50 protein-coding genes are annotated in these 52,552 nt (G+C 70.9%); 31 read left to right on the forward strand and 19 right to left on the reverse strand.

Annotated features, from left to right (window positions below; translation table 11 throughout):
* On the reverse strand, nt 1–612 hold a 612-nt coding region (locus ETD96_RS02805), incomplete at its 3' end, for a DEAD/DEAH box helicase (protein ID WP_138633516.1).
* 468 nt (nt 613–1,080) lie between these two features.
* Here ETD96_RS02805 and ETD96_RS02810 point away from each other — a divergent pair.
* Nucleotides 1,081–1,668 carry an NERD domain-containing protein gene (locus tag ETD96_RS02810; protein WP_138633519.1) on the forward strand — a complete coding sequence of 196 codons (588 nt, stop codon included), beginning with the start codon at nt 1,081–1,083 and terminating at the stop codon, nt 1,666–1,668.
* A 61-nt stretch (nt 1,669–1,729) separates the two neighbouring features.
* Here ETD96_RS02810 and ETD96_RS02815 read toward each other — a convergent pair whose 3' ends face one another.
* Both ETD96_RS02815 and ETD96_RS02820 read right to left on the reverse strand, forming a co-directional pair.
* Nucleotides 1,730–2,137, reverse strand: coding sequence for a hypothetical protein (locus tag ETD96_RS02815; protein ID WP_138633641.1), 408 nt, complete (start codon nt 2,135–2,137; stop codon nt 1,730–1,732).
* A 157-nt stretch (nt 2,138–2,294) separates the two neighbouring features.
* On the reverse strand, nt 2,295–2,660 hold the full coding sequence (locus ETD96_RS02820; RefSeq protein ID WP_138633522.1) for a hypothetical protein: 366 nt from the start codon (nt 2,658–2,660) through the stop codon (nt 2,295–2,297).
* 121 nt (nt 2,661–2,781) lie between these two features.
* Between ETD96_RS02820 and ETD96_RS02825 the strand changes: the two genes are divergently transcribed.
* Entirely contained in the window at nt 2,782–3,549 is a 768-nt protein-coding gene (locus ETD96_RS02825; protein ID WP_138633525.1) for a histidine phosphatase family protein, read from the forward strand.
* Here the strand turns inward: ETD96_RS02825 and ETD96_RS02830 are convergent.
* Nucleotides 3,533–4,987 carry a helix-turn-helix domain-containing protein gene (locus ETD96_RS02830; RefSeq protein ID WP_138633528.1) on the reverse strand — a complete coding sequence of 485 codons (1,455 nt, stop codon included), beginning with the start codon at nt 4,985–4,987 and terminating at the stop codon, nt 3,533–3,535. The two genes, ETD96_RS02825 and ETD96_RS02830, sit on opposite strands and share 17 nt — an antisense overlap.
* A gap of 300 nt (nt 4,988–5,287) precedes the next feature.
* Here ETD96_RS02830 and ETD96_RS44360 point away from each other — a divergent pair, with 300 nt between their 5' ends.
* The 5 genes from ETD96_RS44360 (at nt 5,288) to ETD96_RS02850 (ending at nt 9,604) form a co-directional block, all read left to right on the forward strand.
* Nucleotides 5,288–5,464, forward strand: coding sequence for a hypothetical protein (locus tag ETD96_RS44360; RefSeq protein WP_171068824.1), 177 nt, complete (start codon nt 5,288–5,290; stop codon nt 5,462–5,464).
* A gap of 83 nt (nt 5,465–5,547) precedes the next feature.
* The gene (locus ETD96_RS02835) at nt 5,548–6,114 is read left to right on the forward strand and encodes a hypothetical protein (RefSeq protein WP_138633531.1); all 567 of its coding nucleotides are present in this window, start codon (nt 5,548–5,550) and stop codon (nt 6,112–6,114) included.
* A gap of 63 nt (nt 6,115–6,177) precedes the next feature.
* Nucleotides 6,178–7,233, forward strand: coding sequence for a threonine aldolase family protein (locus ETD96_RS02840; RefSeq protein WP_138633534.1), 1,056 nt, complete (start codon nt 6,178–6,180; stop codon nt 7,231–7,233).
* A gap of 99 nt (nt 7,234–7,332) precedes the next feature.
* Nucleotides 7,333–8,526, forward strand: coding sequence for a thiolase C-terminal domain-containing protein (locus ETD96_RS02845; RefSeq protein ID WP_138633537.1), 1,194 nt, complete (start codon nt 7,333–7,335; stop codon nt 8,524–8,526).
* Between the two features lie 166 nt (nt 8,527–8,692).
* Entirely contained in the window at nt 8,693–9,604 is a 912-nt protein-coding gene (locus ETD96_RS02850) for an oxygenase MpaB family protein (RefSeq protein WP_138633540.1), read from the forward strand.
* Nucleotides 9,605–9,623: 19 nt separating this feature from the next.
* On the opposite strand, the gene cqsA is transcribed toward ETD96_RS02850, so the two are convergent.
* A complete protein-coding gene (gene cqsA, locus ETD96_RS02855) occupies nt 9,624–10,775 on the reverse strand; it encodes an alpha-hydroxyketone-type quorum-sensing autoinducer synthase (protein WP_138633543.1) in 1,152 nt (383 codons plus the stop codon).
* 245 nt (nt 10,776–11,020) lie between these two features.
* Here cqsA and ETD96_RS02860 point away from each other — a divergent pair, with 245 nt between their 5' ends.
* The gene (locus ETD96_RS02860; RefSeq protein ID WP_171068825.1) at nt 11,021–12,040 is read left to right on the forward strand and encodes a lysylphosphatidylglycerol synthase transmembrane domain-containing protein; all 1,020 of its coding nucleotides are present in this window, start codon (nt 11,021–11,023) and stop codon (nt 12,038–12,040) included.
* Between the two features lie 18 nt (nt 12,041–12,058).
* Here the strand turns inward: ETD96_RS02860 and ETD96_RS02865 are convergent, their stop codons facing one another.
* From ETD96_RS02865 to ETD96_RS02880, 4 genes are all read right to left on the reverse strand, one after another.
* Nucleotides 12,059–12,868 (reverse strand): amidohydrolase family protein, encoded by an 810-nt coding sequence (locus tag ETD96_RS02865; protein ID WP_205719074.1) that lies wholly within the window; start codon nt 12,866–12,868, stop codon nt 12,059–12,061.
* Complete coding sequence (locus ETD96_RS02870) at nt 12,858–13,430, reverse strand: TetR/AcrR family transcriptional regulator (protein ID WP_138633549.1); 573 nt, start codon at nt 13,428–13,430, stop codon at nt 12,858–12,860. The genes ETD96_RS02865 and ETD96_RS02870 overlap by 11 nt, the downstream gene beginning before the upstream one ends.
* A gap of 90 nt (nt 13,431–13,520) precedes the next feature.
* Nucleotides 13,521–14,336: an SGNH/GDSL hydrolase family protein gene (locus ETD96_RS02875; RefSeq protein ID WP_138633552.1), complete on the reverse strand. Its 816-nt coding sequence runs from the start codon at nt 14,334–14,336 to the stop codon at nt 13,521–13,523.
* Nucleotides 14,337–14,880: 544 nt separating this feature from the next.
* A complete protein-coding gene (locus ETD96_RS02880; protein ID WP_138633647.1) occupies nt 14,881–15,186 on the reverse strand; it encodes a PGPGW domain-containing protein in 306 nt (101 codons plus the stop codon).
* 144 nt (nt 15,187–15,330) lie between these two features.
* Here ETD96_RS02880 and ETD96_RS02885 point away from each other — a divergent pair, with 144 nt between their 5' ends.
* Complete coding sequence (locus ETD96_RS02885) at nt 15,331–15,825, forward strand: NUDIX domain-containing protein (protein WP_138633555.1); 495 nt, start codon at nt 15,331–15,333, stop codon at nt 15,823–15,825.
* Nucleotides 15,826–15,843: 18 nt separating this feature from the next.
* Nucleotides 15,844–16,236: a PPOX class F420-dependent oxidoreductase gene (locus ETD96_RS02890; RefSeq protein ID WP_138633558.1), complete on the forward strand. Its 393-nt coding sequence runs from the start codon at nt 15,844–15,846 to the stop codon at nt 16,234–16,236.
* A gap of 81 nt (nt 16,237–16,317) precedes the next feature.
* Here the strand turns inward: ETD96_RS02890 and ETD96_RS02895 are convergent, their stop codons facing one another.
* The 3 genes from ETD96_RS02895 to ETD96_RS45700 form a co-directional block, all read right to left on the reverse strand.
* Nucleotides 16,318–16,767 (reverse strand): CBS domain-containing protein, encoded by a 450-nt coding sequence (locus ETD96_RS02895; RefSeq protein WP_205719076.1) that lies wholly within the window; start codon nt 16,765–16,767, stop codon nt 16,318–16,320.
* Nucleotides 16,768–17,055: 288 nt separating this feature from the next.
* Complete coding sequence (locus ETD96_RS02900; RefSeq protein ID WP_138633564.1) at nt 17,056–17,250, reverse strand: cellulose binding domain-containing protein; 195 nt, start codon at nt 17,248–17,250, stop codon at nt 17,056–17,058.
* A 3-nt stretch (nt 17,251–17,253) separates the two neighbouring features.
* Nucleotides 17,254–17,832: an excalibur calcium-binding domain-containing protein gene (locus tag ETD96_RS45700; RefSeq protein WP_205719077.1), complete on the reverse strand. Its 579-nt coding sequence runs from the start codon at nt 17,830–17,832 to the stop codon at nt 17,254–17,256.
* Nucleotides 17,833–18,144: 312 nt separating this feature from the next.
* Between ETD96_RS45700 and ETD96_RS02910 the strand changes: the two genes are divergently transcribed.
* A complete protein-coding gene (locus ETD96_RS02910) occupies nt 18,145–18,915 on the forward strand; it encodes a CAP domain-containing protein (protein ID WP_138633567.1) in 771 nt (256 codons plus the stop codon).
* Here ETD96_RS02910 and ETD96_RS02915 read toward each other — a convergent pair whose 3' ends face one another.
* Nucleotides 18,916–20,427, reverse strand: a complete 1,512-nt coding sequence (locus ETD96_RS02915) for a sigma-70 family RNA polymerase sigma factor (protein WP_205719078.1) — start codon at nt 20,425–20,427, stop codon at nt 18,916–18,918. It lies immediately after the preceding gene.
* 390 nt (nt 20,428–20,817) lie between these two features.
* Here ETD96_RS02915 and ETD96_RS02920 point away from each other — a divergent pair, with 390 nt between their 5' ends.
* From ETD96_RS02920 to ETD96_RS02945, 6 genes are all read left to right on the forward strand, one after another.
* Nucleotides 20,818–21,789, forward strand: a complete 972-nt coding sequence (locus ETD96_RS02920) for an NAD(P)-dependent alcohol dehydrogenase (RefSeq protein ID WP_205719079.1) — start codon at nt 20,818–20,820, stop codon at nt 21,787–21,789.
* Nucleotides 21,790–22,335: 546 nt separating this feature from the next.
* Nucleotides 22,336–23,061: a S1 family peptidase gene (locus ETD96_RS02925; protein ID WP_138633572.1), complete on the forward strand. Its 726-nt coding sequence runs from the start codon at nt 22,336–22,338 to the stop codon at nt 23,059–23,061.
* A gap of 30 nt (nt 23,062–23,091) precedes the next feature.
* Complete coding sequence (locus ETD96_RS02930) at nt 23,092–23,664, forward strand: snapalysin family zinc-dependent metalloprotease (protein ID WP_138633575.1); 573 nt, start codon at nt 23,092–23,094, stop codon at nt 23,662–23,664.
* A 1,105-nt stretch (nt 23,665–24,769) separates the two neighbouring features.
* A complete protein-coding gene (locus ETD96_RS02935; RefSeq protein WP_138633578.1) occupies nt 24,770–25,627 on the forward strand; it encodes a hypothetical protein in 858 nt (285 codons plus the stop codon).
* 197 nt (nt 25,628–25,824) lie between these two features.
* The gene (locus tag ETD96_RS02940; protein WP_138633581.1) at nt 25,825–26,625 is read left to right on the forward strand and encodes a hypothetical protein; all 801 of its coding nucleotides are present in this window, start codon (nt 25,825–25,827) and stop codon (nt 26,623–26,625) included.
* Between the two features lie 124 nt (nt 26,626–26,749).
* Nucleotides 26,750–27,811, forward strand: a complete 1,062-nt coding sequence (locus ETD96_RS02945) for a zinc-binding dehydrogenase (RefSeq protein WP_205719080.1) — start codon at nt 26,750–26,752, stop codon at nt 27,809–27,811.
* Nucleotides 27,812–28,118: 307 nt separating this feature from the next.
* On the opposite strand, the gene ETD96_RS02950 is transcribed toward ETD96_RS02945, so the two are convergent.
* Together ETD96_RS02950 and ETD96_RS02955 are read right to left on the reverse strand one after the other, a co-directional pair.
* The gene (locus tag ETD96_RS02950) at nt 28,119–28,691 is read right to left on the reverse strand and encodes a hypothetical protein (RefSeq protein ID WP_138633588.1); all 573 of its coding nucleotides are present in this window, start codon (nt 28,689–28,691) and stop codon (nt 28,119–28,121) included.
* A complete protein-coding gene (locus tag ETD96_RS02955; RefSeq protein WP_138633591.1) occupies nt 28,688–29,113 on the reverse strand; it encodes an ATP-binding protein in 426 nt (141 codons plus the stop codon). The genes ETD96_RS02950 and ETD96_RS02955 overlap by 4 nt, the downstream gene beginning before the upstream one ends.
* 418 nt (nt 29,114–29,531) lie before the next feature.
* Here ETD96_RS02955 and ETD96_RS02960 point away from each other — a divergent pair, with 418 nt between their 5' ends.
* Nucleotides 29,532–30,470: a hypothetical protein gene (locus ETD96_RS02960; protein ID WP_138633594.1), complete on the forward strand. Its 939-nt coding sequence runs from the start codon at nt 29,532–29,534 to the stop codon at nt 30,468–30,470.
* Between the two features lie 164 nt (nt 30,471–30,634).
* Here ETD96_RS02960 and ETD96_RS02965 read toward each other — a convergent pair whose 3' ends face one another.
* Nucleotides 30,635–31,045: a RidA family protein gene (locus tag ETD96_RS02965; protein ID WP_138633596.1), complete on the reverse strand. Its 411-nt coding sequence runs from the start codon at nt 31,043–31,045 to the stop codon at nt 30,635–30,637.
* Nucleotides 31,046–31,123: 78 nt separating this feature from the next.
* Here ETD96_RS02965 and ETD96_RS02970 point away from each other — a divergent pair, with 78 nt between their 5' ends.
* A complete protein-coding gene (locus ETD96_RS02970) occupies nt 31,124–31,483 on the forward strand; it encodes a winged helix-turn-helix transcriptional regulator (RefSeq protein WP_138633599.1) in 360 nt (119 codons plus the stop codon).
* A gap of 102 nt (nt 31,484–31,585) precedes the next feature.
* Here ETD96_RS02970 and ETD96_RS02975 read toward each other — a convergent pair whose 3' ends face one another.
* Entirely contained in the window at nt 31,586–32,212 is a 627-nt protein-coding gene (locus tag ETD96_RS02975) for a maleylpyruvate isomerase family mycothiol-dependent enzyme (RefSeq protein ID WP_205719081.1), read from the reverse strand.
* Nucleotides 32,213–33,170: 958 nt separating this feature from the next.
* Between ETD96_RS02975 and ETD96_RS02980 the strand changes: the two genes are divergently transcribed.
* The 9 genes from ETD96_RS02980 (at nt 33,171) to ETD96_RS03020 (ending at nt 43,013) form a co-directional block, all read left to right on the forward strand.
* A complete protein-coding gene (locus tag ETD96_RS02980; RefSeq protein ID WP_138633602.1) occupies nt 33,171–34,793 on the forward strand; it encodes a hypothetical protein in 1,623 nt (540 codons plus the stop codon).
* Nucleotides 34,780–35,226, forward strand: coding sequence for a hypothetical protein (locus tag ETD96_RS02985; protein ID WP_138633605.1), 447 nt, complete (start codon nt 34,780–34,782; stop codon nt 35,224–35,226). Before ETD96_RS02980 ends, ETD96_RS02985 begins: the two co-directional genes overlap by 14 nt.
* Nucleotides 35,226–35,720: a hypothetical protein gene (locus ETD96_RS02990; RefSeq protein ID WP_138633608.1), complete on the forward strand. Its 495-nt coding sequence runs from the start codon at nt 35,226–35,228 to the stop codon at nt 35,718–35,720. Before ETD96_RS02985 ends, ETD96_RS02990 begins: the two co-directional genes overlap by 1 nt.
* A gap of 272 nt (nt 35,721–35,992) precedes the next feature.
* The gene (locus ETD96_RS02995; RefSeq protein ID WP_138633611.1) at nt 35,993–36,187 is read left to right on the forward strand and encodes a DUF397 domain-containing protein; all 195 of its coding nucleotides are present in this window, start codon (nt 35,993–35,995) and stop codon (nt 36,185–36,187) included.
* 326 nt (nt 36,188–36,513) lie between these two features.
* The gene (locus ETD96_RS03000) at nt 36,514–37,440 is read left to right on the forward strand and encodes a helix-turn-helix domain-containing protein (RefSeq protein WP_240807149.1); all 927 of its coding nucleotides are present in this window, start codon (nt 36,514–36,516) and stop codon (nt 37,438–37,440) included.
* The gene (locus ETD96_RS03005) at nt 37,437–37,631 is read left to right on the forward strand and encodes a DUF397 domain-containing protein (protein ID WP_138633617.1); all 195 of its coding nucleotides are present in this window, start codon (nt 37,437–37,439) and stop codon (nt 37,629–37,631) included. The genes ETD96_RS03000 and ETD96_RS03005 overlap by 4 nt, the downstream gene beginning before the upstream one ends.
* A 463-nt stretch (nt 37,632–38,094) precedes the next feature.
* A complete protein-coding gene (locus ETD96_RS03010) occupies nt 38,095–38,490 on the forward strand; it encodes a hypothetical protein (protein WP_138633620.1) in 396 nt (131 codons plus the stop codon).
* Nucleotides 38,491–38,938: 448 nt separating this feature from the next.
* Nucleotides 38,939–40,726: a PD-(D/E)XK nuclease family protein gene (locus ETD96_RS03015; protein ID WP_138633623.1), complete on the forward strand. Its 1,788-nt coding sequence runs from the start codon at nt 38,939–38,941 to the stop codon at nt 40,724–40,726.
* Between the two features lie 217 nt (nt 40,727–40,943).
* Complete coding sequence (locus ETD96_RS03020) at nt 40,944–43,013, forward strand: UvrD-helicase domain-containing protein (protein WP_138633626.1); 2,070 nt, start codon at nt 40,944–40,946, stop codon at nt 43,011–43,013.
* Here the strand turns inward: ETD96_RS03020 and ETD96_RS03025 are convergent.
* Complete coding sequence (locus ETD96_RS03025) at nt 42,991–44,520, reverse strand: serine/threonine-protein kinase (RefSeq protein ID WP_138633629.1); 1,530 nt, start codon at nt 44,518–44,520, stop codon at nt 42,991–42,993. The two genes, ETD96_RS03020 and ETD96_RS03025, sit on opposite strands and share 23 nt — an antisense overlap.
* Before the next feature lie 39 nt (nt 44,521–44,559).
* Complete coding sequence (locus ETD96_RS03030) at nt 44,560–46,539, reverse strand: N-6 DNA methylase (RefSeq protein ID WP_138633632.1); 1,980 nt, start codon at nt 46,537–46,539, stop codon at nt 44,560–44,562.
* A 217-nt stretch (nt 46,540–46,756) separates the two neighbouring features.
* Here ETD96_RS03030 and ETD96_RS03035 point away from each other — a divergent pair, with 217 nt between their 5' ends.
* The 3 genes from ETD96_RS03035 (at nt 46,757) to ETD96_RS03045 (ending at nt 52,467) form a co-directional block, all read left to right on the forward strand.
* Nucleotides 46,757–49,672: an AfsR/SARP family transcriptional regulator gene (locus ETD96_RS03035; RefSeq protein ID WP_240807147.1), complete on the forward strand. Its 2,916-nt coding sequence runs from the start codon at nt 46,757–46,759 to the stop codon at nt 49,670–49,672.
* Between the two features lie 192 nt (nt 49,673–49,864).
* Nucleotides 49,865–51,001 (forward strand): tryptophan dimethylallyltransferase family protein, encoded by a 1,137-nt coding sequence (locus ETD96_RS03040; protein WP_171068826.1) that lies wholly within the window; start codon nt 49,865–49,867, stop codon nt 50,999–51,001.
* On the forward strand, nt 50,998–52,467 hold the full coding sequence (locus ETD96_RS03045; protein ID WP_205719082.1) for a tryptophanase: 1,470 nt from the start codon (nt 50,998–51,000) through the stop codon (nt 52,465–52,467). Before ETD96_RS03040 ends, ETD96_RS03045 begins: the two co-directional genes overlap by 4 nt.
* Nucleotides 52,468–52,552: the final 85 nt, after the last annotated feature.

Consider the following 52,552-nt stretch of genomic DNA (forward strand, 5'->3'; position numbering starts at 1 on the left):
GGGACAGGGGAGGGGCCGCTCCGGCGGCGCCCACACCGCCTCCACCGGGTGCAGCGCGGCCTCGGTCTCCACGACGGGCGCGCCGCCGAGCAGCCGCGCCCACGGGCCGGTGTCGGCGGTCGCGGACGCCGCGACCAGCCGCAGGTCGGGGCGCAGCGCCGCGCGGACGTCCAGCAGGAACGCCAGCGCGGTGTCGGCGTCCAGGTGCCGCTCGTGGCACTCGTCCAGGATCACCGTGCCGACGCCGTCCAGCTCCGGGTCGGACTGCAGGCGCTGCAGCACCACGCCCGTCGTGACGACGTCGACGCGGGTGCCGGGGCGGTTCTCGCCGCGCACGGTGACGCCGACCGCGCCGCCGACGCGCTCGCCGAGGATCCAGGCCATCCGGCGGGCGGCGGCGCGGGCCGCGAGCCGGCGCGGCTCCAGCACCAGCACCTTCCCGGCCGCAGGCGGGCCGCCGAGGGCGAGCCCGGCCAGGGCGAGCGGCACCAGGGTCGTCTTGCCCGTGCCCGGCGGCGCCGACAGCACCGCGGCGCCGTGCCCGTCCAGCGCCGCGCGCAGCGCGGGGACGGCGCGGTGGACGGGCAGGTTCTCGGCGGCGCTCAGCTGCATCGCCCCAGTCTGCCCGCCCCGCCCGCCGCAGCGGAAATCCATTGCACCGAAAAAGGCTCTGTTCGTTGCGGTGATACTTGCATCGAGCCTTTCATTGCATTCTCCGGGACGTTCCGGATTCTTCCCGCCTCTCCCCCCTCCCAATCCTGGCGAAAGAGCAGGTGAGCAATGACTTCAAGCCCCGGAACTGACTTGGCAGTTTGATATAAGTCACCTTGCGAAGTGTGGCGCAAATCGCATCGGCGTCCCCATAATGATGGCGTCATCGCAGGTGCTGGGAGGTTCGGCATGTTCGGCAGCTCCATCTACCTCAGGGACAGGCCGGCGTTCACCGGCGGTTCGCCGCAGGCGGTGTACGAGGAGCTCTGGCAGCGCGGCCGAAAAGGGAGATTGCGGACCCGCGCATTTCTGGCCGCGGCGACGCTCATACTGTGCGGACTGCTCGTCAACCCGCTATTCGGAATCATCATGGCCGTTGCGGTGGCGTCCGCAGACGTGTTCGTCCATTGGCGCGTGTACCACTCGTCCCGGGTATGGCGGCTCGGGCTGCGCGGCGACGAGCGCATGAACCGGGTGCTGCGCTACACACTGGAGCGCAACGGCCACCGCGTGCTGCACGCCCGGACCGTCCCCGGCCACGGCACCGCCGACCAGCTCGTCATCGGGCCGGGCGGGCTCTGGCTCGTCCACAACGAGGCATGGCACCCCGACGCGGAGATCTCCCACCACGGCGGCAAGCTGTTCATCGACGGCCGCACCCAGTCCAAGCTGGTCGGCGCGCTGACGGCGCGGGCCGAGGCCGCCGCCGTGGCGGTCTCCCGCGTCGCCGAGGTCCCGGTGGAGGTGACGCCCGTGCTCGCCGTGCACGGCGGCGACCTCGTCCGCACCCCGTTCGCCGCCGACGGCATCGTGTTCGCGCCGCCGCTGAAACTGGTCCGCTGGATGCGCCGCAACCCCACCGCCGACCTGTCGCCCGACGAGGTCGAGGCGATCATGCGCGCCGCCGTGCAGGCCCTCCCGATCGGCGGCCGGTCGTCGCTGTCCGCGGCGGCCTAGGCGGCGGGCCCCGCCGCCGGAAGGGGCAGCGATGACCACCCGACACCTGTGGCCGGAGGGCTCACACGCCGCCGCTCACAGGGCGCCCACCGCCCGCGCGGGTTCCGCCGCCCGCGCGGGCGGTGCGGCGCAGCCACCACAGGCCCACGACCGGCAGCACCAGCGGGACGAACCCGTAGCCGCGCCCGTACAGGGACCAGACGGTCTCGTCGGGGAACGCGGCGGAGTCGGCGAGGCTCAGCGTGCCCACCACCAGCACCCCGGCGAGCTCGGTCGAGCAGGCCGCGACGGCGACCCGGAACGAGGTGCGGCCGCCGCGGGCCAGCGCCACCGTCGCCAGGACGTAGACGGCCGCGGCGAACGCCGACAGCGCGTAGGCCAGCGGCGCCTCGGAGTACTGGGTGGCGATCTGCACCGCCGCCCGCGCACCGGCCGCGAGCGCGAAGATCGCGTAGACGGCGACCAGCAGCCGTCCCGGCCCGCCCGCGGTCCCGGGCCGGGACCCGCCACCCGTGCGGGCGGGGGCGCCGGCGCGGGCGCCGCCGTCCGCGCGGGCCCCGGGCCGGACGGACTCGCCCCCGGCCCGCTCAGCCCGCTCGGCCCGCTCGGCGCGCGTTCTTTCGGGCTCAGACACCGCTACCGCTCCACAACTGGTCCATCCGGACGACCATGACGGCCACGGCCACCCCCGCGACGACGATGACGGCGGCCCCCCACCGGGTGCGCTCCAGCAGCCCCCATCCGGCGCCCGCGACGGGGATCAGCAGCGAGCCCAGCAGGTAGCCGACGAAGGTGGCGGTGCCGTCCGGCCCCTCGCCGCCCGACAGCTTCACGAACGCGACGACCGCCTGCGCGATCAGCAGCGCCTCCAGCGCGCCGAGCGCGATCAGGTGCCCGAGGTCCATCGCCCGGTTGCGCAGCGCCGACACCAGCGCGTAAACGGCGGTCAGCAGCGCCACCACGATGATCACGGTGCCCAGGACGTCGGTCACGGAACGAGAGTACTACCGGCCGTAGAGCACAGCGGAATCGCCTTGGCCCCGGGGCGGAATCGCTTTGGCCGCACGGCGGGAAGCGCGCACGGGCACCGGCCCGCCCCCGGGACATGGCAGCATGGCGGGCGTGAGAGCGCTGCAGTGGCTGAACCTGACCCGGCACGGTGAGAGCACCGGCAACCTCGCCTACCAGGCCGTCCTCGGCACCGATGCCGAAGAGGCCGGCATCACCGAACGCGACGCCGACATCCCCCTGTCCGACACCGGCCGCGCCCAGGCCGCCACCCTCGGCCGCTGGCTCGCCGCGCTCCCCGAGGACGAGCGCCCGACGCACGTCATCGCCTCCCCCTACCTGCGCACCGTCGACACCGCCGAGATCGCCCTCGCGCAGACCTCCTACGCCGCCCCGCGGCACCCCGGCGGCCCCCGGCTGCGGGTCGACGAGCGGCTCCGCGACCGCGAGCAGGGCGTCCTGCAGGGCCTCACCGCCCTCGGCGTCCGCCGCCGGTTCCCCGCCGAGGCCGCCCGGCTGGACCAGCTCGGCAAGTTCTACTACCGCCCGCCCGGCGGGGAGTCGTGGGCCGACCTCGCGCTGCGGCTGCGCAGCTTCTACCGCGACCTGGAGGCCGACGCCCCCGGCGGCCGCGTCCTCGTCGTCACCCACGACGCGATCATCGTCATGACCCGCTACCTGGTGGAGGACCTCACCGAGGCCGAGATCATGCGGATCGAGAAGGAACCCGTCGGCAACGCCTCGGTCACCCGCTGGCGCGGCGACGGCTCCGGCCTCCAGGCCGTCTGCTACAACGACTGCGCCCACCTGACCGGCCTCGGCGCGCCGCCCCCCGCGGCCCCCGCGGAGCCGCGCTCTACAGCTCGCCGCTGAGCAGCCGGTCGCTGCGCGAGGCGACCGCGGCCCGCCGCGGATCGCCCGCGGGCAGCATCGCGCGCAGCCGCTCCAGCGCCTCCAGGTCGGCGCGGCCCGGCTCGGTCTGCGCGTAGGCCCACAGCGTCTCGGCGCCGCCGCGGTCGAGCACCTGCCGCCGCACCCGCACCGCCAGCTCGTCGCGCTCCGCGCGGATCGCCGGCGCGTCCGAACGGGGCAGCAGCTCGCCCCCGTACAGCCGCACCGCGCCGCCGGCGTCGCCGTCGTCCAGCAGCCGCCGGACCGTGATGAAGTCGGCCTCGACCGCGCAGCCGAGCCGGTACGGGCGGGCCCTGACGATGTCGCCGAACTGCTGGCGGAGCCGGTGGATCTCCGGCCGCACGGTCGCCGGGCTGCCGTCGTCGCCGTACAGGCACAGCGAGAGCCGGTCGCCGCTCAGCCCGCGCGGATGCAGCGCCAGCAGCGCGAGGATCTCGGCGTGCCGCAGCGTCAGCTCGAAGCGCCGCCCGTCCAGCAGCGCGTGCGGCTGCCCGTCGCCGAGCAGCGACAGCGCCAGCAGCGGCCCGTCGCCGGCGGCCGGCCGGGCCGCCGGCGCCGCCTCCGCGCCGGGGTCGGGGACCACCCGCGCGCCGACCCGGTCGGCCGACCGCAGCAGGAACGCCTCGCCGAGCGGCTCGGCGACGGCGACGCGGCCGTCCGGCAGCGCGACCGTCCCGCCGGGCTCGGGGACGGCCAGCCGCAGCCCGCGCAGCCCGGCCGCGCCCGCCGCCAGCACCCGGCCGGTGGCGGTCACCAGCAGGCCGCCCCCGCCGAGCCCGCGCAGGTGCGGCAGCAGCCGCTCGCGCAGCCGCTCGTCCCGCACCAGCATCTCGTTCTCCAGCCGCGACTCGGCCAGCCGCGCCGCGGCGGCCACCAGCGCGACGGTCGCCGGATGCAGCGCCGCCACGGTCGCGCTGACGTCGATGCACCCCACCACCCGCGCCGAGTCGGGGTCGATGATCGGCGCGCCCGCGCACGACCAGCGGTGCAGGACGTGCGCGACGTGCTCGGCGGCGTAGACGTACTCCGGCCGGCCCGCGGCGATCGCGGTGCCGATCCCGTTGGTGCCGACCGCGTCCTCCGCCCAGCGGAACCCCTCGGTCAGCCCGATCGCGTCGGCGGCCCGGCGCGCGGCCGGCGGGCCCTGCGTCCACAGCACGTGCCCGTCCGCGTCGGTGATCACCATCAGGTGCTCGGTCTCGTCCGCGACCCGCCGCAGCAGCGACTCCAGCATCGGCAGGTGCGGCTGCAGGGGGTGGACGTCGCGGGCGTCGGCGAGGACGTCCCGCTCGTACACCAGCGGCGCCGCCTGCACGCCCGCGTCGACGCCCGCGTCCCGGGAGCGCCGCCAGGACTCGGAGATGGGCAGGCGGACGGCCACCGGATCGCGCACCACCATCAGTCCCTTCCCCCGGAGAGAACCTCGGCCGGTCCGAGGATCCGCCCCCCGCGGGGTTCGGCGCAACCGATTCCACGGATCCCGCACGGCCGGATGGGGACACGCTCCGTGAGCATCCGGTCGCAACGTGCATGCAACCTGGGGACGCCTACCGTTACCGGCGGCTGGGAGACGAAGGGCCATCCTGTGGGTCCCGCCGCCCCGTCCGCGCATCCGGGGGGAATGCGCGCGGGGCGGCGGGCCGGAACGACCCACCGGGCGCGGGGGGCTCCCGGCCGCTACGGGGAGGACCGACCGCACATGCTCTGCCTGACCTGCCACCGCGTCCGCCCGGCGCTCAGCCGCGCGGACTACACCGCCGAACGCGCCTGGCTCATCGTCCGCCGGGGCCTTTGCACCTGCGCCGTGCCGCCGCCGGCGGCGGGCCGGACGCGCCGCCCGCCGGCCGCCCGGAGGCGCGCCCGGACGCCGAAATAAACATCCGGGTTCACAAAATGTTCACGCTCGGTTCGCCTACAGTTTAAGGAGATTCCGCCCGACCGGCCCCTGGAGGGAGCGCCATGACCGTGATCCCGGGTCTCGTCCGCCGCGCCGCCGCCGAGGCGGAGCGCCATCTGCGCGAGGGCGTCGGCCTGCTCGCCAAGGTGGGACGGGATCTGGAACGGTCGGTGGAGCTGGGCCGGCTGCTCCCCGCACTCGTCGAGCGCATCGCGATCCTAGAGCAGACCGTCCGCGACCAGGACGCCGAGCTGCGCACCGTCCGCACCGAGCTCGACTCCCTCGTCGGGCAGCTCAACGACCGGCTGCTGCCGCGCATCGACGAGCGGATGGACGACACCGAGCGCGACCTGGCCGCCGTCGCCACCAGCCTCATCCGCACCGGCCGCGACACCGCCGGCCACGGCGCCCGGCTGGACACCGCCGAGCGGCGCCTCGGTGAGCTGCGCACCAAGGTCGCCCAGCTGGAGCAGCGCACCGGGCTCTGGCGCGACCTGCAGTCGACCGTGGCCAGGTTCGGCGACGACCTCGACGCCATGCGCGCCCGCATGGCGCTGCGCGCCGCCGAGCACCCGCCGGCCGACGCCGCGCCCGCGCCGGTGCAGAACATCACCGACCGCCCGGCCTAGCGATCGGCGGGCCCCGCTGGGCCGGCGATCCGGCGGGCCGCCGCCGTCCGGGAGAATGGGCGCATGACTCACCCGCCCGAGACCCCTCCCGCCGCGCGCGGTTTCGCCAGCGACAACCAGGCGAGCGTCCACCCCGACGTCCTCGCCGCCCTCGCCGAGGTCAACACCGGGCACCAGCCCGCCTACGGCGACGACGCGGTCACCGGCCGGCTCCGCGCGGTCGTCCGGCGGCACTTCGGCGACCGCGCCGAGGTGTACCCGGTGTTCAACGGGACGGGCGCGAACGTGGTGTCGCTGCAGGCGATGTCGGAGCGGTGGAGCTCGGTCGTGTGCCCGGAGTCGGCGCACATCAACACCGACGAGTGCGGCGCCGCCGAGAAGATCGCCGGGCTGAAGCTGATCACCGTCCCGGCGCCGGACGGCAAGCTGACCCCCGGGCTGGTCGAGCGGTACGCGACCGGGTTCGGCAACGTCCAGCGGCGGCAGCCCGCCGTCGTGTCGATCACGCAGAGCACCGAGCTCGGCACCGTATACACGGCGGAGGAGACCGCGGCCGTCGCGGCGGCGGCGCACGAGCGCGGCATGACCGTGCACATGGACGGCGCCCGCATCGCGAACGCCGCCGCGTCCCTCGGCGTCCCGCTGCGCGCCCTCACCACCGACGCGGGCGTGGACGTGCTGTCGTTCGGCGGCACCAAGAACGGCCTGCTGCTCGGCGAGGCGATCGTCGTCCTGAACCCGGACGCCGTCCGCGGGGTGAGCTACCTGCGCAAGTCGAGCATGCAGCTGGCGTCGAAGATGCGGTACGTGTCGGCGCAGCTCGTCGCGCTGCTGGACGGCGACCTGTGGCTGCGCAACGCCGCGCCCGCCATCGCGTTGGCGGGCCGGCTGGAGGCCGCCGCCCGCGCCGTCCCCGGCGTGGAGATCACGCAGCCGGTGCAGGCGAACACCGTCTTCGCGGTCATCCCGAAGGACGTCGCGGAGCGGCTGCGCGAGCGATTCGCCTTCTACACCTGGGACGAGGCGACCGGCGAGGTCCGCTGGGTCTGCTCGTTCGACACCACCGAGCAGGACGTGGCCGCGTTCGCCGCCGCCCTCGCCGCCGAGATGCCGGGCTGACCGGCGGGTTCGTCCCGATCATCGAGAGCGCCCCGGCGGCCCCGCGGGCGGCGCGTTATCGTGTCACCGAACAGCATTCGGTTACAGGAGGCGAGCCCGATGGCCAACCGCACCTTCGTCGTCGGCGTGGGCATGACCAAGTTCGAGAAGCCCGGCTCCCGCGACTGGGAGTACCCCGACATGGCCAAGGAGGCCGTCGGCAAGGCCCTGGCGGACGCCGGCGTCGGCTACGACAAGATCGAGATGGCCTACGCGGGCTCCATGTACGGGTCGATGGGCCAACGCGCCCTCTACGAGACCGGCATGACCGGCATCCCCGTCATGACCGTGATGAACGCGTGCGCGACCGGTTCCAGCGCGCTGTTCCTCGCCCGCCAGGCCGTCCGCGGCGGGCTCGCCGACTGCGCGCTCGCGCTCGGCATGGAGAAGATGAAGAAGGGCTCGCTCGGCGCCGGCGTCGGCGAGTCCAAGGTCACCATCATCGACCACCACCTGCGCTCCATGACCGCGGGCCGCGAGTGGGAGCTGGACAAGGCGCCCATGCCGCAGATGTTCGGCAACGCCGGCCGCGAGCACATGGAGAAGTACGGCTCCACTCCCGACCACTACGCGTGGATCGGCTGGAAGAACCACAAGCACTCGGTCAACAACCCGTACGCGCAGTTCCAGACCGAGTACTCGCTCGACGACGTCAAGAACGCCACGATGATCTTCGACCCGCTGACCAAGCTGCAGTGCTCCCCCACCTCCGACGGGGCCGGCGCCGCGCTCGTCGTCAGCGAGCGGTTCCTGGACGAGAACGACCTGTGGGACCAGGCCGTCGAGATCGCCGGGCACCACATCGCCACCGACACACCGCAGAGCTTCGAGGACCACTCCTCCATCCAGGTCGTCGGGTTCGGCGTCTCGCAGCAGGCCGCGCGCAAGGCCATGGACGAGGCGCAGGTCTCCATCGACGACGTCGACGTCATCGAGCTCCACGACTGCTTCAGCGCCAACGAGCTCATCACCTACGAGGCCCTCGGCATGGCCGAGGTCGGCGAGGGCCACAAGCTCATCGACGACCAGGCCACCACCTACGGCGGCAAGTGGGTCGTCAACCCCTCCGGCGGCCTGATCTCCAAGGGCCACCCCCTCGGCGCCACCGGCCTCGCCCAGTGCGCCGAGCTGACCTGGCAGCTGCGCGGCCAGGCCGACAAGCGCCAGGTCGAAGGCGCCCGCGTCGCCCTCCAGCACAACATCGGCCTCGGCAGCGCCTGCGCCGTGGCCGTCTACAAGCCCGCCACCGCCTGACCTCGCTCAGAACACCCGCCGGGCGGGTGCGGAGGCCTCCTCCGCACCCGCCCGCCGCTTTTCCGGCACCGACTGCCGCCCGGCCATCGCGGGACGTGCGACAAAGCTTGATTCTTGTCTCAGCTTCGTTATGCTCGTGGTAAGCGATCACCGGCCTGGAGGTGCGATGCCCGCCTCGTCCTCGTCCGTCGCCGCCGGCCGGGCCCGGTCGTCCCGGACCGCCGCGCACGCGCCGCTCGTGCCCGGGACGCTGCTCTGGCGGCACGCCGCCGATCTGCGCTCGCTGCTCCCGGGGGCCGCCGCCGGGCTCATGCAGCTCATGCATCCCGGCATCGGCGCCGGCGTCGGCGAGCACTCCGCGTTCTTCGACGCCCCGTTCGACCGGATCCACCGGTCCGTCCCGCAGATCTGGGCGACGATCCTCGCGCCGGACGGCGTCACCCGCGCCCGCGGCATCCGCGACCTGCACCGCGGCATCGGCGGGGTCGACGAGCACGCCCGCCGCTACCACGCCCTCGAACCCGAGACCTTCTGGTGGGCGCACGCCACCTTCACCTGGGAGATCTTCAAGGCCGCCGAGACCTTCCACCCCGGCACCCTCACCGCCGAGGACCACGAGCAGATGTACGCCGAGACCGTCACCTGGTACTCCCGGTACGGCGTCAGCATGCGGCCCGTCCCCGCCGACTACGCGGCGTTCCAGTCCAAGTTCTGGCACGTCTGCGCCCGGACGCTCGAACTCACCCCCGCCGCCGCCCGCGCACTGGAGATCGCCAGGCACGGGTCCGAGACCATCACGATCCTGCCCGTCGGCGGGCCCCGCCTCGACCGCGCCGGGCGCATGGTCATCGAGCGCCCGCTGCGGCTCATCACCTTCGGCTGCCTGCCGCCGCTCGTCCGGGAGCGGTTCGACATCCCCTGGTCGGCGCTCGACCAGGCCCGGTTCGCCGCGCTCGCGCTGGCCAACCGGCAGGGCTACCGGATGATGCCGAGCGGCGTCAACCACTGGGCCCTGCGCAGCATGCTCCGCTACATCGGCGCCCAGACCCGCGAGGACCGGTACCGGCCCGCCGCGTGACCCTCACACGGCGGCGCCCTCACACGGCGGCGGCGACCTGGGGGCGCAGCTCCTCGCACGCCTCCAGGACGCGGGCGACGTCCCCGTCCGTCAACCCGGCATGGGCGGAGAGCCGCACCAGCGTGCGGCCCACCGACGCCGTCGGCGGGAACAGCGCCGCGCTGAAGATGTCGCGGCCGACCAGCGCGTCCCGCATCAGGGTCGCCTCGGCCTCCGACCCCGCCTCCAGCGCGATGATCTGCGAGTCGGACTCGACCAGGGTGTAGCCGAGTTCCGCCAGGCCGGCGCGCAGCCGGGCCGCGACCGCGCGGAGCCGGTCGCGCCGCCGGCCCTCCCGGCGCACGACCTTCAGCGCCGCCGCGAGGCCCGCGATGTCGTGCGGCAGCAGCGTCGAGCTGAACACCGCCGGGAGCGCGGTGTGCGCGAAGTAGTCCGCGAAGCCGGGACGGTCGCAGGCGATCAGCCCCGCGCGCCCCGGGAGCGCCTTCGCCAGGCTCGCCGTGCGGAAGTCGACGCGCCCGGTCAGCCCGGACGCCGCGACCAGGCCCTCGCCCCGCTCGCCGTGCGTGCCGAGCGAGTGCGACTCGTCCACGACCAGGAGGCAGTCGTGCTCCGCGGCCACCTCCACCAGGCCGGGCAGCGGGCACACCGAGCCGTCGGTGCTGTAGACGGCGTCCACGGCGATCACGCCGGAGCCGCCCACCTCGATCCGGCGGCGCAGGTGGTCGAGGTCGTTGTGGCGGAAGTAGGCCAGCTCCGCGCCCGCCGCCCGCGCCCCCTCCCACAGCGACATGTGCGCGAGGACGTCCAGGTAGACCGGGACGTCGGGCCCGGCGACCACCTGCAGCAGCCCGGTGTTGGCGGCCCAGCCGGACGGGCACAGCACCCCCGCCCGCGCGCCCAGGTGCCGGGCGAACCGCGCGCCGAGGACGAGCTGCGGGTGGTCGTCGGGCAGGCACGGGCCGGGCGCGGGCACCGCGCCGTCCGTCGCCCGCAGGCTGGCGATCATGGCGGCGGTGATCGCCGGATGCTCGGCCAGGGCGAGGTAGTCGCTACAGGTCAGGACGATCGCGCGGTCGCCGGGGGCCGTCGCGGGCACGGTCCGGCGGCCGCCCCGCGTGCCCCGGAACACCCGTATGCGTTCGCCCAGCCGCTGGTGAGCGCTGGTCATGGTCGTCACACTCCCCGGTCAAATGATCGTCACGTCCTGTAGCGATCCCTGATCATAGTGTGAAAAGAATCTCGGACGGCGACCAAACCCGGCGCGCCGCCGGAGAAAATGCCGTATCCCGGCCGGGCGCCCGTCACCGAGCGCACATGACTTCTCCGGCCTGTCGGGTAAACGTCCCATATCGTTCGCTTCACCGGGTATCAGCAGGTCGCACGCTCGTCATTCCCATCACCGATCACTGGGGTGTGACCACGATCGCCGCCGGCGCCGAACCCGCGGTGGCCGCCGACACCGGCGCCGACACCGCACCGCCTCCTCTCGTCCAGCGGGCCCACCGGGCCCGCTGGACGATCGCGGGGGTCGTGCTGGCCGGCCTCGCCACCGCACTGCTGGTCGTCCTCGGCCCGCTGCGCCCCGCGGCCGCCGCCCTCGGCCACATGCGCTGGGAGTTCCTCCCCGCCCTCGTCCTGCTGTGCGTGCTGCACTACGTCTGCTCCGCGGTCGCGCTGCGCGGCGCCGCGGGCCGCCCGCTGCCGCTGGTCGCCACGACGCTCGCCCAGTTCACCGCGTCCGCCGCCAACCGGGTCACCCCGGGCGGGCTCGGCGCGGTCGCCGTCAACACCCGCTACCTCGTCTGCCGCGGGCTGCCGCTCCCCCGCGCCGCAGTCGCCGTCGCCGTCCTGCAGGTGGCGGGTGTCCCCGCCGACCTGCTGCTGCTCGGCGCCGTCCTCGCCGCCGGCGGCGGGAACGGCCCGATGCTGGACGCGCTGGGCGAGCACGCCGCCCGGGCCGCCGGGCTCGTCCCGCCCGTCCCGCTGCTCATCGCGGGCGGCGTGCTGCTGCCCGCCGCCGTGCTGTGGGGCCGCCGCGCCGCCCGCTCACCCGCCGTCGGACGGGCCGCCGCCGGGTTCGCCGGCCTGTGCCGCCGCCCCCGCGACCTGGCGGTCACCCTGGCCGCCTCCGCCGGGACCACGTTCGCCCTCGCGATCGCGTTCGCGCTCAGCGTCCTCGCCGTGCCCGGCACGGCGGCGGGCCCCGGCGACGCCCTGCCGCTCCTCGCCGCCTACCTGGTGGGAGCCGCCGCCGGCGGGGCCGTCCCGCTGCCCGGCGGCGTCGGCCCCACCGAGACCGCGCTCGTCGCCGCGCTGGCCGCGCTCGGCGTCGAGGCCGGGCCGGCGCTGCAGGCCGTGCTGCTGTTCCGCGCGGTCACGTTCTGGGCGCCGGTCCCGGTGGGGCTGCTCGCGTGCCGGACGCTCCGCCGGTGACCTTTACATTGTAGATCACTAAATGCGGAAGACCCGCGCGGCGTTGCCGGACAGGAACGCCTCCCGGGCCGCCTCGTCCAGGCCGAGGCCGTCCAGGCCCTGGAGCGCCCGCTCCGGGGTCAGCATCGGGTAGTTGGTGCCGAACATGACCTTGTGGTGCCGGTCCTGCGCCATGTACCGGACCAGCTCGGGCGGATACCTGCGGACCGTGTACGCGGATGTGTCGATGTAGACGTTCGGGTGCTTGCGGCAGACCGCGACCATCTCCTCCGTCCACGGGTAGCCGATGTGGCCGCCGACGATGACCAGCTCAGGGAAGTCGAGCGCGACCTGGTCGATGTACGGGATCGGCCGTCCCGTCTCGCTCGGGCGCAGCGGCCCGGTGTGCCCCACCTGCGTGCAGAAGGGGACGCCGAGCTCCACGCACTCGGCGAACAGCGGATAGTAGCGGCGGTCGGTCGGCGGCGCCTCCCACAGCCACGGCACCACGCGCAGGCCCTTGAAACCGAGGTCGCGCACGCACCGCCTCAGCTCCCGCACGGCCTCCATGGGCTTGCGCAGGTCCACCGACGCGACGCCCATGAGCCGGCCCTCGGCCTGCTGGACGAACGAGGCGACCTCGTCATTGCTCACCAGGTCGCCCTCGGGCCCGTACCAGGCGCTGATGAGGCCGACGTCCACTCCCCCGGCGTCCATGGCGGCGACGGTCTCCGCGACGGGCACCTCCTCCGCCGGCGGCTTGCGGCCCAGCCACCGCCACAGCGAGTCCAGCATCTCGTGCTGCAGGAACCGCACGGTTCCGTGCTGCATCCACGCGTCAATCACCACGGCTGCTCCCCACCGACCGCCACGCGGCCTCACTCAGTACCTCGACCTGCCCGCCGTCCGGCTCGGCGCCCTGCCCGTTGAGCCAGAACCGGCACAACTCCTGGGCGGGGCCGAGCCACAGCACGAACGCGGTCATGGTGTCCACATCGATCAGCGCGCCATGCCGCGCCTGGACGCGCCACCAGGCGCGTACCTCCCGGTAGAACGCCCGGTTGCGCTCGGCCAGCGCGTCACTCGCCGCAGGGCGTTCGGTGAACATGAACCGGGCCCTGGCGGCATGCTCCCTGCACCACCGCACATGGAACGCCACGACACCCGTCACCGCCCCGCGCGCGCTGGCATGCGCCTTGAGCTCGGCGAGGAACGCGTCCTGGTACAGGGACACGCATTCGACGAACAGGGCCTCCGCCACCTGCTCCTTGCCGGAGAAGTGATGGTAGAAGCTGCCGACGCTGACCCCACTGGCCGCCCGCAGCGCGCTCAGCGTCGTCCCGGCCACCCCGTCGCGGCCGAACGCCTCCAGCGCCGCCCGCAGGATCCTGTCCCGTCCCGCCTCACTCACAGAACATTATTCTGCCACACCAGAACAACATTCTGGCAGCGGACGGCCCCGGCCGCCGGGGTGGGCGAGCGGCCGGGGCCGGAGGCGGGGTCAGCCCTGCTGCTGCAGGGCCAGGCTCGCCGAGCCGGTCAGCGCGGGCAGGTAGCCGAGCCGGTGACCGAGCGCGGTCGGGTGGTAGGACGACTCCAGCGGGATCGTGACCGCGTTGAGCCAGTCGTCGCCCGAGCACAGCTCATGGCCGGCGAACTCGTCCCGGACGTCCGACCAGGTGAACCCGGCGCGCCCCGCCGCCTGGGCGATGACGCCGTCGAGGGTGTCGGCGGCCTCGTTGAGCGCGGTGCGCTTGGCGTTGCTCAGCCCCACGCACACGCTCACGATCTTGTACAGGCGCGGGTAGCCGAGCACGACCACCCGCGCGGACGGCGACTTCGCGTGGATCTGGGAGTACAGCGAGTCGAGCCGCCCGGGCAGCGTGTTCCGCATGTAGGTCTCGGCCTGGGCCACCCGGCTCTGGCAGGTCGTGGTCGAGTACAGGACGCAGGTCTGCATGACGTCGGCGAACCCGGCGTCGTTGCCGCCGGCGGTGACGCTGACGAGCGTCGTCGACGAGCTGAGCGCCCCGAGCTGCCCGCTCGCCACGGTCGCTGTCGTCGCCCCCGAGCAGGCCACGAACTTGAACGAGCTCGTCGAGTGCGCCGCCGCCCACAGGTTCGGGTAGGCGTTGGCGCTGCGGTTGCACGATCCGCTCGCCGGATCGTAGTTCCCGGCCCCCGTGCCGGACGAGTAGGAATCCCCGAGTGCGACGTAGTTGGTCCCGGCCGCCGCGGCGGAACCGGACCAGAGCAGTGATGTGGCGGCGAGTGTCACCGCACCGAGAGCGGCCAGACAGGGGCGGGTGAGACGCATCTGCACTCCGGAGCGTCGTATCGAATTATGCCGCTCGCCTTATACCCGTCCCGCCATTCCCCCAAGCCCTGAGACTGATCAACACTATTTGTCAGAATTCGCCGTTGCAATCCGAGATAGCACGGAATTTCCGGGCCGACAAGCCCAGCAAGTGACGACCATTATCCGGTGAATCCCGGCCGTCTCAGAGATCACAGGAATCACTTCCGCCCGGCCGCAAGGGGCCGGGCGTGATCGGTCGCCCACCGTGGACGGGGAGAGTTTCCGGGAACGTCCGCTGCCACCTGGGAACGCCGTGACGCGCCTGACCTCCCGCGCGGCGATCTCGTCGGCGCACGGGAGGTGCTCGGCCGGGAAAGGCTCGGTGGTCAGAGCGCCTGGTACGGCGCAGCCTTCAGAGCGGCCCGGGGATGCGGCCTCGATATCCGGCGGCCCTTAAAGGGCAATACCGCCGTCGCTCTACCGGGCCCGGCCGCGTTTCCGTGCCGCGCATCGCCTCACCGAGGCCGGATAAAATCCGCAATGCCCCGGAGCGGGGCGGTGATCAGGATTTGGGGCGGCCGGCCGCTGTGCGGATCTTGTGCCAGGCGGTCTTGGCGTAGCCGTTCAGGCGGGTGCTGATGCGGCGGGCCGTCGGGAACTCGGTGCCGAGGAGGCCGAGGCCGGCGAGGATGGCGACGACGCCCGGGCCCGGCAGGACGAGCATGGCGACGCCCGCGACGATCAGGGCGGCCCCGGCGGTGGCGACCGCCACCTTGCGGAGCAGGCGGACGGGCGCGCGGCGGATGGGCGCACCGCCCTCGGGCGTGCGGCCGGCGGGCTCCTTCTCAAGCGCTGGGCGTTCCATCATGGTCGTCACTGCGTCCTCCCCGTGGCGCGTCCTTGTGTTGTCCGACGAACGGCGGCGGCGCCCGAGATCCCAGTCGGGGCGGGATGTGACGAGGACCACGAGGCAGGACCGTGGGGCCGCGCGGCGACGGCTAGCATCTCGGTAATGAAGATCCCGTCCGGTGTGCGCGCGCGTCTCGGGGTACTGGCCGCGCCAGTGTGGCGGCGGCTCAGCGGGCGGATGCAGTGGCGCGTCGCACGGTTCCGCCACCACACGTTTCTGGTGTACGCGGGCGGGATCGTCCGGGACGAGCGGGGCCGGATCCTGCTGCTGCGGCACCGGCTGTGGCCCGCGTACCGGGCGTGGGGCCTGCCCGGCGGGTACGTGAACGCCGGTGAGCGGCTGGAGGACGGGGTCGTCCGGGAGGTGCGGGAGGAGACCGCGCTGGAGGTGGAGGTCGCCGGGCCCCCGCTGCGGGTGGCGAGCGGTTTCCGGCACCGGGTCGAGGCGTACTACGAGGCGCGGGTCGTCGGCGGGCTGCTCGCCCTGGACGCGGCGGAGGTCCTCGAAGCGCGCTGGTTCCCCGTGGACGAGCTGCCCGAGCGGATGTCGCCCCGGCTCCGGAACGTCATCGAAGCACTTGACCTCAAGCTCGGTTGAGGTCGCAGGCTGGACGGTATGAGCCTCACCGACATCGAACGCGAATACCTGTCCACGCAGCGGCTCGGGCGCCTCGCCACCGTGGGCCCCAAGGGCGACCCGCAGAACAACCCGGTCGGCTTCGCCTACAACGCCGAGACCGGCACCATCGACATCCGCGGCTGGAACCTCGCCGAGAGCCGCAAGTACCGGAACCTGCGCGACAACGACCAGGTGGCCTTCGTCGTCGACGACCTGGCGTCCGTCCAGCCCTGGAGGGTGCGGGGCGTCGAGGTCCGGGGGCGCGCCGAGCCCGCGGTCGTCGAAGGGCCGCAGGGCGCCGACGACGTCATCCGCATCCACCCGCGCGTCGTCTTCTCCTGGGGGATCGACCCGGAGGCGGAGGGGATGACCCGGCGGACCATTCCGTAACGGCCGCCGGGCGCGGCGCTCGGGGCGTCCGCTCCGGGCCGATGCGCCGGCGGCGTTCGGTCACCCCGCGCACGGGACGGCTCAGGCGCCCGGGAGGGGCTCCTGGAGTTCGAACCGGTCGGCGGTGGCATGGCACTTCGGGCAGCGGGGCGGCGCGTGCTCGCCGCGGACGACCTCGCCGCAGACCTCGCACGCCCATTCGGTGGTCAGCAGCGCCATGACGTCCGAGCGGGCGACGATGCCGACGAGTTCGCGGCCCGACAGCACCGGCACGCGGCGGATGCGCCGTTCGAGGAGCAGGTGGCGTGCCTCCTCGACGTCGGTGTCCTCGGTGACGCTGATGACGGCGGCGGTCATCACGTCGGCGGCGGTCCGCCCCTCGCGGGCCAGCAGGTCGTACTCGCTGACCAGGCCGACGACGGCCCCGTGCCCGTCGACGACGGGGACGGCGCTGATCCGGCGGGCGCGCAGCAGGGCCGCGACGTCGGGCACGGCCGCGTCCCGCTCCACGGTGATCACCGGGCTCGTCATGATCTCTTTGACCTTCACTGCTGCCGCCCCAGAATCGCGCGGGCTCCCGCCACCGCCGGTGGATGAAGCCCCGTCCGTCGTCCTCCCATATGACCTTAGATGTCGCGGTCATTCCGGTCCGCACCGGGCCGGAACGGGCCGCTCGTCGGCAGGTCGGTATCAGTCTTCCCGATATCGCGGGAATGATCCCGACCGGGGCGGGTGGACGGGGCGCGCACGGCCCGGCCCGGGGCCCGGTGCGGAGGCGCCGGGCCTTCCGTGCCGGGCGCCGGGCCGGGCGTCACGGGATCACCTGGCGGAGCAGGTGGGAGCCATCCCGGTGCCGGTGCCGGTCCCCTGGAAGCCGAACTCCGTCGACTGGCCGGCGGCGAGCGAGCCGTTGAAGCCGACGTTCGTGAACTGGACCGCGCCGCTGCTGCCGCTGCGGCCGGCGTTCCATCTCCATCGATTTTCAGCTTGGGCGGGGCCGTTCGGGCGGCGCATCCGCTAGGGCTGCCCGCCTGACGAGCTGGGCGCCGGGGGCTCCTCGCTCGGCCCGGGTTCGGACGGCTCGTCGCTAGGGGTGGTCTGCTCGGACGGCTCGTCGCTGGGGGCGGGCTCCAGGCTCGGCCCCGAGTCCGACGGCTCCTCAGTCGGCGCGGACGGCTCTTCGGAGGTGGACGGCTCCTCGGTCGGCGATGGGGCGGGAGCCGGGCTCGACGGCTCGCCGCCGTGCGCGAACTCACAGTCGATGCCGTCGCCGTCGCGATCCTGATACCAGGCGTACTCGGGGTCGGTGCCCTTCACGTACGGGCCGTACCCGGCGGCATTCGCCTCGGCACAGGTGCGGAAACGCGGATCCAGGCCGTTCCCTCCCCGCCGTTCGGAGGACGGCGGCCCGCCCTCGTCCGGCGGCTCCGTCGAGGACGAGGACGGCGGCGGCGCAGGTCCCCGGCTGCCCTGCGACGTCTTCCGCTGCGTCTCGCCGCCGCAGGCGGCGAGGTTGGCGAGGAGCAGCACCGCCCCCAGGGCGGTGAGGGCCGCGAGGATCCACCGCTTCGCGGGTGGGCGGGAATCGGCAGTCATGGCATGGCCTTCGTCTGCGGAGTCCGCCGCATCGGAGTTCATTCCACCTGAAGAACGGTGATATCCGGATCAGTGGGGCGCAGAGTGAGACCAATAGTCAGCCAAATCTCGCCGACCGGGCGTCGCGAGCGGTCCATGGAGAGCGTTCGCGTCGCCGCCGCCTCGCCTCGGCCTGGGTCCGGCTTGCGCCCGCGTCCTTGCGGACGGGTGGCTGGATTTCACGATCGACTCTGATTTTTCTGTTATCGCCCGTCCTGTCGGAGGTCTGCACCGTATCTACGGACATCCGACGAGAGAGGACGTGGCATCGCCATGAGCAACCCCCTTCCCCCCAGGGCCGGCGGGCCGGGCCCGAGGCGGCGGCAGCAGCGGACGGTGTCCGGGCGCGCGGCGGCGTGGACGGCCGCGGGCGCGGCGGGGGTGCTGGTGATCGGCGGGATCGCCGGCGTGGCGAGCGGCGCGTTCGACGGCGGCCCCGGCGCCGCCCCGGCCGCGAGCGACACCTCGGTGTCCCCCTCGTCCTCCCCGGTCGCCCCGCTCGACACCGCGAAGCCGTCGCCGAGCGAGACGGCCAGTCCCAAGCAGACCCGTAAGGAGCCGCGGAAGACCTCCAAGCCGCGCACGCCGACCCCGCGCGCGACGCGTTCGCGTCCGGCCGCGCCCCCGCCCGCCCGGCCGAAGACGCCGTCCGCGCCGGTGGCCGGAGGCGCCGCGGCGCAGGTCATCTCGCTGGTGAACAAGGAGCGCGCCAAGAACGGCTGCCGGGCGCTGACGTCCAACGGCAAGCTTGCCGCGGCGGCGCAGGGTCACTCGGCCGACATGGCGCGGCGCGGCTTCTTCGACCACACCAACCCGGACGGCAAGAGCCCCGGCGACCGGATCACCGCCGCCGGATACCGCTGGTCCACCTACGGCGAGAACATCGCCAAGGGGCAGCCGACCCCGGCGAGCGTCATGACGTCCTGGATGAACAGCCCAGGGCATCGCGCGAACATCCTGAACTGCAGCTTCCGGGAGATCGGCGTGGGCGTGGTGAAGTCCGGCGGACCGTACTGGACGCAGGTGTTCGGCGCCGCCCGCTGATCACCGGGGCGTCGCGAACACCTGCGTCCACCAGGGGCCTCCGGAACCCTGCACGACCCCGATCCCGACCTTCGTGAACCCGCAGTTGAGGATGTTGGCCCGGTGGCCGGAGCTGTCCATCCAGGTGTTCACGACGGCGGGCGGTCCCGATGGGCCGCGGGCGATGTTCTCCGCCCACGCACTCCACCGGAATCCGGCGGCGGTGATCCGCTCCCCCGGCCCGTCGCCGCCGGAGCCGCGGTGGTCGAGGACGCGGTGGGACGCCATGTCCTCGGAATGCCGCTGCGCCGCCCGGTGCAGCTCAGGCGAGACGCGCAGCGGCGGGCACCCGGCCGCCGCCCGCTGAGCATTGACCAGCGTCACGACCCGCTGCTCGACGGTGGCGGGGGCGCGCGGCGGCGTGACCCGGGCCTTGTCCGGCGCGGCCTCGGGCGTGGGCGGCGGGGTGCTCGGGGTCGTCCGCTGGACGGGCGCCGGGGCGGCTGCATCGGGCGCAGGGCGCACGGGATCGACCGGTTCCGGCAGCGACCAGTAGACGACCGCCGCGGCGACACCGGCGGCCGCCGCCCCCGCCACCCAGCGCGCGGCGCCGGCGGACGACTTCACCGCACCCGTCCCGGAGTGCGTCGCACCTGTCGAGGATGTGCCCGCGCCAGACGCGGTTGTGCCCGCGCCGGAGGCCGCGTTGCCCGCGCCCGCTGCCGCGTTACCGGCGTCCAGCAGGGAGTGCAGCCCGGTCAACGCCGCGTGCAGCGAGGAGTCGGCGGGCATGGGCACCATGACCAGGCCCGCCAGCAGCGCTTCGGGCGGGGCGAGGTCACGCTGGCGGGCGGTGCAGGAGCGGCAGTCCCGGATATGCTTGGCGATCCGCTTACGCCACAGCGGCGACGGCCGTCCGTCCCAGCCCGCGAGGACCGGCTCAAGCCCGCCGCACCGCCGACCGCTCACCACGCGCACCACGGCGCGGCATGTCGCCAGCTGCTTCTTCATCCGCTGCACCCGCACCGCCGCGTGGGCCACCGGCAGCCCGAGCCCGTCCGCCAGCTCCCGCCGCGTCAGATGGCCGGACGCCTCCAGCCACCACAGCCCGAGCAGCTCGCGCTCCCCCGCGTCCAGCCACCGCGTCGCCTCAGCGATCTCGCGGCGCTGCTCCGACAGCTCCAGCCGCAGGACGGCAAGACCGGCGAAGTCGTCCTCGGTGCCCGCCACCTGGGCCATGGCCTGCGGATCCATCGGCGTCCCGGCGCGCTGGGCCGACCAGCGGCGGCGCACCTGGTTCATGGCGATGGAGACCAGCCACGACCGGAACCGCGCCGGCTCCCGCAGCCCGCCCAGCCCGCCGAGGGCGCGCAGCACCGACTCCTGGACGACGTCGTCCACGTCGGCGTGGCCGCCGAGCGCCCAGCCGACCACGTTGTAGAGCAGCGGCAGATGGTCGGCTACCAGCTGCTCCCGGGCGCCGGCATCCCCGTCCTGCGCCGCCCGGACCAGCACGTCCACATCCGTGCCCACACGCATCCTTCGCCCTCCAGAGAGTCGCCGCCGGTCCCTCTGGAGACCTCCGAAACCACCAGAGATAACAGGAAACCCGCCAATTCTGCCTCGTCCCTGGTCACGGCGTGCCGCCAATGGGCCTGCGGTCGAGGACGGCAGGCCAGGGCGGGCAGGCGGTGTCACTCATGTACGTGACGATGTGCAGCGCGTGATCCAGGATGTCGGCCGTGCGTGCGGGCCAACTCCCGACGTGTGGTTGCGCCGGAGCGAGAACAGATCCAGTGCGCTTCGATGGAAAGAGGGGGCGGGCCGCAGCGCGCGCGAGCCGAACAGCCGCAGCAGATACCAAGATGGCCTGTCTCGGCTGATCGCACGAGAGGGGATGGACGCCTGGCTTATGGTGCATTTGTGAAGGCAGCGGTTCATGCCAGGTACGGCCCGCCCGAAGTGGTCCAGATCGCCGAGGTGGACGAGCCCGTGGCCGGAGACGGCGACGTCCTCGTCAAGGTGCACGCGACCACGGTGAACCGCACGGACTGCGCCTACCGCGCCGCCCGGCCCTTCTTCATGCGGCTGCTCACCGGGCTCACCCGGCCGCGCCGGAAGATCCTGGGGACCGAGTTCGCCGGAGTGGTCGAAGCGGTCGGCAGCGGCGTGGCGTCCTTCGCCGTCGGCGACAGGGTCTTCGGCTACAACGAGGGCCGGTTCGGGACGCACGCCGAGTACCTGTCCGTCCCGGAGAGCGGCATGATCGCGACCATGCCCGCGGACGCGGATTTCCGCGAGGCCGCCGCCGGTACGGAAGGAGCGCACTACGCGCTTTCGGCCATCCGCACGTCACGCATCACGGCCGGACAGGACGTCCTCGTCTACGGCGCGACCGGCGCCATCGGCTCGGCTGCAGTGCAACTGCTGAAAAGCATGAACGTCACGGTGACAGCGGTCTGCGACACGGCGAATCTGCAACTGGTGCGCGACCTGGGGCCTCACCGGGTCATCGACTACACGACCCAGGACTTCACCGCGGACGAACAGCGGTACGACCTGGTACTCGACGCGGTCGGGAAGAGCACGTTCGGCCGCTGCCGACGGCTTCTGAAACCCGGCGGGCTCTACATGTCGTCCGACCTCGGGCCAGGGTGGCAGAACATTCCGTTGTCACTCTTCACGCCACTGTTGCGCGGCAAGAGGGTGAAGTTCGGCGCGCCCACACAGAACAAGGAAATGGTGGAGCACCTCCGGGGCCTGATGGAGTCAGGGCAGTTCAGGCCGGTCATCGACCGCCGATACCCCCTGGATCAGATCGTCGAAGCCTACCGATACGTCGAAACGGGCCAGAAGATCGGCAACGTCGTCATCGACGTCGCACCACACCCCTGAGCGGCCTGAACGCCCGCCCCTCAAACCTTCGCGAGGCCGAACCCGGGCATTCGCTCATGCCGCGCACCGCAAGCCGCTTTCATACTCCGAACTGTCACACGGCTGCCTCCACCGGAGATCAGCGAGATCACGGCACGGAACAGCACCGGATTTCTACGCTCCTAGAAATCAACATTGAACATCTAGAGCCGTTCATCCGCTAGAGCGAGATGGTTCGCTCAACTACCCTCCGGTAGATGTGGCACCCCCGAGGAGATCATTGAGACACCGCATACAACGGAGTATGCGGTGCTGTATTTCCTTTGCCACTCATGGAGCCCGGTCCATATCGCCGGGGAGATTTCCACGTTCACCCGTCCCACCGACGATCGGAAACGCACCGTCCATTAACGGAGCCCGGCACCGTCGCGTAACGCGGCCACGCCCGAGGTCCTGGAATCGGCTCCACACTCCGATAACCGCCGTTTCGGCGCTGCCGCCGCCTGCTCTGGTCGGGGAGCGCGGTGAGGCCCGCCACCGGCCTGAACTCCAGATTGGAGAACCACCATGCGAAGACTGATGCAAGCGGCCCTGGTCGCCTGCGCGGCCGCACTCACGATGTGCGGTGCGACCGCCGCGTCGGCTGCCGAACCTCCCGGTGGCGGCGGCGCCCAGCCCATCATCGGCGGCCACACCGCCACGGAGACGTACTCCTGGATGGCGGCGCTGAACAACGGCTGCGGCGGCAGCCTGGTCGCGCCCCAGTGGATCGTCACGGCCAACCACTGCGGCCCGGCGTCGCAGGCCCGGATCGGCTCGATCTACAAGAACTCCGGCGGTGAGGTCCGGTCGATCGACCGGCGCACGACCCGGCCGGGCACCGACCTCACGCTGATGCACCTGTCCTCGCCCGTCCAGGCGGCCCCGGTGCGGATGGCGCAGTCCAACCCCGCGCCGAACACCCCGGTTCGGCTGCTCGGCTGGGGCTGCACGAGTTGGCCGTACTGCAGCACCCCCACCATCCTGCAGGAGATCGACCTGACCGTCCTGCCCAGCGGCCAGTGCTGGGCCGGCGGCGGCACCGCGAACGACGTCTGCGTGTCGGGCGACCGGTCGCACTCCGCCTGCCACGGCGACTCCGGCGGCCCGGCGGTCGTCGGCTCCCGCGGCAACTGGACGCTCGTCGGCGAAACCCACGGCCCGGGCGACAACCGCGGCGAGTGCGCGACCACGACCCTGTACACCGGCATCGCGCCGTACCTGTCCTGGATCAACCAGCAAATCGGCGGCTGACCCCCGCCCCCACCCCGCAGGAGTTCCCGCATGTTCCGAAAGATCATGGCGGCACTGACCGTCACCCTTGGGCTGGCCTTCCTGGTGCCCGCGCTGGCCGCCGCTCCCGCGTCCGCCGCGGCCCCCGCCCCGCTCGCCGTCCGGACGATCTACTACGACGCCAGCGGCGCCCAGGAGTTCAGGGCGGCCGTCGACGAAGGCGCCGCCGCATGGAACGCGGCCGTGCCCGCGATCCGGCTCGTCCCCGCGACCGGAGCCCAGGCCACCGTCAAGGTCTACGCCGACAACGGGTGGCCCCGCACCTACATGTACGGCTTCGGCCAGGCCGTCATCTACATGGGACGTCAAGCGGTCAACGACGGCTTCTACCCGCCCAGGATCGCCGCCCACGAACTCGGGCACGCCCTCAGCCTCCCTGACAACCGCAACGGACGCTGCGACTACCTGATGTCGGGCCACAGCTCCCCTGTCTCCTGCCAGAGCACCACTCCGCATTCGACAGAAGCAGCACAGGTCACGCGCAACGCGGGCGCCTGGGTCCCCGCAGCGCGCACGGCCACCACCGCCCGGCAGGCAACCTACGCGGACTGCTTCGTCTTCTGACCGTCCGACCACAGACGTCGCCTGGACGCCGAAACCCGCCGCGGCACCGTCACCAGCAGGCCTGGTGACGGTGCCGCGCCATCGCATGGCTGCTCTCAGACGTGCGAGCCGACCGGACGCTTGCGGCGCGGAGTACATCGCGAAACGCTGAGGTGCGAAGACTGCACGAGACTGGACGCGCCAAAACGCCGAGTCCATGGCAGGCTCGTCCCCGCTACCAGGCACTCAGCCCATGCGGGCCTACTTCTGATGCGCCTGCAAGCGTGTCAAGGCCGTCCGCCAATGCAGATGCGAATGCTCTTCGGCCAACGCGGTGTGCTCGCCGCAGAACCACTCCACTTTCGGTGGATGGCCGGTCCAGCCCTCCCGGTCCCATTCCCGCCGGACGGCCTCCTCCTCGGCGTCGATCGCGAAACGGACGGCCGTGAACGACGCGTACGAAAGGTCGTCTTGAGGGGACGCCCTGCAGATCAAACAGACCGGCGGCCTCACACCAACTCCCATCCGAGGGGCACTCTCCCCCGAACGGTAGCGCCACCGCGCCACACACACCGCCACGGCGCCGGGCGCGCCCCCTGCCTAGCAGCCTGTCCGCTGCACGCAAGGTCGCGAGGCCCCTACAGGCAGCCTCATATCAGCTGTTCTAGGACGTACACGGCATCGTCGTCTCGCTTGAATAGATCCTTGCTGAAGTCAAATTCGTCCCATGCTACCCACATCATGGGACGAAGCAGTGGAGTGGTCGACGCGATAACTAAAGATACGCAGAACCAGGCGGTGCGGCCGAATATCGGGACGTGCAAAGCCTGGACGTGCGCGATTGGATAAGGGCCGGCGTGGCCAGACATCAGCCCCGCACGTCGCGGTACACGTCCGAAGAGCCGTCCGACTGCTCGGATCACTTCCGGGCGGCCAGCGAAGGGGTTGCGAGCGTGGGCGTTGTGCAGGAGAACCGAGATGCTGGGTCGTCTTGAGCACCCGAACCATGCCGCGCGGAGGTGAAGGGGCAGGGCTATGACACCCGCCTCACAGGCGGCCGCCCGCCTGCCGCGCCGATATCTGCAGCGATCGGACAATTCATCGACAAGCACTTCAAGGGGAAGTAGTGACAACCATCATACCCCCGTCCAGCATCTGCGATTCCTGCAAGCTTTTGAAGAGCGTCCCGGATCCCGACTGGAACCCAAATGAGATAACCAATCCCCTGAAAGTCGGGATGATAGATTTTTGCGCCGCCTTCCCGGACGAAATTCCCGACGATATCAGCTTTCATGGGTTTGATCACCGACTCCCCTACCCGACCGACGGCGGGATCCGCCACGAGCTGCGGCCGGACATGGCGGATCTTCTGGCCGCCTTCGAGGAAGAGACTCCCATAGAAGTCCGAATCAGGGACGTTACATCGACCGCGCGAGCATGGATGGACCAGATGGCCGCTTTGAGAGCCCGCCGGCTCGAGCTTGCCACGTTCCTGCTGGACGCGGATCAACTCACCGTTCCGGTGCGCAGTGATGGCGAACCAGTGATTTGGGTTTTCGACGACTTCCGCATGCTCGGAGTGAGCACCACGGGACCGATCCAACTCGACTTCGCCGAGTCGGACGATTTCCAAGGCTGGCGCACCGACTCGCTCGAGGAGCTCGCCGACGGCATATCCCAGGACGTTATGCTCTACGTCGACAAGAAAGGCCCTCTTCTTCCCGTGCAGACGCTCCATAGCTTCAACATCCCACTGTTTCGCATCATGCGGAACGGATCGATCGAAGAGTTGCGCGAGAAGTTTCCAGATTCGTTGGTCTACCGGCCAAAGGAAGAACGCACCGTCTTCACATCGCTCCTGGCGCTGGAGGCCTCCAGGGGTATCACCACGGCGTGGGAGTCAGTGCGTGGCAGAGACGTGTTGGCGGAGGGAGAGGTCGTCATCGACCCTGGTCACGAGCACCAGGCGACACTGACCGCTTAGAGCTCATCGATCAAGCCTGGTCCGGGGGCAGCGCGGTGCCCCGGTTGCTCTGCGGGGAAGGTAGCCGAATCAGCACACAGCCTTGCCCGATTGTTACGACCGTTGGGACGATTCATCGATGAATACTTCAATGGGAGGCAGCGGCTGTGATCGTACCACGGTGGAGCATCTGCGACTCCTGCGCCCGGTTGAAGTGGGTGCCGGATCCGGACTGGGATCAGAACAACCCCAGAAGCCCGTCGGATGATGGTTCGATCTACTTCTGTGAAGCATTCCCCGATGAGATACCCGACGACATCAGGTACTTCGGTTTCGATCACCGCCGCCCGTATCCCACCGACGGTGGGATACGACATGAACTGCGACCGGGCAAGGCGGACATCCTTGCCGGGTTCGAGCGAGACAACACTGTCGACGTCCGCACTAGAGACGTGGCATCGAGCGCCCGGACCTGGCTGCGCAAGATGGCCGCGCTCAGAGCCCGCCGACTCGAACTCGCCAAGTCTCTCCTGGACGTGAAACAGCTCAGCATTCCGGTGCGCAGTGACGGGAAACCGGTGATCTGGACGTTCGATGACTTCCGCATGCTCGGCGTGAGCAGCACCGGACCCATCCAACTTGACTTCGTCGAGTCGGATGATTTTCAAGGCTGGCGGTCCGACACTCTTGAGGGACTCGCCGCAAACATCTCCGGAGACGTGCTGCTGTACGTCGACAAACGAGGCCCCCTGCTTCCCGTCCACGCGCTCCAAAGCTTCAACATCCCACTATTTCGCATAATGCGGGACAGCCACACCGAACAATTGCGTGAAAGCTTCCCAGACTCCTTGGTCTACCGACCAATGGGGGAACGCGCGGTCTTCACATCACTGCTGGCGCTGGAGGCCTCCAAGGGGATCACCACGGCGTGGGAGTCAGTGCGCGGCCGAGACGTGTTGGCGGACGGAGAGGTCGTCATCGACTCTGGTCACGAGCACCAGGTCACGCTGGTCCCCTAGAGCCCACCCTGATCAAACCGGGGCGCCGGGCTGCGCGACGACCGCCCTCATCGCCGCCTCGCGGGGTTACACGGGTGCGCTCGGGGAAGCCCGTCCGGAAGTGGTGGTGAGCCAGGAAGGACATATGGGCGACGATTCTTTGATGACCGCCGCTGTGCTGCGCCGACACGGCGGGCCGGACGCCCTGGAGGTGCGGGAGGACTGGCCCGTTCCCCGGGTCGGCTCAGGCCAGGTGCTCATTCGTGTGGCTGCGGCAGCGTTGAACAACACCGATATCTGGACGCGGGAGGGCGCCTACGGGCTGCCGGGCCGTCCGGACGCGAAGGCCGGATGGCGCGGCCCGGTGGACTTCCCTCGTGTGCAGGGCGGGGACATCGCAGGTACGGTCACCGCGGTCGGCGGCGACGTCTCCGATGACTGGGTGGGACGGCGAGTCCTGGTCGATCCGGCGTTCTACGCCGATGAGGGCGAGGACGCGGTCCCGATCGGTCTGCTCGGCAGCGAGGCGGACGGGGGCTTCGCCACCTATGTGGTGGTCGACGCCGTCCGGCTGCACGATATGACCGACTCGCCGTTGTCCGACGAGGAGCTCGCTTCGCTGCCCGTGGCATACGGCACGGCGATGGGCATGCTGGAGCGGGCCCACATCAAGAAAGGCGAGACGGTGTTCGTGACGGGTGCGTCCGGCGGTGTCGGGTTCGCCCTCGTCCAGCTCGCGGCTGCGCTTGGCGCGCGTGTATTGGCCTTGACCAGCGGCACCAAGGCCGAAGTGGTGCGCGACGCCGGCGCGGAAGTCACCGTCTCCCGTGACATGGACCCGGATGAACTGCAGGACAAGTTGCGGGCGGCGGCGCCCGGCGGGCTGGACGCCGTCGCCGACGTGGCCGGCGGCCCATGGCTCGAGCGGGTGCTGCCCGCACTGCGCGACGGTGCCCGCTGGGTCATCGCCGGCGCGGTCGCCGGGCCCGTGGTCTCGTTCGACCTGCGGCGCCTCTACCTGCACAATCTCAGCCTCATCGGCTCCTCGATGCACACCCGTGCCCATTTCGCAGAGCTGGCGGAACTGGCCCGCACAGGCGCCCTGCGACCGCGCATCGCCGCCGGGTATCCGCTCAGCGACATCCATGCGGCTCAGGAGGAGTTCCGCCACGGCTCACTCGTCGGCAAGATTGTGGTCTTGCCTTAATACGCATTCCGGTGAGTGAGAGCGAGGTCAGGGTTGCTGTCGCGCCTCCAACGCGTTGCCCAGCGGCAGCCCCCGTCCCTGCCTCTGGGTGCGCGATTGGAGGGCAAGAAGGCGGCAGATCAGCGGGCTAGGCGGCCGTACGTGGAAGACGACTAGAGCCGCTGCCGTAGCGGTGACGAGCCGATCCACACGCGGACCTCGTGAGCTGGCCGAAGTCCGCCGGACCCGCGTATACCGCGGTCGCGTTGTCGGAGCGGTTCAAGCCGTCTGGACGACCTGGCCGACGTCCCACCGCGTGCTGCTTGGATCAACGGCCGGCGTGATGGCGGGTGTATTCGCGGACGAGGGTGTCGTGAGGCAGGGATGGCCAGCGGCTCAAGGCGCCGGTGTGCCGGTCGACGATCAGGATCGGGCGGGTGTCGTCGGCACGAGCGGTCGCGGCTCGCGTGATGAAACCGTCCGGGAACTCTTCGACGACCACCGGGACCGGGCGGGCACCGCACGCGAAATGGGTGTCGGCGCGACGCCATGCCTCGGCGCGGTCGATCGGGCTCGGGCGGACGGTGTAGGCGGCCAGAACATCCGCGATCCCCTGCAGCGTGCGGCAGTCGGGCGTCCCGCACCCATGGCAGATGTCCCGTCCGCGCTGGTCGCTGCTGGGGCGGTGCGCCGACAGGACGCAGGTCAGCGCGGCAGTGCAGGCCAGCACGAGACGACGGGACGCACCGACGAACTCACGGCTATGCGCATCAAGGCTCCCGCTCTCGTTCTGGACGAGGGCGGCGTCGATGGCGTGGACGTCCGCGCGCATCGCGGCGGTCATCGCGGCGTGAACGCGCCGCTGGACCCGGACATGCGTCCAGGAGGCGGGTTCGGTCACGCGGCCCACTCCCCCGCGAAGACGGCGGTGACCGTGCGGCCCTCGCCGTTGCCGTGCCAGCCCCAGCTCGCGGCGGTCAGGGAGACCGTGCGCAGCCCGCGCCCGGACTCGGCGAGTTCACAGGCATCGACGGCGGCGGGCTCGACCGGTCCGCCCTGGTCGGTGACCGATACGGCGACAAGGCCGCCGTCCTGGGCGATCTCGACGGTGAAGGAGCCGCCGTCCTGCCCGGACTTCGTGTGCCGCAGCGCGTTCACGACGAGTTCGTCGGCGGCGAGCAGGACGTCGTCGAGGTAGGGGCAGCCGGCCAGCAGGCAGCCGACGAACCGGCGGACGTCGCGGGCCTGCTCAGGCCCGCCGGGGAAGGAACGCCGCCAACGCATCGGCGCCGGCTGCACCGCCGGAGGCATCGTCAAGGACATCGGAACACTCCTGATCACGGACGTGGACGTTGCGGTTCGCTCGGGTCTCCCCTGCTTCGCACACCGATCGTCACAGGAAGTCGCCTCACGGTCACGCAAAATCGGCGCAGTTGGGGGCCCGGACGGTGGATTGGTACAGACGGGCCGCGCATGGCCGAATCCCGCACGTGCACGTCTCGCACACGGCAGGGGCGAACGCCTCTAAATTCACTCATCCAAATTCCGCACATGCCATTATCAACCCTCCTTCTGGAGGGAATGTCGCGGCATTATTGACAGTGCGGCTGCAATGCGTGATAAATATCTGCACGGTTCGGCCGCTGCCCTGGGCACGGCCGTTCGGGCGGCAGGCGTCGGCCATTTTCGCGGGCGTCGAAGCCGCTAAGGGGATACAAGAAGACGATGACCGGGGAGTGCGATGAACGAAGAGCCCGAGGCGCCGCGGCCCTGGTCGCCGACTGTGGGCACCGAGTGCCCGGTCGGCATCACGCACCAGGCATGGATCGAGGCGTCGATCATGTGGTTCGTTCGGGAGTTCGGCCGCGGCCCGGCGCTGCGGCCTGTGACCCTGCCCGGTCCGGCGCTGTGCCCGCAGGACTACACCGGCACGCCGCAGCAGGTCGACCGCCTGCTCACCGCAGTGTGCGAACTGATGGAAATCGATCGGTCCGAGCTCATCGTGGAGTTGTTCGACCGGGCGGACGAAGGCACGGCGGAGCGAGCGGACAAGCGCGCGGTCGGGCACTACTACGTCGAGAACGGCCGAGCAGTCATCGGGCTGGACATGGCGGAGGCGTCCGATCCCGCCTATCTGATCGCCATCATCGCGCATGAACTGTGCCATGTTCGGCTCCTCGGCGAGAATCGCATCACCGCCGGACGCAAGGATCACGAGCGGCTGACCGACCTCCTGACCGTCTATTTCGGCTTCGGCGTCTTCACCGCGAACGCCGCGATGAAGTTCGGTGAAACGCGCCGCGGCTTCTCCGTCCAGCCGCTCGGATATCTGGACGAGCGCACCTTGAACGCCGCCCGCAACGACGGCTATTCACGTCTCGGCTACCTGACGGAACATGAGTTCGGCTACGCGATGGCCTGCCTCGCATGGCTGCGCGACGAGCCCGCGCCGCCGTGGGCGCGCCACCTCGACCCGGGACCGCGCGCCCATCTCCGGCAAGGGCTCGCCTACCTGTCGCGCGATGCGGGGGCCGGCGAGTTTCCGACCCGCGCGACCGGCGGGATCCCGGTCTCCATCCGCGTGGTGCCGAAGGCCGATCACGTCTGGCTCAGCGGCCTGCCCCTGATGCCCACCCGAACCGCCTGGCCACCGGACGCCCCGCGCCACCGTCCGTCATAACGGCGCCGAGCCCGGCGGGACCTATCCGCGCTAGCCGCAGCGACCCGGCAAGCGGAATGCGGAAGGCCGAGCATCCAGTTGCGCCCCTCCCGCTGCGGGTCCCAGGTCTGGACCTGACGTCCGCAACGGCGAGGGGCACGGAGCCCGCCTGCACCGGGCGGGGGTCAGTCGAGGAGGGCGGTGGCTTCGACTTCGACCAGAACGTCCTCTTCAAAGAGGTAATCGACGCCAATGAGGGACGCCGGTGGCATCGGAAGCTTCAGCCCGATCTCCTCGGCGACGGCCTCCACGCCGGCCATGAAGTCACCGATCTTTTCCGGGCTCCATTTCGTGACGTAGAACGTCAGGCGCAGCACGTCGTCGAACGTTGCACCCGCTCCTGCCAGGCCGGTGGCGGTGTTGCGCAGGGCATGGGCGACCTGCCCGGCCAGGTCGCCCGGAGCGACCGGAGCACCGTCGGCCTGGCGGGCGACCTGCCCGCTGACGTGCACGTGCCTGGTGCCGGTGCCCACGGCCACATGGTGGTAGGGCGCGGGCTGCAGCATGCCTTCGGGAGTGAGGTACTGGACGGACATGAGGTGTTCTCCTTCTCATCTAGGTATCGCTAAGATACTTAGTGCAAGAAGGACACTTCAACGAAACCAGGTTTCAGCATGGATACCGAGGGCGAGATCCGCATCGACGCCGTGCACCGCGAGCTGCTCGACCAGGTGCTCGACAAGTGGTCTCTCAGCGTCCTGAACGAATTGTGCGAGCGTCCTTGCCGCTTCAACGAACTCCGCCGCGCCATCCCGGGGGTCACCCAGAAATCACTGACCGCCACCCTGCGGCGGCTCGAACGCAACGGCGTCATCGAGCGCGAGGTCACCTCCACCCGGCCGGTCGCGATCACCTACCGGATCACCCCGCTCGGCAAGACCCTCCGCGATCCCGTCGACGTCCTGCTGGCCTGGGCCTCCCAGCACATGCCCGCCATCGAACGCGCCCGCGACGCCTTCGACGCCCAGGGCTAATGAGCTCTCACCTGCCGGACGATGATCGTGCGCGGTCTTGGCGGGCCGTTCTGGGGGACGAGAACGGCCCCGGAGAACATCTGCGGCCGTTCGGTGCGGAACTCAGGCGGCCATCGCCAGCGTGGAGGCTCCCGGCCCGCCAAGATCGTCCAGCGCCACTGCTCGCCCAGAGATGGCCAAGAGGAGCGAAAGCGCGGTTCCGCTCGCTTCCGGGCCGTCTCCGATCGACAGGTCGGCGTCCGTCGCCGTAAGCCGGAGACGAGCCGTCAACTCCTTGGCCCCGCCGAAAGCCGCGGGCGTGCGAGCCTGCAGACGGAGCGATCTGACCACGGCCTCCTGCGGGTAGGAGCGGCTGAGCCCCAACGGCCGACGGATGTCCTCACCGTGGACGACCTCCTCGACGAGCCGACTGTCGAGCGGCGCCGGAGGCGTCGACCGCCGCGACGCCACCTGGCGCAGCCGCTCCCACGTCTCCTGAGGTGAGGCACCGCGCTCACGCTCCACACCACGTGCGTTCTGACGGTGGAAATCGAACCGCGCCCGGACGAGACCGGCCACGAACCCCAGACGCGTCGTCCGAGCCGTGCCGACTAGATGGGCGGCCACGTCATGCACCGTCCACCCTTCACACAGCGACGGCTCCCGCCACTGCTCGTCATCGAGATGGGCGAGATCATCGATCAGCGCCGCACGCTCCGCATGAACCATCGGCCAGACGTCTTCTGCCACCGTTTCTCCATCACTCGATCAGGGTGTTTCGCCGGGTGAGACTCGCGGCTCGGCAGGAACTCATCGCCAGGTGAGCGAACCGCGGTGTCGAACACCCCGTCTGCTCACGATCACTCGATCCAGTGTGGAGAGATCTTCAGCCTTCGAGGGCGGCGGAGGTCACGTAGCCGCAGCCCTCTGTCCACCCTGACCGAGAAACGCGTCTTCGCCAACACCTCGCAGGGCGGGGCGACGCATCACTTGATTGCCGACCGTCGGATTCAGCGCCCCTTCCGGCTCAGGCACTCCTTGAGGACGAATCGCGGGTCCTGTCGACCACTTGGAAGGCGAAACGCAGGCACGGCACTTTCACGTCCGATTTCCGCACGTGCAAAGTCTGCACGCGCACGGTTACATAGGGTCCGGTTGCGCCCTGGACGTCGGCCCCGCGCGTCACGGGACATGACCCGCGAACCGTCGCCACGAACCGGTTCGCGCCCCCTCGTGGAAAGGGCCTGCCAGCGTGGGCGTGGAGGACAACGGCGGAACCGGCACCCGCACCGAGACCACGGACAGGCCAACGTCCGGGGACCGCCCTTACACGCCACCGCCGGACAATCCCGGATCACCCGGCCAGCCGTCCCGCCTGGAAAGCCGCGCCCGCACCCGCCAAGACCAAGAGCAGAGCAAGGGCCAGGACACCGGCGGTGCCCAGGGCACGGCCAGCCCCCGTGAGGCCAAGCCCGGCTCATCGCAGGCGGGTGGAGTTACCGAGAGCGCAGGGACCCAAAGCAGATCAGAGACCGGGCAGGGCAGCCCGCGGAACGAGGAACCGCGCTCACGCGACGCCGGCGCTCGAACCGGCGCATCCTCTCCAGGTAGCCGAGACCGTTCCCAGGCCGCCCAGGTCACCGAACGCGAGACCGACACCCGCACCGGGCCCGCCGACAAGCCCACGCCTCCCGCACAGCAGTACACCTTGCCGGCCGACAACCCCGGATCACCCGGCCAGCCGTCCCGCTTGGAAAGCCGCGCCCGCACTCGGCAGGACCAGGAGCAGAACAAGACCCAGGACGCTAGCTCCAGCAGCACCGCCGGCTTGGAGGGCGGTGGCCGCGATGACCGTCCCGGCCCGCAGCAAAGCGAAACCGGCGGTCAGAAGGCGGATGACACCGACGCGGGTCGGGACGTGCGTGAGGCGGGGAAGGGCGAGCACGCACCCGCAAACGCCGAGGGCACGCGGGATGACGAGCGCGAGCCGGAAGCACGCCCCCGCGACACCGGAACACCGACCAACGAAGTTCTCGGCCGCGACGAACCCGGCGACCGCGACCGTCCCGTGCCTCAACTCTCCGGGGAGCAGACCGGGAACCGAGTGCCTGAGGCGCCGCGTCCGCAAGACCAAGAGCACGAGCCGCTCCGACGGCAGGAAGCCGCTGCATCCACTGAAAGCCGAACAGCACCGGACACGCAGCAACCTCCGCAGGGCACCGACAAGCCCAGCGACGGCTCCGGCGCGCAGGGAAGCGCTCCTCAGGAGGGCGGGACGGACAGCGCACCCGGCGCCCCAGAGTCACGGGGACGCGATGCCAACCCAGTGGGAGACTCCGAGCCGAAAGCGCCGACGGTGGACGGGCCCACCGACAACGGCCCGGCGTCCCCGTCCGCAGCGGCGGAGGCGGGCGACGAACAGCCTCTTTCCCAGCAGCAGGACCGTCCCGCCGCCGAGCAGCCCACCGGCCAGAGCCAAGACTCGCAACGCCCGCTTCCCGCCGAAGAGCAGGCCGAGGCCGACCGTCGCCAAGACGGAGCCGTCGAGCAAGGCACCGAGATCCAGGAGCCTCTCGGCGACCCCGAGGACCCGAATAGCGAAACAGGCGACCGGCAAACCACTGACAACCCTCCACCCTCGTCCGGAGAGACCGCCGATAACCACGGGACGCAAGAACCTCACGCCGAAGACGATGGCGACCGTGGTAAGAAAGCCGAAGACGACGGCACCGAGCAGGACCCGAACGAGACCAATGAGACAAACCCAGAGGCCCACCCCAATCCCATTCTTTCCGATGTGTATACCGACAGCAGCGGCCAAGTACACATCGAGCCCCGATATGGACGAGAGCAGACCAGCCAACCCGGCACCGAACTGGCGCGGACCGAACCCGAGACAACGGAACCGGCCGAACTTCCGACCCGCGAAGACCTCGACCCGGTGGGAGCACAAGGCGGCGACGCCGGACGCGGCGAACTCCGCGACCCCGACGACGACCCGGAGAACAGGGACGTTCGTGAGCATGACCCTGAGCGACCACGAAGCCCGAAAGACATCCGCAGGGAGATGCTTCGAGCCAGTGCAGAGCTTCAGGACGCCGCGAACGATGTCGCCAAACCAGCCTTCAAGCAGCTCGATTCACGGCCACCGCAGACGCAGCCATGCGCAGTCCGGGATATTTCAGACCGCATCAGTTCGGTGGATCAGCCCATCAAGGCCGGAGACGCCATGATCGGCGCAGTCAGCAGTATCGTGGTTACAGTCGAACTGCTTCGAAGAGGCGTTGCAATCCTCAAGCGATACACAGGAAGAGAACATGCCAGTAACTGATAAGCAGGTAGAGGCACTCCGTACTCAACTGGCAGGACGGCCGCCGGAGGAGCATCTTCGACTGTTCAACGAACTCGATCAGTCCGACAACGTCGGCTATGCAGCACTGCTGGCAGCCGGCTTGTTCGAGGCCATCCAGCGTCGCTTCGTCAAGAACGGCGAACCCGCCGACCGGCCTGAGATCATCGAATTCATCGCGATGGCACGGGCGAAGAGCGACGATGCTCCGGACGCCATCAATCCTGACGTGGCCGAACGAATGATTCTACACGCCCTTGGCAAGGGTTCCATATCAGGCATAGATGACGGAACGATTCTTCGCCATCAGATCATCTTGCTAGCCGCTCTGGTTGGACAAGCCAATTTCAATGAAACCGAACTCGACGCCTTCATGACACAGATTCGCGCAGACGCAGAAGAAATGCTTGAGTAATGGATTACTCGGCCGTTCAAATCCAAGAGGAGAACATCCTTGCACTGCGGTCCTTTCTATTGAGGGGGCCGAAGGCGTGGGTACCCCTGGAAGAGAAGATCCAGGTGGACGACGAGACGGCGGCCGGGTACATGTCGCTGCTCTACGGGGCGTTCTGTGTCGCAGTGCGCCGAAGGTTCTCGCCGACGTACACGGTTGGCGAGATCGTCAGGCTCGTGGCTGACGTACGGATCAAGGCCGAAGAAGACGCAGGACTGATCAACGCACTCGTGGCCGAAGACATGATCCGCCGTGTCGTCGGTGCACCACCACTTGAAGACGGCGGGCCGAACGACGTGCGGGCCGTGCTATACGCCGAGATCTTCGTCCTCCTGTACCTCATCGACGAAGCGAACTTCGAGCGGGCGGGGCTGGAGCAGTTCATCGATGAGGCGACCGCCTACACCAGGCAATGGCTTTCCGCACGCCGAAACGAGCCCGCCGAACAGCGATGATACCGGCGGCTTGACTTCCACCAGGACGCCATCCTCCCAGGAGGGTTCATCTCTAATTCAGCGTTTTACCCCACACATTCGCGGACCCGGCCGGCTCACCAATAACGCTGATCGATAACATCACCCGATCTCGTCCTACACCAGCGAGGTGACGTAGGCCACTACACCGAAATCTACGATCGCCTGCGAGAGGCTGCCCTGTCCCGCGAAGACAGCATGAGCCTCCTCGGCCGGGCGGTCAACGGGCTCTCCGCCCAGACAGGATCGAGGACATGACCAAGCAGTTCCACAGTTGGCGCAAGTCACGCCACAGCGCACCGAACGGCGGATGCATCGAAGCCGGTCAGGCCGCCGATGGGACGATCGGTGTCCGTGACACCAAACTCAACGGCGATGGCCCGACCCTAGAATTCACCAGGGAGGAATGGCGGAGCTTCCTCCAAACGATCCGCGCAGACGCCCACTGATGCTACGGATACCACCGGCCTTGGGACGCGCGCTCGCCCCGCGGCTGCCGGCGTCTTGGCGCAGTGCACACTGACGTGTCCCGTGGGACGCGGATCCATCACCTGCGGACGGATCAAGGATCGCCTCTCGTTCATATATCCGATAAGTCGACACATGTTGGCTTTGTGAATTTGGCCTACTGGGACGAATCGGACACGCGAATGTTGAACGTGCGGAAATCGCGTGTGCCGATACCAGGGATCGCGATTGTTTCGGAGACCCGGATCGCGTTTTTGTCCGAGGGCGACCGTACGATTACTCGGTAGTGATCAACTGTGCCGAATCAGTGATCAGTTCGGATCATGTCCGACGCGATTTCGGGAGGACGGCCTTGCCGAGTCCATACGTCCGCCGCCGTCAACTGGCGGTCGAGATCCGCAAACTGCGCGAGAGCCGTGGCCTCACGGCCGATGGTCTCGCTCGCCTCATGTTCTACACCCGTACGAAGGTCTCCCGGCTGGAGAACGCCCAAGTCCGCCCGGATGTCGGCGAGATCATGACAATGCTCGAACTCCTCGAAGTCACCGGCAGCCAGTACGACAGGATCCTCCAACTCGCCCGCGAGGCCGCCCACAAGGGGTGGTGGGACAGGTATGGCGTTTCCATGGGGCCTCGCCAGAAGCTCTACTCGGACCTCGAGTACAGCGCCGAGACCGTCCGGGAGTACAACCAGACCGTGATGCCTGCCGTCCTTCAGGCTCCCGAGTTCATCGCCGCGCTCGTCGACCTGGACAAGTGCCAAGGAAAGCTCGACTACGTTCCGGAGCGCATGACCGAAGCTCGCATGCGACGGCAAAGCGAACTGCTACGGGCAGGCGGACCATCTTACGAAACCGTCCTCGACGAGTGCGTGATCCACCGGCTCGCCGTCCCGCCGCAAGCGAAGATCGCCCAGCTACGGCACATGATAAGAGTCATCTCTGAAGAGGAACGGATCGCGGTTCGCGTGCTCCGGCACGATGCCACCGTCCCGGGAGGTTTCCTCCCCAAGTCAGCGTTTTACCTCTACACATTCACAGACCCAGCCGACTCACCAATAGCAGTGATCGACACCGTCACCACCGACCTCGTCCTACATCAGCGAGGCGACGTAGGCCGCTACACCGAAATCTACGATCGCCTGCGAGAGGCCGCCCTGTCCCGCGAAGACAGCATGAGGCTCCTCAGTCGGGTAGCCAACGGGCTCTCCGACCAGACAGGATCGAGGACATGACCAAGCACTTCCACAGCTGGCGCAAGTCACGCCACAGCGAACCGAACGGCGGATGCATCGAAGCCGGTCAGGCCGCCGATGGGACGATCGGTGTCCGCGACACCAAACTCAACGGCGATGGCCCGACCCTAGAATTCACCAAGGAGGAATGGCAGAGCTTCCTCCACAGGATCCGCGCAGACGCTCACTGATGCTACGGACATCACCGGCCTTGGGACGAGCCCTCGTCTCAAGGCCGCTAGCGTTCTGCGTCCTCACACTCTCTCTTGTGCGGATGACGACCCGCCGGAGCGTCAAGAATCCTCCTATGCGGTTCCCCTGACTCTCCATGGCCTGCGCCATCGCATCGTGGGACGACCGGGATCAGCGCCTGGGGGCCGCGTGAAACGTTCAGAGATCGATTGAACCGCCGCTCATCGTGGCCACGGCACTCGTACTGCTGGGCTCCGTAACCGAGAGTCACGCCAGGAGCGGCCGGGGCCACCGCCACGACGTGTGTTCTCTTTGGTGCTCGATCGGGGTCTGCCAACGAGTGCAATCGGCGACCGCCGGTAACCCAACAGATCCAGCTCGTCGATGTGGTCGATAAGAGATCGATAACGCGTCTCCGTACTGTCTTTTCAGCAAGCACTCGACGCATATCGGGGAGGCACCATGACCATCCGCAGGGCAGTCGTTCGGGCCGCTGTTGCCGTCGGAGTCGCCGGGGCGGTTCTGTCGCCGGCCGGAAGCGCGTTCGCAGACGCGGCGGCTCCCGCGGCCGCTTCGAAGTACTACTACAACACCTGGATCACCGCGGACAGCTACAGCTGGGTCGGGAACGGCCACCCTCACTGGCTCCCGACGGGAGGGAAGCTCTTCGCGGGCCGGAACTACTTCTACTGCCAGAACGACTGGGGGCAGCGCTACACCGACAAGTGGGGCAACACCAATACCTGGTGGGCCCAGACCGACGACGACAGCGGCAACCGGAAGGTGTGGGTCTCTGCCACCGTGTTCACCGTGGGCGGTCAGAACGAGCGCATCCCCGGCCTTCCCAATTGCTACTGAGTAGTCTGCCCGGCCTCGGCGGAAGGTGCCGCTCTACGCACCTTCTGCCGAGGTGCATCCACGGAGTACTCACCTCCGCGTTCGGTAGCGCAGGTACACGGCGCCGCTAGAGAGGGTTCTGCCAGTCGGCGCGCTCGCCGAACGTCTCCCGCCACCGACTGCCGGTTATACAACAGTCCAGCTGACCCCGCGCCGGGACGGCGCCCTTGGGTCGCCGCCGTCATCGCCAGGTTCAGCATCCTCGCCAGTAACCCCGCGCGTTGGCCTTGTGTCCATCTGTCATGAGCGCCGATGACAGTCCGTACTGCCACCGCGTGACGCCAGAATGCGACAAACCGACCGAAAGGCGGACGCATGTTGGGCCTGACACAGTCGACCACTCGGCGTGAGTGTGCATTTTTCCTCAGACAATGGGTTGATTGAGTTCACATGTGCTCTACTTGACGCCGTGACTTCGCACAGTTGGACTCCGCCCGCCGGGCTTCGCGGTGAGGCTCATGTCATCCGGCTTTCGGCGAGCGCGCTGGACCGGGACGGCCGGCGCTGCCCCGCGCACATCGCCCTCAAGGCCCGCCCCCTGCTCCGGCCCCGCGTCTACGAGAAGCCGCGGTACGCGCCATGGGAGACGTTTCCGCTGGGCCTGGTCCAGGCTGCGCTGGACCTGGTCGAGTACCAGGACACGGCCGTTGAAGACGCCGTGGTCAGCGTCGTCAGCGGGAGCCGTTCGACCGTTCATGCCGGTGTCGCGGTGTGGGTGAGGCATGCATGCGACGCCTACCTTCAGGCCGCCGAGTGGATCGCGGACGATCTTGAAGTGCAGGATGTCGCGCTGGTTCCCGAGCGGCTCCCCCGGGTCGTCCAGTACGAGTCGGCGGCGGAGCGGCGGATGCTCACCGCATGGGGACGCTGGTACGCGTCGCCGGGCGGCGACGTCCGCGAGTTCCGACGGCTCCGGATGGGTCGCGCGGGTGAGCGCGATGCCCCGTCCAACGACGCCCTGGCCTTCGTGGTGGCCGCGGGCCAGCGCGCCGAAGGAAACGTCTATCGGGACCTGCCGGTCAGTGTCGTTCCCGACGAGTGCGAGCCCTCGCGGGTTCGGGTGGTGGAGGTCGTCCTGGCGAGCGGGGTTCCGCCACGGGTCGTCGTGGACGCGTCGCCCGCCGACATCCGCCGCGCCTACCGGGACAGGACCCGGCACCTCGTCACCGACATCGTCTTCACCGACGTGCGGAAGCCGGGTTCCGACTGCGTCGGCTGCAAGGCGCGGTCGTCCTGCGACGCGTTGCCGCACGCTCCGGCGCTGCTGGGCATCGAGGGCGGCGGGACACATCGGCGGACGTGGTCGGTCACGACCGGGCGTCAGTACCTCATCTGCCCGGCGCAGGCTCACCTGCGTGAACTCCACCTGCCGGCGGCGGCGTGGTCCGATGGTTCGGCGGCGCGGCGCGGCCGGGCCGTCCACCAGTGGCTGGAGGCGGCGCACGCCCGGCACCCCGCGCGCGCGTGCGTCCTCGCCGACCTTCCGGATGCTGACGCTGACGACCTCGGCCTGGCGGCACGGATCATGACCCCGGAGGAGTATCGGGATGCGCGGCCTTACCTAGTTTCGCATCTTGCCGCCTGCCCCATGGCGGGCGCCGTCGGCGATGTCGTCACGGAGCCGACCGTGGCGGCGTACGATCCGGCGGCCGAGGTGGTCGTCGTCGCCTACCCCGACCTGATCCGCGAGGTGGACGGGCGCGTCGTCTACCGGGAGCAGAAGACGACCCGCATGGCGGCGCCGGGTGGCGAGGCCGACGAGGTGTTCACGCGGGTGCCGCAGCTGGCGCTGGCCGTCCGGCTGATCGAGCACGGCGTACTCGGCGGGGACGGGACCGGCACCGTCGAGCTGGAGACGATGACGCCGGGCGCGGCGGAGGTTCTGTCGTTCGACGTCGCGAACCCCGCCGTGCGGGAGGCCGCCGCGCGGGTGATCAGGCGGATGACCGCCGGATGGCACGCCGACACCGTGTTCCGTCCCGATCCGGGACCGTGGTGCGGGACGTGCCCGGTCGGCCAGTGGTGCCCCGACCGCGCCCCGAGCGACCCGAAGGCGCCGATCGTCGTGGACGGCGTGCGCATCGACCCCCGCACCGGAGAGGTCCTGAGCGTGTCCGGCCGGGTGAGCGACCGCGCCGAAGCGGTGTCCGACGACATCGCCGATCCGGACGCGGACGATGATCCGCCCCCGTTCTGAGGACGACCGACGATGACGAACCCGGTGAGCGGCGCCGCACCGGTGGCGCTGGAACACGCGGTGACGGCGGCGGTCTGTTGCCGGTTGCGGTTGAGTTCCGTGGTTGTCCGGAGGCGGACGGGGGGTTGTACGCGGTTCAAACAATTCGGGGGGCGGGGCGCTTCTAGGATGTTCGGACCTGACGCGGGGTCAGGTGGGGTGAAAGGGCGGTGCAGGGGTGGCCCAGCTGGCCATTGCGAACTCGTTCCTGCCGCAGTACGCCAAGCTCGAGCCGAAGGTGCGCAAGGGCGTGGACGCGGCCATCGGGAAGTTCGCGGAGCATACGCATGCGGGACTGCACCTGGAGAAGCTCAACAACGCCAAGGATCCGCGGATCCGGACGATCCGGATCGACCAGTTCTGGCGCGGGGTGGTGCTGGCTCCCGAGAAGGGGGACGTGTACTGCCTGCTGGCCGTGATGGCGCATGACGACGCGATCGAATGGGCGCGGAGCAGGAAGTTCTCGGTGAACCAGGCGATCGGCGTGCTGGAGGTGCGGGACCAGGCCGCGCTGGAGGAGTTGTCGCCGGCGCTGGAGCAGGCCGCGGAGGGGAAGGTCTTCCGGCTGCTGGGGCACGTTTTCGAGAAGGACCTGGTGCGGCTCGGGGTCGACAAGGACGTGCTCCCGCTCGTCCGGGTGCTGACAGAGGACGCGCATCTGCTGGCGCTGGAGAAGCTGCTTCCGGAGCCGCAGTACATGGCGCTTCTGGCGCTGGCGCAGGGGTTGAGCGTCCAGCAGGCGTGGGAAGAGGTCGCGAAGTATCTGCCGGCCGAGGAGAAGCCCGCGGCGGTCGACCCCGACGACCTGGTGACGGCCATGCGGCGGACGCCCGGGCAGGTCGTTTTCGTCAATGGGCCCGAGGAACTGCGCGACATTCTCGAGCACCCCTTCGACACGTGGCGGATTTTTCTGCATCCCGTGCAGCGGCGGGTCGCGCTCCGGCCTTCTTACAGCGGTCCGGCTCAGGTGACGGGCGGTGCCGGGACGGGGAAGACCGTGACGGCGCTGCACCGGGCGAAGTTCCTCGCGGGAAAGGGCGGGCGTGTCCTGCTGACGACGTTCACGCGGAATCTCTCCGAGGCGTTGGAGAAGCAGCTGGACCTGCTCGTCGATGACGCCGAGGTGCGCGGGCGGATCCAGGTGAAGAATGTGGATGCGCTTTCGTACTCGATCGTCGGGCGGCACCACAAGCCCGGTATCGCGAGTGCGGACGTGTTGGAGCCGCTGTGGGAGGAGGCGGCGGACGGGACGCCGTTCTCGCCGACGTTCCTGGAGCGGGAGTGGGAGCAGATCGTCCTGGCGCAGGGGCTGGAGAGCGAGGAGGAGTATCTCGCGTGCACGCGGGCGGGGCGCGGGGTTCCGCTCGGGAAGGCCCAGCGGGCGGTGGTGTGGCGCGCGATCGGGCATGTGGTGGACGGGCTGGCCGCCGAGGGCAAGTCGACGTTCCATCAGCTGGCCAACGAGGCCGCCGAGCTGGTGGACGGCCCCGAGTACGACCATGTCGTCATCGACGAGGCGCAGGACATCCACACGGCGCAGTGGCGGCTGCTGCGGCGGCTCGTCAAGGAGGGGCCGGATGACCTGTTCATCGTCGGGGACCCGCACCAGCGCATCTACGACAGCCACGTGTCGCTGGCCAGCCTCGGCATCAACGTGCGGGGCCGCAGCACCAAGCTGAAGATCAACTACCGGACGACGCAGGAGATCCTGGCGTGGTCGGTGCCGCTGCTGGGGCATTCGCCGGCGCAGGGGCTCGACGATTCGGCCGACACGCTGGACGGGTACCGGTCGCCGATGCACGGGCGGCGGCCCGTGGTGAAGGCGTATCCGGACATGGACGCCGAACTGGACGGGCTCGTCGAACAGGTGCGGGCGTGGCTGGACGCCGATGTGGAGGCGGGCGCGATCGGGGTCGCGGCGCGGTACGTGTGGGTGGCGCGCAAGGCGGCGAAGCGGTTGAAGGAGGCCGGCATCACCGCCTACCAGGTGCCCAGCAAGTCGCCGGGCGTGCAGGTCGGGTCGATGCACAAGATGAAGGGCCTGGAGTTCCGGTGCATCGCCGTCATCGGGGCGGACGAGAAGTCGCTGCCGTCGGCGAAGGCCGTCACTCCGGAGGGCGAGGACCCGAAGGCGCATGCACAGGACGTCCAGAAGGAGCGGTGCCTGCTGTTCGTGGCGTCCACGCGCGCGCGGGACCACCTGTACGTGTCGTACTCGGGGTCGCCTAGCCCGTTCCTGCCTGGCTGAGGTCGTGCAGGAGGGCCTGTAGGCCGACCGCCTGCGGGTGGTCGTCGCCGTACAGGCCCGTCAGGTCGGACAGGAGTTCGGTGAGTTCCTTGCGGGCTTCGCTGGTGCGGCCCGCGGCGAGTTCTAGGCGGGCTATGCGTTCGCGGACGCGCAGTGTGAGGGGGTCGTAGGGGCTGCCGGGCGTGAGGTCGTCCAGGAGCTCACGGAGGTGGGTCAGGGCCGTGCCCGTGGCGCCGAGGTATGCCTGGCAGACGGCCTCCTGCTCGCGGCAGGCCAGGACGTCGGGGTCGTCCGGTCCGGAGACCTCGGACAGGGTGACGGCGGCGGCGCGATAGGCGTGGACGGCGCGCCGGTAGTCGCCGCCCTGGAAGAGCGCTTCGGCGAGGTCCAGGCGGAGCCCCATGTACTCGGGGTCGTCGTCGCCGAGGGCGAGGCGGGCGGGTTCGGTCAGGCCGGAGAGGAGTTCGGCCGCCTGCGTGTAGCGGCCCGCGTCGGCCAGGTCGCCGGCTTCCGCGCGCGCTTGGACGACCTCGTCGAACGTCGGGAGTTCTACCGGTTCTGGCGGTTCGATGGGTTCTTCGGAGCGGGTGGTCGAGGTTCTGCCGGTGAGGCGGATGCGGCTGACGGCCGTCGCGTAGAGGTGCTGCGGGGCGATCGTGTCGACGATCCCCGGCAGCGGCTCCAGGGACGAGACGAATTGCAGGAGACGGTGGTACACGTCGTCCGCGTCGGCTGGGCGGTCTCCTGGCTGCTTAGCGAGGAGTTGCAGGACGAGGGCGTCGAGTGCGAGTGGAACGGCGGCGTTGAGTGCTCTCGGTGGGGTCGGGGCCTCGTCTTCGTGGCGGCGCAGGACCTCGTAGGGGGTGGCGCCTGGGAAGACCTGGCGTCCGGTGAGCATCTCGTAGAGGACGCAGCCGAGGGAGTACAGGTCGCTCTGCGGGCCTGGGCTGCCGTACACCTGCTCCATGGACGTGTAGCCCGGCGTGTAGGGAGCGCCAAGGCCGGTGGTGGTGCGGCGTACGTCGCCTGGGCCGAGACCCACTGCGGCGCCGAAGTCGAGGACTTTCACCGAGCCGTCCGGGCACAGCATCAGGTTGCTGGGCTTGAGGTCGCGGTGGACGAGCGGACGCCGGTGCGCGACGTTCAGCACCGCGCACACCTGGGCGGCTATCAGCGACGCCCAGGAGACGGAGAGCCTCTCCTCGGCGTCGAGGACATGGTCGATCGTCGTGCCATCGACGTACTGCATGACGAGGTAGAAGCATCCGTCGTGGCTGCCGAAGTCGTAGACGGTGGGGACGCCGGGGTGCTCGAACCAGGCCGTGCTGCGGGCCTCCTGCTCGAACCGGCCGACGAGGGACTCGTCCGAGACGCTGGTGAACTTCACGGCGAGGCGCCGGTCGAGGAAGCGGTCGTAGGCGCGCCACACCTCGCCCATCCCGCCGCGCCCGATCGCCTGGTCGAGTTCGTACCGTTCGCGTTCTCCGAGGAGATCGCCCCGCCGCAACGCCCACCTCCACTGGCCCGTGCAGGCAGCGTACCGGCGTCAGTCGGACGGGTGGAGGGTGCCCGCACCGAGCCCTTCGAGGCCGAGGCGCAGGACGTCGGCGCCGAGGCGGTGGGTGTCGCGGAGGGCGGCCTCCAGCTCGGTGAGCTTGCGGAACGCCCGCCCGAGTTCGGCCTGCTCGTCCAGGGTGAGGCGGGGCAGGCGGGCGCGGCGGACGTCGAAGCGGGCGGAGGACGTCGAGCTGCGCAGCCGGGCGCCCTGCGCGCCGAGCAGCAGCCAGCCGGCGACGAAGTCGGGGTCGGTGCGGGCCGGGTCGGCGCGCACGAGGGCGAGGCCAGGGCCGAGCACCGGGCCCTCCTCGGTGATGACGCGGGCCACGGGATGGCGTGCGGACAGCGAGACGACGATGTCGCCGGGGGCCACCTCGACGTGGTCGGGGTCGGGGGCGGCAGTTCCCGTGGGCTGCCGTCCTAGAGCGACGTCGTCCAGGGTCAGGACGGGCACGTTCCCTTCGCCCATCCGGACCTTGGCAGGGGGACGGAGTATCTCCGCCACGCCCGCCTTGGCCAGCTCACCAATGGTGGTCATAGGGACGTCGGCGCGCGCGCGAGCCTGCGTGAGGGACGACAGTTCGGCGACCACGCGCGGTAGTTCGGCGGCCTGATTCTCTAGGCGTTCGCGGGCGGCGACGAACGAGCCTTCCGCCGTCGGTGCGCTCCGCTGCGGCAGGTAGCGGGCGGGGGTGAGATCGACTTCGTCGTCCAGCAGGTCGATGATGCGCACGACGACGCTGGAGTCCGTCCCTGGGGGCTTGCCCTTCGCGTAGCGGCGCCAGGCGTCCAGGGCGGTTTGCCGGAAGTTGTCGGGGTCGGACGATGTGTCGACCATCAGGACGTCGTCCGCGGGTGTGTCGCCAGGGGCCGGACGGCGGAGAACCCACACGGTCAGCGCGACGGCCATGTTCGGCACCGCGCCCGGGGGCAGGCCGATGACGGCCCGGAGCGTCCCACGCCGGAGTAGTTCGGCACGGACGCGGCGCCCGGAGCGGCGGACCGCCACAGCCGGCGGCAGGAGCATGACGACATGCCCCCCTGGCTCGACGTGGGCGAGGCCGTGCTGGATCCAGGCGAGCTCTGATTCCATGCGCGGCGGCAGGCCGTACTCCCAGCGCGGGTCGCCCGTCAGCTGCTCGTAGCCCCAGCCGCGGTCGTTGAACGGCGGGTTGGAGACGACGAGGTCGACCGTCCGCCCGGGGAAGGCGTCGGCGAGGAGCGAGTCGCCGGGGCAGACCTCGGCGGGGGCGCCGCGCAGCGCGAGCTGGATCGCGGACATGCGCGCCGTCGTGTCGTCGATCTCCTGGCCGAGGAGCCGCTCGACGTCCTTGAACAGCGCCTGGGCGGCCTTCAGGTAGGCGCCCGTCCCGCAGGAGGGGTCGAGGACAGTGCGCGCGGGCCCGCCCAGTTCGAGCATCAGCCGGACGACCGGTTCCGGTGTCACGTACACGCGGCGGCTGTGGTGCTCCAGGTAGCGGGTGCGCAGGAACTCGAAGGTCTCCGCGACGCCCAGTTCGTCCACGAGCTGCGACAGGGCGCGGACGATCGGGACGGGCGACGGCGGCGCGGGTACGGCGCCGGGCAGCGTGTGCGCGATCTCGTCGGGCAGGACGCGCGCGATCTCCGCGTCCGGGGCGGCCGACAGTTCCGCCCAGCGGCCGGGGCGCGCGCGCAGATGGAGCAGGAACGCGCCTGCGAACGTGAGGACGTCGGCAAGGTCCATGCCCTCGGAGGCGGCCGAGCGGAGCGTCTGCCAGACGCGTTCGCGGACGGGCGAGTCGGCGAGTTTGCCCTGGCCGCGCAGCCAGTCCTCCACCTCGGCGAGGGAGAACGTCGGGCTGACCGCCGTCCCGCCGACGGGCTGGGGGAAGTCGTCGTGCCGGCGGCGCCAGTTGCTCACGGCCGCGCGTCCCACCGCGGCCAGGCGGGCGATGTCCGCCGCGGTCACCGTCGCGTCGTTCGCCACCGGCGCTCCCTTCAGCCGACCTTCAGGACCGGCATCACCCTAGTGCCTACCACGCCGGTTGATCTGATTCACGTCGCCACCGGCAGCGGTCACCATCGCGCGTCGAGCATTCGCCGATTCATTAGTTGATCACGTTCACAGCCTTCTCTCGACAGAATTAACAGTACTGCGATTACTTATAGCGACGTGAAAGTGACGGATCGTTTACTATTGCGTGATGCGGGTGCGGCACGAGTTCGGGGTGCTCGGACCCCTGGAGGTCCGGCGGGACGGGGTGCCGCTGCCGATCGGCGCGACCAAGCTCCGGCTCCTGCTGGCCGCCCTGCTCGTGGACGCCGGTCACGTCGTGCCCGTCGACACGCTGGCCGGCCGGCTGTGGGGCGAGAACCCGCCGGCGCAGGTCCGGAACACCCTGCAGAACTACGTGATGCGGCTGCGGCGCGCACTCGGCGAGGGCGGTGCCGGGATCGTGCTGACCCACCCCCGGGGCTACCTGGTCGAGGTCGAGCCGGACGCCCTGGACCTGCACCGGTTCGGCGCGCTCGTCCGGCAGGGGCGCGCCGAGCTGGAGGCGGGCCGCGCGGCCGGCCGCGCGGCGGCCCTGCTGCGGGAGGCGCTGGGGCTGTGGCGGGGCGAGCCCCTGTCGGACCTGCCGCCCGACCTGCTGCAGGGCGTCGTCCCCGCCCTGACCGAGCAGCGCCTGGACGCGGTCGAGCTGGGCATCGACGCCGATCTGGCGCTGGGCCGCGCCGCCCACGTGCTTCCGGAGCTGCGCAACCTCATCGGGACGCATCCGCTGCGCGAGCGCTTCTGGGCGCAGCGCATGCGGGCGCTCTACCAGTGCGGCCGGCAGGCGGAGGCGCTGGAGTGCTACCGCACGGTCACCGCGCTGCTCGCGGACGAGCTGGGCATCGATCCGGGGGCGGAGCTGCAGGACCTGCACCGGCGGATCCTCGCCGCGGCCCCCGAGCTCCGCCCGGCGCCCGGCCCCGGCGCGGAGCCGCGAACCCGCCGGCCGGGGAACCTGCCGGCCGAGACGACCACCTTCGTCGGCCGCGAGCGCCTGCTGGCGGAGGCCCGGCGGACGCTCGACGGCGCGCGGCTCGTCACGATGACCGGAGTCGGCGGGGTGGGCAAGACGCGGCTGGCGCTGAGGGTGGCGGCCGAGGCCGCCTCGTCGTTCCCCGACGGGACGTGGCTCGCCGACCTGGCCGTGCTCGCGCCGCGGACCGACGCCGAGCAGCTGGACCGGACGGTCGCCGAGTCTCTCGGCCTGCGCGACCAGTCGGCGCGCGCCCCGGCCGACGCGGTGGCCGACCATCTGCGCGACCGGTGCGTGCTCCTCGTCCTGGACAACTGCGAGCACCTGGTCCAGGCCGTCGCCGCGCTGGCGCTGCGGCTGCTGCGGGCGGCGCCCGGCCTGCGGATCCTCGCGACGAGCCGGGAGCGGCTCGGCGTGCCGGGCGAGCACGTGCTCGTGGTCCCGGGGCTCGCCGTCCCGGGCGAGGAGGGCGCGCGGCGCGACGCCGCGGACGGGCCCGCCGGCCGCGCGGACGCCGTCCGGCTCCTCGCCGACCGGGCCGCCGCGTCCGTACCGGGTTTCGCCGTCACCGCCCGCAACCGGGACGCGGTCGTCCAGCTGTGCCGCCGCCTGGACGGCATCCCCCTCGCCATCGAACTGGCGGCGGTGCGGCTCGGCTCGATCGGCGTCGAGGAGATCCTCGCGCGCCTGGACGACCGCTTCCGGCTGCTGTCGACGCCCCGCGCCCGCACCGGCGGCCGCTACCGGCAGACGCTGGGCGGCGTGGTGGACTGGAGCCACGAGCTCTGCACCGCCGGCGAGCGGCTGCTGTGGGCGCGGCTGTCGGTCTTCGCGGGCGGGTTCGACCTGGAGGCGGCCGAGGCGGTCTGCGCGGGCGACGGCATCGCCCGCGACGAGGTGATGGATCTGCTCGCGGGCCTGGTCGACAAGTCGATCGTGATGGCGGGCGACACCGGGGGCGGGACCCGCTACCGCATGCTGGAGACCATCCGGGGCTACGGGTGGCGGAGCCTTCGGGAGCAGGGCGGCCAGGACGAGATGCGGGGCCGGCACAGCCGGCACTACCGGGATCTCACGGTCCGCGCCGCCACCGAGTGGTACGGGCCGGACGAGGTCGCCTGGCTGCGGCGGCTGCGCCGCGAACTGCCCGACCTCCGCGCCGCCCTGGAGTTCTGCGCCGGCGCCCCCGGGCACGCCGGCACCGGGCTGGAGATCGCGGTCGGTCTCATCCGGGCGCGGTCGTGGTTCTTCAGCGGCACGATGGGTGAGGGCCGCCGCTGGCTGGAGCGGCTGTCGGCCCGGTCCGACCGGCCGCCGGCGGCGGTGTGCGCGCACGCGGCGGCGATGCGGGCCTTCCTGGTGATCGTCCAGGGGGACCGGGCGGCGGTGCCCGCCGCGATGGCGCAGTGCCGCGCCGCGGTCGGCCCCCACTCCCCCGAGTCGGCCTATCTCGAAGGCGTTCACGACCTGCTGATCCAGAGCGACGCGCGGTCACTCGACCTGCTGGCCCGCGCCCGGGAGGGGTTCACGGCGGCGGACCGGCCGGGCGACGCGCTCATGGCCACCATGTTCTGGGCCATGTCCGCCGTCTTCCTCGGCACCCGGGACACCGCCTTCCGCGCCTGCGAGGTGTTCCGCGCGGAGGCCGAGACCGCGCGGGCCACGTGGCTCGCCTCCTGGGCGCTGTGGTCCACGGGGCTCGCCGAACTGTGGCACGGCAAGCCCGTCCGGGCCCTGCCGCTCCTGCGGGACGCCGTCGTCCGGCAGCGGTCCGTCGAGGACGAGTGGGGGCCGGTGTGGGACGTGGAGGCCCTGGCGTGGACGGCCGCCGCCATCGGGCACCACCGGCACTCGGCCGTGCTGCTGGGCGCCGCGCACCGGATGCGGACGGCGACGGGAGTCGCGATGATCGGCCTCGCGCCGTTCCAGGCCGCGCACGCCGAGGCCGAGCGCCTGGTGCGCGGTGCACTCTCCGAGGAGTCGTACGCGGAGGCATGGAAGCGCGGCGACACGGCCGAGGACTGCGTCGACCTGGCACTGGCCGTGGTGGACGAGATCTCGCCCTTCCGCCGGGAGCCCGGCGAGAGGTGACCGGCGCGTGACCGCCGGGCGACCGGTGCGCGACCGCTGAGCGACCGGCGCGACAGCCCGCTCGGCGATCGTCGCCCTGTGGCACCGGAAAGCGCTCGGGCCGCGGAGGCCCCCGCCCAGCACGCCGGCGGGGCGATGCGGCGGCGCGACACCGAACCGGGCGGCGGCCCGGTCCTTGATCTGGGAGGTCCCGTGCTCGGGGACAGTGAAGGCTCACCGGGCGGCCCCGGCCCCCGGCTCGGCGAGCATGTGCGGCGGCAGACGGCGGCGCTCTGCGAAGCGGCCGGAACCGGGAAGGACGCGGCCTTGGGCCTGCTGGACACCATGCTGGAACCGCTCGCGCAGTTGTCGCTGCTGGATCCGCCGAATGCGCGGAGCTTCGTGTCCGACGACCACTCGCCGGTGGAGCTGTCCTTGGCCTTCTCTCCCGGCGCGGCGCCGGTCCCCCGGGTGCTGCTGGAGCCCGGCTACACCGACGACATGGTCCGCAGCGGCCGCATCGGGCTCCGGGCGGCCGAGCGGCTGGCCGGGCGCGGCGTCCTGTCGTGCGCCCGCCTGCGCACGCTCTCCGACATCTTCTTCCCCGCCGTCCCGCACGGGCCGTTCGCGTTGTGGCTGGCCCTGGAGTTCCCGGACGGCCGCCCCCGGGCGAAGGTCTATCTCAACCCCGCGGCGGACGGCCCGGGGCGCGCGGCCGATGCCGTGGCCGAGGCGCTCGCCCGCCTGGGGTTCGGGAACGCGTTCGCCGCGCTGCGGCGCCAGGCCGGCCGTCCCGAGGACTTCCTGTTCTTCGCGCTGGACCTGGGAGCCTGGCCCGCTCCGCGGGTCAAGGTCTATGTGAGGCACCGGGACTTCTCCGCCGCGGAGGCCGCCGGCGTCTCCCGCGCCGTGGCGGGAGACCACCCCGGACGGGTGGAGGAGTTCATCGGCCTCGTCGCCGGCGAACGGCGGCTGCGGCGGCGGCCGCTCGTCTCCTGCTTCTCGTTCACGCGGGCGTGTCCCGACCGGCCCAGCGGCTACTCCGTGCACGTCCCCGTACGCGACTACGTCCAGGACGACCGGCAGGCCAGGGACCGCGCGGTGGACGCGCTGCGCCGGTACGGCATCGACGACCGGCCTCTGGACAGGGCGCTGGCCGGCCTGACGTCCCGCTCCCTGGACGCCGGTGTGGGGCTGATCGCCTACCTGACGCTGGCCCACGCCGACCGCTGCCCGCCCCGCGTGACGGTCTACCTGTCCTCGGAGGCGTACCGGGTCAAGCCCGCCCGCCGGAGCGTGCTCGGCGCGCCCGGCGGCGGTGAGCCCGGCCCCATGCTGGCGGGGCGGTGACCGGGCCGATGGAGCCGTACCGGATCAAGGCCGTCGAACCCCTGCCGCGCACGACGCGGCCGCAGCGCGAGGCGGCGCTGCGGCGGGTGCACTACAACCTGTTCGACCTGCGCGCCGAGGAGGTCACCATCGACCTCCTCACGGATTCCGGCACCGGTGCCCTGTCGGCCGGGCAGCTGGCGGCGGCGATGGCGGGCGACGAGTCCTACGCCGGGTCGGCGTCGTTCCACCGCTTCCGCGACGCCGTCGAGGAACTGACGTCCTATCCGCACATCCTGCCGGTGCACCAGGGCCGCGCCGCCGAACGCATCCTGTTCTCCACCCTGGCGGGGCCGGGCAGACTCACCCTCAGCAACACGCACTTCGACACGACCCGCGCCAATGTGGAGCTCGCCGGCGGTGAGGCCCGCGACCTTCCCTGCCCGCAGTCGCGGGACCTGGACGGCCCCGGGCCGTTCAAGGGGAACATCGACATCGAGGCGCTGCGGGCCGTTCTCGACGGCCCGGAGGCGTCCCGCGTCGCGCTGGTGCTGATGACGGTCACGAACAACGGATGCGGCGGCCAGCCGGTCTCCATGGCCAACCTCGCCGAGACCGCCGCGGTGTGCCGCCGCCACGGCGTCCCGCTGTTCCTGGACGCGGCCCGGTTCGCCGAGAACGCCTGGCTGGTCACCCGCCGGGAGGACGGCCATCGCGGCAGGACGCCCCGGCAGGTGGCGCAGGAGGCGTTCCGGCTGGCCGACGGCTGCCTGATGAGCGCCAAGAAGGACGGGATCGTCCACGTCGGGGGGTTCCTGGGGCTGCGCGACAGCGCGCTCGCCCAGCGGTGCGAGCTGCTCCTGATCGCCACCGAGGGGTTCCCCACGTACGGCGGGCTGGCGGGCCGCGACCTGGACATGATGGCGCTCGGGCTGGCCGAGGCGCTCGACCCCGGCTACCTCGCCTCCCGCGAGCAGGCCGCCGGGCATCTGGCCGGACGCGCCCGCGCCGCGGGCGTCGGCATCGTGGAGCCGCCGGGGCTGCACGCGATCTACCTCGACGCCGGGCGCCTGCTGCGGCACATCCCCGCGCACCGCTTCCCCGGGCAGGCGCTGGCCTGCCAGCTGTACCTGGAGGGCGGCATCCGCTCGGTCGAACTGGGCTCGCTGTATCTGGGCCGGGAGGACGAGCAGGGCGAACCGGTCATCAGCGCGCCGTACGAGCTGGTCCGGCTCGCCCTGCCGCGCAGGGTCTACACCCGCGGGCACCTCGACCACGTCGGCGACGTCCTCGCCCGGATCGCCGGCGACGTCCTCGCCCGGATCGCCGGCGACCCGGGCAGCGTCCCCGGCTACCGCATCACCGAGCAGGCCCCCGTCCTCCGGCACTTCCGCGTCCGGCTCCAACCTGTGCCGGTGGGTGCGACGACGAGCAGGCCGAGCGGATCGTCGAGGTACTGGGCATCCTCGCATAGCGCCGGCGGCTGATGAGGCCGCTGGGTGAATGCATTGCGCCCCGTCCCGAGCAGGGCTCCTAGGTGAGCCGAAGGCAGCTGGGGGCGCGGGTCACGTC

The organism is Actinomadura geliboluensis (assembly GCF_005889745.1).
GTDB lineage: Bacteria > Actinomycetota > Actinomycetes > Streptosporangiales > Streptosporangiaceae > Spirillospora > Spirillospora geliboluensis.

Coding starts and splice junctions, on each gene's coding strand:
- ETD96_RS02810 (WP_138633519.1), top strand. CDS start 1,081: ATGGCCGTTGCGGTGGCGTCCGCAGACGTGTTCGTCCATTGGCGCGTG.
- ETD96_RS02825 (WP_138633525.1), top strand. CDS start 2,782: ATGGCGGGCGTGAGAGCGCTGCAGTGGCTGAACCTGACCCGGCACGGT.
- ETD96_RS02830 (WP_138633528.1), bottom strand. CDS start 4,987: ATGGTGGTGCGCGATCCGGTGGCCGTCCGCCTGCCCATCTCCGAGTCC.
- ETD96_RS44360 (WP_171068824.1), top strand. CDS start 5,288: ATGCTCTGCCTGACCTGCCACCGCGTCCGCCCGGCGCTCAGCCGCGCG.
- ETD96_RS02835 (WP_138633531.1), top strand. CDS start 5,548: ATGACCGTGATCCCGGGTCTCGTCCGCCGCGCCGCCGCCGAGGCGGAG.
- ETD96_RS02840 (WP_138633534.1), top strand. CDS start 6,178: ATGACTCACCCGCCCGAGACCCCTCCCGCCGCGCGCGGTTTCGCCAGC.
- ETD96_RS02845 (WP_138633537.1), top strand. CDS start 7,333: ATGGCCAACCGCACCTTCGTCGTCGGCGTGGGCATGACCAAGTTCGAG.
- ETD96_RS02850 (WP_138633540.1), top strand. CDS start 8,693: ATGCCCGCCTCGTCCTCGTCCGTCGCCGCCGGCCGGGCCCGGTCGTCC.
- cqsA (WP_138633543.1), bottom strand. CDS start 10,775: ATGACCAGCGCTCACCAGCGGCTGGGCGAACGCATACGGGTGTTCCGG.
- ETD96_RS02875 (WP_138633552.1), bottom strand. CDS start 14,336: ATGCGTCTCACCCGCCCCTGTCTGGCCGCTCTCGGTGCGGTGACACTC.
- ETD96_RS02880 (WP_138633647.1), bottom strand. CDS start 15,186: ATGATGGAACGCCCAGCGCTTGAGAAGGAGCCCGCCGGCCGCACGCCC.
- ETD96_RS02885 (WP_138633555.1), top strand. CDS start 15,331: ATGAAGATCCCGTCCGGTGTGCGCGCGCGTCTCGGGGTACTGGCCGCG.
- ETD96_RS02890 (WP_138633558.1), top strand. CDS start 15,844: ATGAGCCTCACCGACATCGAACGCGAATACCTGTCCACGCAGCGGCTC.
- ETD96_RS02895 (WP_205719076.1), bottom strand. CDS start 16,767: ATGACGAGCCCGGTGATCACCGTGGAGCGGGACGCGGCCGTGCCCGAC.
- ETD96_RS02900 (WP_138633564.1), bottom strand. CDS start 17,250: ATGCGCCGCCCGAACGGCCCCGCCCAAGCTGAAAATCGATGGAGATGG.
- ETD96_RS45700 (WP_205719077.1), bottom strand. CDS start 17,832: ATGACTGCCGATTCCCGCCCACCCGCGAAGCGGTGGATCCTCGCGGCC.
- ETD96_RS02910 (WP_138633567.1), top strand. CDS start 18,145: ATGAGCAACCCCCTTCCCCCCAGGGCCGGCGGGCCGGGCCCGAGGCGG.
- ETD96_RS02925 (WP_138633572.1), top strand. CDS start 22,336: ATGCGAAGACTGATGCAAGCGGCCCTGGTCGCCTGCGCGGCCGCACTC.
- ETD96_RS02930 (WP_138633575.1), top strand. CDS start 23,092: ATGTTCCGAAAGATCATGGCGGCACTGACCGTCACCCTTGGGCTGGCC.
- ETD96_RS02945 (WP_205719080.1), top strand. CDS start 26,750: ATGGGCGACGATTCTTTGATGACCGCCGCTGTGCTGCGCCGACACGGC.
- ETD96_RS02955 (WP_138633591.1), bottom strand. CDS start 29,113: ATGTCCTTGACGATGCCTCCGGCGGTGCAGCCGGCGCCGATGCGTTGG.
- ETD96_RS02960 (WP_138633594.1), top strand. CDS start 29,532: ATGAACGAAGAGCCCGAGGCGCCGCGGCCCTGGTCGCCGACTGTGGGC.
- ETD96_RS02965 (WP_138633596.1), bottom strand. CDS start 31,045: ATGTCCGTCCAGTACCTCACTCCCGAAGGCATGCTGCAGCCCGCGCCC.
- ETD96_RS02970 (WP_138633599.1), top strand. CDS start 31,124: ATGGATACCGAGGGCGAGATCCGCATCGACGCCGTGCACCGCGAGCTG.
- ETD96_RS02985 (WP_138633605.1), top strand. CDS start 34,780: ATGCCAGTAACTGATAAGCAGGTAGAGGCACTCCGTACTCAACTGGCA.
- ETD96_RS02990 (WP_138633608.1), top strand. CDS start 35,226: ATGGATTACTCGGCCGTTCAAATCCAAGAGGAGAACATCCTTGCACTG.
- ETD96_RS02995 (WP_138633611.1), top strand. CDS start 35,993: ATGACCAAGCAGTTCCACAGTTGGCGCAAGTCACGCCACAGCGCACCG.
- ETD96_RS03005 (WP_138633617.1), top strand. CDS start 37,437: ATGACCAAGCACTTCCACAGCTGGCGCAAGTCACGCCACAGCGAACCG.
- ETD96_RS03010 (WP_138633620.1), top strand. CDS start 38,095: ATGACCATCCGCAGGGCAGTCGTTCGGGCCGCTGTTGCCGTCGGAGTC.
- ETD96_RS03035 (WP_240807147.1), top strand. CDS start 46,757: ATGCGGGTGCGGCACGAGTTCGGGGTGCTCGGACCCCTGGAGGTCCGG.